At 68.9% G+C, this 57,671-nt stretch carries 50 protein-coding genes, 1 tRNA gene, 1 other RNA gene and 1 pseudogene (1 of these 53 running past the window's edge); 38 read left to right on the forward strand and 15 right to left on the reverse strand.

Annotation, left to right across the window (positions count from 1 at the left end; all coding sequences use genetic code 11):
• Window positions 1-21 precede the first annotated feature (21 nt).
• Window positions 22-672 carry a phosphatase PAP2 family protein gene (locus tag QF046_RS16420; RefSeq protein ID WP_307371873.1) on the forward strand — a complete coding sequence of 217 codons (651 nt, stop codon included), beginning with the start codon at window positions 22-24 and terminating at the stop codon, window positions 670-672.
• Window positions 669-1,286, forward strand: coding sequence for a GNAT family N-acetyltransferase (locus tag QF046_RS16425; protein ID WP_307371875.1), 618 nt, complete (start codon window positions 669-671; stop codon window positions 1,284-1,286). The genes QF046_RS16420 and QF046_RS16425 overlap by 4 nt, the downstream gene beginning before the upstream one ends.
• An 18-nt stretch (window positions 1,287-1,304) precedes the next feature.
• On the opposite strand, the gene QF046_RS16430 is transcribed toward QF046_RS16425, so the two are convergent.
• The 3 genes from QF046_RS16430 to QF046_RS16440 form a co-directional block, all read right to left on the reverse strand.
• The gene (locus QF046_RS16430; RefSeq protein ID WP_307371877.1) at window positions 1,305-2,684 is read right to left on the reverse strand and encodes an FAD-dependent oxidoreductase; all 1,380 of its coding nucleotides are present in this window, start codon (window positions 2,682-2,684) and stop codon (window positions 1,305-1,307) included.
• 72 nt (window positions 2,685-2,756) lie between these two features.
• Window positions 2,757-2,844, reverse strand: a tRNA-Ser gene (locus tag QF046_RS16435).
• A 63-nt stretch (window positions 2,845-2,907) separates the two neighbouring features.
• A complete protein-coding gene (locus QF046_RS16440) occupies window positions 2,908-3,369 on the reverse strand; it encodes an Lrp/AsnC family transcriptional regulator (RefSeq protein ID WP_307371879.1) in 462 nt (153 codons plus the stop codon).
• 226 nt (window positions 3,370-3,595) lie between these two features.
• Between QF046_RS16440 and QF046_RS16445 the strand changes: the two genes are divergently transcribed.
• Window positions 3,596-5,929, forward strand: a complete 2,334-nt coding sequence (locus tag QF046_RS16445) for a pyruvate dehydrogenase (RefSeq protein WP_307371881.1) — start codon at window positions 3,596-3,598, stop codon at window positions 5,927-5,929.
• 20 nt (window positions 5,930-5,949) lie between these two features.
• On the opposite strand, the gene QF046_RS16450 is transcribed toward QF046_RS16445, so the two are convergent.
• Window positions 5,950-6,627 carry a phosphoribosylanthranilate isomerase gene (locus tag QF046_RS16450; protein WP_307371882.1) on the reverse strand — a complete coding sequence of 226 codons (678 nt, stop codon included), beginning with the start codon at window positions 6,625-6,627 and terminating at the stop codon, window positions 5,950-5,952.
• A 36-nt stretch (window positions 6,628-6,663) separates the two neighbouring features.
• Window positions 6,664-7,521 (reverse strand): MurR/RpiR family transcriptional regulator, encoded by an 858-nt coding sequence (locus tag QF046_RS16455; protein WP_307371884.1) that lies wholly within the window; start codon window positions 7,519-7,521, stop codon window positions 6,664-6,666.
• 112 nt (window positions 7,522-7,633) lie between these two features.
• On the opposite strand from QF046_RS16455, the gene QF046_RS16460 reads away from it, so the two are divergent.
• Genes QF046_RS16460 through QF046_RS16490 form a run of 7 tightly spaced genes read left to right on the forward strand, consistent with a single transcriptional unit; the run spans window position 7,634 to window position 14,926 of the window.
• On the forward strand, window positions 7,634-8,920 hold the full coding sequence (locus QF046_RS16460; RefSeq protein WP_307371887.1) for an ABC transporter substrate-binding protein: 1,287 nt from the start codon (window positions 7,634-7,636) through the stop codon (window positions 8,918-8,920).
• Window positions 8,921-8,924: 4 nt separating this feature from the next.
• Entirely contained in the window at window positions 8,925-9,902 is a 978-nt protein-coding gene (locus tag QF046_RS16465) for a carbohydrate ABC transporter permease (RefSeq protein WP_307371888.1), read from the forward strand.
• Between the two features lie 20 nt (window positions 9,903-9,922).
• On the forward strand, window positions 9,923-10,816 hold the full coding sequence (locus tag QF046_RS16470; RefSeq protein WP_307371890.1) for a carbohydrate ABC transporter permease: 894 nt from the start codon (window positions 9,923-9,925) through the stop codon (window positions 10,814-10,816).
• Window positions 10,817-10,866: 50 nt separating this feature from the next.
• On the forward strand, window positions 10,867-12,057 hold the full coding sequence (locus QF046_RS16475) for a PLP-dependent aspartate aminotransferase family protein (protein ID WP_307371892.1): 1,191 nt from the start codon (window positions 10,867-10,869) through the stop codon (window positions 12,055-12,057).
• A 5-nt stretch (window positions 12,058-12,062) separates the two neighbouring features.
• A complete protein-coding gene (locus tag QF046_RS16480; RefSeq protein ID WP_307371894.1) occupies window positions 12,063-13,085 on the forward strand; it encodes a carbohydrate kinase family protein in 1,023 nt (340 codons plus the stop codon).
• Window positions 13,082-14,014 (forward strand): nucleoside hydrolase, encoded by a 933-nt coding sequence (locus QF046_RS16485; protein WP_307371896.1) that lies wholly within the window; start codon window positions 13,082-13,084, stop codon window positions 14,012-14,014. The genes QF046_RS16480 and QF046_RS16485 overlap by 4 nt, the downstream gene beginning before the upstream one ends.
• Window positions 14,015-14,038: 24 nt before the next feature.
• The gene (locus tag QF046_RS16490; protein ID WP_307371899.1) at window positions 14,039-14,926 is read left to right on the forward strand and encodes a rhodanese-related sulfurtransferase; all 888 of its coding nucleotides are present in this window, start codon (window positions 14,039-14,041) and stop codon (window positions 14,924-14,926) included.
• Between the two features lie 106 nt (window positions 14,927-15,032).
• Here the strand turns inward: QF046_RS16490 and QF046_RS16495 are convergent, their stop codons facing one another.
• The 4 genes from QF046_RS16495 to QF046_RS16510 form a co-directional block, all read right to left on the reverse strand.
• On the reverse strand, window positions 15,033-17,228 hold the full coding sequence (locus tag QF046_RS16495; protein WP_307371901.1) for a DUF3488 and transglutaminase-like domain-containing protein: 2,196 nt from the start codon (window positions 17,226-17,228) through the stop codon (window positions 15,033-15,035).
• Window positions 17,221-18,405, reverse strand: a complete 1,185-nt coding sequence (locus tag QF046_RS16500; RefSeq protein WP_307371902.1) for a DUF58 domain-containing protein — start codon at window positions 18,403-18,405, stop codon at window positions 17,221-17,223. The genes QF046_RS16495 and QF046_RS16500 overlap by 8 nt, the downstream gene beginning before the upstream one ends.
• Window positions 18,406-18,431: 26 nt before the next feature.
• Window positions 18,432-19,427, reverse strand: coding sequence for a MoxR family ATPase (locus QF046_RS16505; protein WP_307371904.1), 996 nt, complete (start codon window positions 19,425-19,427; stop codon window positions 18,432-18,434).
• Between the two features lie 67 nt (window positions 19,428-19,494).
• Window positions 19,495-22,416, reverse strand: coding sequence for a DEAD/DEAH box helicase family protein (locus QF046_RS16510; protein WP_307371906.1), 2,922 nt, complete (start codon window positions 22,414-22,416; stop codon window positions 19,495-19,497).
• Between the two features lie 63 nt (window positions 22,417-22,479).
• Between QF046_RS16510 and ffs the strand changes: the two genes are divergently transcribed.
• The 6 genes from ffs (at window position 22,480) to QF046_RS16540 (ending at window position 26,384) form a co-directional block, all read left to right on the forward strand.
• Window positions 22,480-22,576: signal recognition particle sRNA small type (gene ffs / locus QF046_RS16515), an RNA gene on the forward strand.
• Window positions 22,577-22,627: 51 nt separating this feature from the next.
• Entirely contained in the window at window positions 22,628-23,224 is a 597-nt protein-coding gene (locus QF046_RS16520; protein ID WP_307371909.1) for a rhomboid family intramembrane serine protease, read from the forward strand.
• Window positions 23,221-23,853, forward strand: coding sequence for a hypothetical protein (locus QF046_RS16525; protein ID WP_307371911.1), 633 nt, complete (start codon window positions 23,221-23,223; stop codon window positions 23,851-23,853). Before QF046_RS16520 ends, QF046_RS16525 begins: the two co-directional genes overlap by 4 nt.
• Window positions 23,854-23,963: 110 nt before the next feature.
• Window positions 23,964-25,364, forward strand: a complete 1,401-nt coding sequence (locus tag QF046_RS16530) for an HNH endonuclease signature motif containing protein (protein WP_307371913.1) — start codon at window positions 23,964-23,966, stop codon at window positions 25,362-25,364.
• A 118-nt stretch (window positions 25,365-25,482) separates the two neighbouring features.
• Window positions 25,483-25,962: a molybdenum cofactor biosynthesis protein B gene (locus QF046_RS16535; protein ID WP_307371916.1), complete on the forward strand. Its 480-nt coding sequence runs from the start codon at window positions 25,483-25,485 to the stop codon at window positions 25,960-25,962.
• Window positions 25,959-26,384 (forward strand): molybdenum cofactor biosynthesis protein MoaE, encoded by a 426-nt coding sequence (locus QF046_RS16540; RefSeq protein ID WP_307371918.1) that lies wholly within the window; start codon window positions 25,959-25,961, stop codon window positions 26,382-26,384. Before QF046_RS16535 ends, QF046_RS16540 begins: the two co-directional genes overlap by 4 nt.
• 87 nt (window positions 26,385-26,471) lie before the next feature.
• Here QF046_RS16540 and QF046_RS16545 read toward each other — a convergent pair whose 3' ends face one another.
• From QF046_RS16545 to QF046_RS16570, 6 genes are read right to left on the reverse strand one after another with little or no spacing between them, the layout of a single operon-like run.
• The gene (locus tag QF046_RS16545; RefSeq protein WP_307371921.1) at window positions 26,472-26,705 is read right to left on the reverse strand and encodes a MoaD/ThiS family protein; all 234 of its coding nucleotides are present in this window, start codon (window positions 26,703-26,705) and stop codon (window positions 26,472-26,474) included.
• 1 nt (window position 26,706) lies between these two features.
• Window positions 26,707-26,967 (reverse strand): DUF6457 domain-containing protein, encoded by a 261-nt coding sequence (locus QF046_RS16550; protein ID WP_307371923.1) that lies wholly within the window; start codon window positions 26,965-26,967, stop codon window positions 26,707-26,709.
• Window positions 26,964-27,557 (reverse strand): molybdenum cofactor guanylyltransferase, encoded by a 594-nt coding sequence (locus tag QF046_RS16555; RefSeq protein ID WP_307371925.1) that lies wholly within the window; start codon window positions 27,555-27,557, stop codon window positions 26,964-26,966. Before QF046_RS16555 ends, QF046_RS16550 begins: the two co-directional genes overlap by 4 nt.
• On the reverse strand, window positions 27,554-28,039 hold the full coding sequence (gene moaC, locus QF046_RS16560; protein WP_307371927.1) for a cyclic pyranopterin monophosphate synthase MoaC: 486 nt from the start codon (window positions 28,037-28,039) through the stop codon (window positions 27,554-27,556). The genes QF046_RS16555 and moaC overlap by 4 nt, the downstream gene beginning before the upstream one ends.
• On the reverse strand, window positions 28,036-29,232 hold the full coding sequence (gene glp / locus QF046_RS16565) for a gephyrin-like molybdotransferase Glp (RefSeq protein ID WP_307371929.1): 1,197 nt from the start codon (window positions 29,230-29,232) through the stop codon (window positions 28,036-28,038). Before glp ends, moaC begins: the two co-directional genes overlap by 4 nt.
• The gene (locus tag QF046_RS16570; protein WP_307371931.1) at window positions 29,229-30,323 is read right to left on the reverse strand and encodes a ThiF family adenylyltransferase; all 1,095 of its coding nucleotides are present in this window, start codon (window positions 30,321-30,323) and stop codon (window positions 29,229-29,231) included. The genes glp and QF046_RS16570 overlap by 4 nt, the downstream gene beginning before the upstream one ends.
• A gap of 95 nt (window positions 30,324-30,418) precedes the next feature.
• Here QF046_RS16570 and QF046_RS16575 point away from each other — a divergent pair, with 95 nt between their 5' ends.
• The 22 genes and pseudogenes from QF046_RS16575 to QF046_RS16680 all read left to right on the forward strand — a co-directional run.
• Complete coding sequence (locus tag QF046_RS16575) at window positions 30,419-30,814, forward strand: molybdopterin-binding protein (protein ID WP_307371933.1); 396 nt, start codon at window positions 30,419-30,421, stop codon at window positions 30,812-30,814.
• Window positions 30,814-31,581 (forward strand): molybdate ABC transporter substrate-binding protein, encoded by a 768-nt coding sequence (gene modA, locus QF046_RS16580; RefSeq protein ID WP_307371935.1) that lies wholly within the window; start codon window positions 30,814-30,816, stop codon window positions 31,579-31,581. Before QF046_RS16575 ends, modA begins: the two co-directional genes overlap by 1 nt.
• Window positions 31,578-32,393 (forward strand): molybdate ABC transporter permease subunit, encoded by an 816-nt coding sequence (gene modB, locus QF046_RS16585; RefSeq protein WP_307371937.1) that lies wholly within the window; start codon window positions 31,578-31,580, stop codon window positions 32,391-32,393. The genes modA and modB overlap by 4 nt, the downstream gene beginning before the upstream one ends.
• On the forward strand, window positions 32,390-33,283 hold the full coding sequence (locus QF046_RS16590; RefSeq protein ID WP_307371939.1) for a sulfate/molybdate ABC transporter ATP-binding protein: 894 nt from the start codon (window positions 32,390-32,392) through the stop codon (window positions 33,281-33,283). The genes modB and QF046_RS16590 overlap by 4 nt, the downstream gene beginning before the upstream one ends.
• Window positions 33,284-33,445: 162 nt before the next feature.
• The gene (gene fdhD / locus QF046_RS16595) at window positions 33,446-34,360 is read left to right on the forward strand and encodes a formate dehydrogenase accessory sulfurtransferase FdhD (RefSeq protein WP_307371941.1); all 915 of its coding nucleotides are present in this window, start codon (window positions 33,446-33,448) and stop codon (window positions 34,358-34,360) included.
• Window positions 34,361-34,521: 161 nt separating this feature from the next.
• Complete coding sequence (locus QF046_RS16600; protein ID WP_307371943.1) at window positions 34,522-36,876, forward strand: FdhF/YdeP family oxidoreductase; 2,355 nt, start codon at window positions 34,522-34,524, stop codon at window positions 36,874-36,876.
• 69 nt (window positions 36,877-36,945) lie between these two features.
• A complete protein-coding gene (locus QF046_RS16605) occupies window positions 36,946-38,277 on the forward strand; it encodes an OFA family MFS transporter (protein WP_307371945.1) in 1,332 nt (443 codons plus the stop codon).
• A gap of 87 nt (window positions 38,278-38,364) precedes the next feature.
• Window positions 38,365-39,399 (forward strand): GTP 3',8-cyclase MoaA, encoded by a 1,035-nt coding sequence (moaA, locus tag QF046_RS16610; RefSeq protein ID WP_307371947.1) that lies wholly within the window; start codon window positions 38,365-38,367, stop codon window positions 39,397-39,399.
• A gap of 54 nt (window positions 39,400-39,453) precedes the next feature.
• The gene (pta, locus tag QF046_RS16615; RefSeq protein ID WP_307371950.1) at window positions 39,454-41,559 is read left to right on the forward strand and encodes a phosphate acetyltransferase; all 2,106 of its coding nucleotides are present in this window, start codon (window positions 39,454-39,456) and stop codon (window positions 41,557-41,559) included.
• Window positions 41,556-42,780 (forward strand): annotated as a pseudogene (locus QF046_RS16620) (acetate/propionate family kinase). Before pta ends, QF046_RS16620 begins: the two are co-directional and overlap by 4 nt.
• Window positions 42,781-42,883: 103 nt before the next feature.
• Window positions 42,884-43,624, forward strand: coding sequence for an HAD family phosphatase (locus QF046_RS16625; RefSeq protein ID WP_307371952.1), 741 nt, complete (start codon window positions 42,884-42,886; stop codon window positions 43,622-43,624).
• A gap of 33 nt (window positions 43,625-43,657) precedes the next feature.
• Window positions 43,658-46,150: a glycoside hydrolase family 65 protein gene (locus QF046_RS16630; RefSeq protein WP_307371954.1), complete on the forward strand. Its 2,493-nt coding sequence runs from the start codon at window positions 43,658-43,660 to the stop codon at window positions 46,148-46,150.
• A gap of 128 nt (window positions 46,151-46,278) precedes the next feature.
• On the forward strand, window positions 46,279-48,768 hold the full coding sequence (locus tag QF046_RS16635) for a DNA polymerase III subunit gamma and tau (RefSeq protein WP_307371958.1): 2,490 nt from the start codon (window positions 46,279-46,281) through the stop codon (window positions 48,766-48,768).
• The gene (gene recR / locus QF046_RS16640; protein ID WP_307371960.1) at window positions 48,768-49,361 is read left to right on the forward strand and encodes a recombination mediator RecR; all 594 of its coding nucleotides are present in this window, start codon (window positions 48,768-48,770) and stop codon (window positions 49,359-49,361) included. Before QF046_RS16635 ends, recR begins: the two co-directional genes overlap by 1 nt.
• A complete protein-coding gene (locus QF046_RS16645) occupies window positions 49,358-50,272 on the forward strand; it encodes a DMT family transporter (RefSeq protein WP_307371962.1) in 915 nt (304 codons plus the stop codon). Before recR ends, QF046_RS16645 begins: the two co-directional genes overlap by 4 nt.
• A gap of 219 nt (window positions 50,273-50,491) precedes the next feature.
• Entirely contained in the window at window positions 50,492-51,781 is a 1,290-nt protein-coding gene (locus QF046_RS16650; protein ID WP_307371964.1) for an aspartate kinase, read from the forward strand.
• A 170-nt stretch (window positions 51,782-51,951) separates the two neighbouring features.
• Window positions 51,952-52,431 (forward strand): GNAT family N-acetyltransferase, encoded by a 480-nt coding sequence (locus QF046_RS16655; RefSeq protein ID WP_307371966.1) that lies wholly within the window; start codon window positions 51,952-51,954, stop codon window positions 52,429-52,431.
• Between the two features lie 247 nt (window positions 52,432-52,678).
• The gene (locus QF046_RS16660) at window positions 52,679-53,752 is read left to right on the forward strand and encodes an aspartate-semialdehyde dehydrogenase (protein ID WP_307372888.1); all 1,074 of its coding nucleotides are present in this window, start codon (window positions 52,679-52,681) and stop codon (window positions 53,750-53,752) included.
• A 120-nt stretch (window positions 53,753-53,872) separates the two neighbouring features.
• Window positions 53,873-55,345, forward strand: a complete 1,473-nt coding sequence (locus QF046_RS16665; RefSeq protein WP_307371968.1) for a malate:quinone oxidoreductase — start codon at window positions 53,873-53,875, stop codon at window positions 55,343-55,345.
• Between the two features lie 10 nt (window positions 55,346-55,355).
• Window positions 55,356-55,988, forward strand: a complete 633-nt coding sequence (locus tag QF046_RS16670) for a thymidine kinase (protein ID WP_307371970.1) — start codon at window positions 55,356-55,358, stop codon at window positions 55,986-55,988.
• Between the two features lie 61 nt (window positions 55,989-56,049).
• A complete protein-coding gene (locus QF046_RS16675; protein ID WP_307371972.1) occupies window positions 56,050-56,790 on the forward strand; it encodes a FadR/GntR family transcriptional regulator in 741 nt (246 codons plus the stop codon).
• Between the two features lie 25 nt (window positions 56,791-56,815).
• On the forward strand, window positions 56,816-57,671 hold the 5' portion of the coding sequence (locus QF046_RS16680; RefSeq protein ID WP_307371974.1) for an alpha-hydroxy acid oxidase. It continues 404 nt past the right edge of the window; 856 of the gene's 1,260 nt are visible here — the first part of the coding sequence; it begins with the start codon at window positions 56,816-56,818; its stop codon lies off the right edge, out of view.

Genomic DNA, 57,671 nt, shown 5'->3' on the forward strand with positions numbered 1-57,671 from the left:
GACGCCAGGCAGAATGGGACGATGACCCGAACTCGGATGCTGATCTCCGGCGGCGCACTGCTGGTGGCCGCCGTCGTTCTGGGCTGGGTGGTCGTCGTCCTCTTCGGCGGTGCGGTCGACGGGCTGGACCCCAGCTGGAACCGGCTGATGGGCGAGATCAGGCAGCCCTGGATGCTGACGATCGCGTACGCGCTGAACGTCATCGGCGGCGGGTGGGTCGCGACTCTCCTCGTGCCGTTGTCGATCCTCGGGATGCTGGTGGCGCTGAAGCGCTGGAGGGCGGCCGTCTACGCCGCCGTGACCTTCGTGGTCAGCGTCGGCCTGACGCAGCTCGTCAAGGAGATCTTCGGGCGCGCCAGACCGGAGGATCTTCTCGTGCCCTCGGACTTCGGATCCTTCCCCTCGGGGCACACGGCGCACGCGGCGACCATCGCGCTGGTGCTCATCCTGGTCTTCCGCCGGCGGTGGATCGTGATCGCCGGCATCATCTGGACACTCGCGATGGCACTGTCCCGTACGATCCTCAGCGTGCACTGGCTCACCGACACGATCGGCGGGATGCTGATCGGCGCTGGTGCCGCCTTGCTCGTGGCCGGGATGATGGGGGAGTGGGCGCTGCTCCCCGCGTACGAGAACACCCGGGTCGCATCGAACACCAAGGAGCAGTCATGACCGAGACCGGCGCAACCCGCATCCGCCCCTACCGCCCTTCCGATCGCGAGGCGATGTACGAAGTCTGCGTGCGGACGGCCGACGCCGGAGCGGACGCGACGGGAGTGTTCGACGACGACCGGCTGTGGGGCGACATCTTCGCCGTGCCCTACGTGGAGCGGCATCCCGATCTCGCCTGGGTGGTGGAATCGCCCGACGGCCGCACGATCGGTTACATCGTCTCGACCGACGACACCGAGGCCTTCGAGACGTGGTTCCGCGACGAGTGGTGGCCGGGCGTGGCAGACCGCTACCCGCTGTCGGGGAACGCCGAGCCGACCCGTCAGGACGGCATCATCGACTACGCGAGCAGGCGCGCCCCGGGGCGTGAGCAGCATGTGGCGCACTACCCCGCGCACCTGCACATCGACCTGCTGCCCGAGACGCAGGGACAGGGACTCGGACGACGTCTGATCGAGACGCTGTTCGCCGAGCTCCGGCGCCGCGGCGTGCCCGGCCTGCATCTCGGCATGAATCCGGAGAACGCCGGCGCCGGTGCGTTCTACGAGCGGATCGGGATGCAACAGCTGGAGTCGGGGCCGGACAGCACCATGTACGGGATGCTGTTCGACTGATCCTGCTCGGGCTCCTGCTCAGGCCTCCAGCGGACGGGGTGCGGCGAGCACCTCGTTGAGCGCCTCGGTGCTCGACGGGTGCGTCCAGATGCTGTCGCGCAACTCGGTCGCCGTCACGTCATGGCGCATCGCGAGGGCGATGAGGTTGATGACCTCCTGCGCGTCGATCGAGAACACCACGGCTCCGAGGATCAGGTCGGTGTCGGCATCGATGAGCACCTTGATCAGTCCGTGGGTCTCCCCGACGATCTTCGGGCGCGGCATCGCGGCGATGTCGATGATGGCCTTGGATGCGACGAGTACACGTCGACCGCTCGCGCGCGCTTGGGCCTCGTTCATGCCGACGCGGCCGAGGGGAGGGGTGAGGAAGACCGTGTACGGCACCGCCGTGCGGTCGTCAGTCGTGCGTGCGCCCGAGCCGTTCAGCTGGTCCATCACGATCCGGTTGTCGTCCAGCGAGATGTAGGTGAACTGCGGTCCGCCGTTGACGTCGCCCACGGCGAAGATGTGCGGCACCGAGGTGCGCAGCCGGTCATCCACGACGACGTAGCCGCGCTCGTCGACCGCCACGCCCGCGGTGTCGAGTCCGAGCTCGGCAGTGACCGGATGCCGGCCGACGGCCACCAGCACGGCATCCGTCTCGAGCGTCCGGGCCCCGCCGCCGACGGCGAGTTCCACGGTCGTGGTTCCGGACTCGTCACGGATGCTGCGCACATCGCCGCCGAGGATGAGCTGCACTCCGGACTCCTCGAGCAGCGAGCGGGCGGCATCCGCCACATCGCGGTCCTCGTTGCGCATGAACGTGTCACCGTGGTCGATGATCGTGACCCGGGAGCCGAACTTCGAGAACATGCCCGCGAACTCCAGGCCGACGTAGCCGCCGCCGACGATGACGAGCCGCTCGGGGAGCGGATCGACGTGCTGGATCGTGGTCGAATCGAACGCCCGCGAGCCGTCGACCGGGAAGCGGGGTTCGGCAGGAGCCGTCCCGGTGTTGATGATGATGGTCTCCGCGTGCATGGTGAGCGTGTCGTCGCCGGCGGTGACCTGCACGTCGTGCGCACCGGTGAACCGGGCGCGGCCGTCGATGAGGGTGACGGTGTCGACTTCGGCGAGCATCGCGTGATTGCGGGCGCGCAGCTTCTCGGTCAGGGCGTCGCGACCGGCGACCGCGGCGGTGAACCAGGCCTGCGGGTCGTCCTCGGGCCGCCGCTGGGAGGCGCTGTGCACGAGGTCCTTCGTCGGGATGCAGGCGATGTTGATGCAGCTGCCGCCGTACATGGCGTTCGACTGCTCCACGAGGGCGACCGATCGGCCGTTGCGTCCGAGCGCTCCGGCGAGGGTCTTGCCGCCCTTGCCCCACCCGATGACGAGCACGTCCACATCGATGTCAGCCATGAGGGAAACTCTAGGCGGGTGTCATACGGAAATGGTCCGAGCCCCGGGACTTCGTCTCAGGGCTCGGACCAATGGCGGTGACGGAGGGATTCGAACCCTCGGTTGCTTGCACAACACACGCTTTCCAAGCGTGCTCCTTCGGCCGCTCGGACACGTCACCAGGAACAACCTGTCCATCCTATCCGATGGCGTGAGCTCCGATGAACAACGCCTGAGTCGAGGGTCACAGCAGCTGCTCCACCCGGTAGGGGACCATCTCGCGCATGACCAGGCCGGTCGTGGTGCGCTTGACGCCGTCGACGTCGAGGATGCGACCCGCGATGCGGTAGAGGTCGTCGGCGTCTCGGGCGACGACGCGGATCAATAGATCGGTGATACCTGACAGGCCGAGCACTTCGACGACCTCCGGGATAGCGGCGAGCGATTCCCCGACGCGGTCGAGCTTGCGCTGAGTCACGCTGGTGACGACATAGGCGCTCAGCTGATAGCCGAGCGCACCGGGATCGATGCGTCGCTGGAAGGAGCGCAACGTGCCGTCCTCGTCGTACCGGACGAGACGGGCGCGCACGGTGTTCCTGGCCAGGCCGGTCGCTTCAGCCAGCGCGAGGGTGGTGGTGCCAGGGCTGCGGATGAGTTCGCGGAGCAGGTTGCGGTCGGTTCGATCGGCCAGGCGGTTGCGTGCCACTGTGATCAGGTCCTGTCGTTGTTGAAACGTGAATTTGCGCGTTCTGCTTGATCTTGATGCTGTCTATTGTGCACCACGGGTGATCTTGATCGAATGGCGGAACCATCTGCTTCTTTCCGGCCAGCTCCCGGGGTAACCCGACTCGGGAGCGTCCGCGCCCCACAAGGGTCGGAACGCGATGAGGAACGGCGAAGCTGCCGCGCCTCGAATTCAAGGAATCCGCCATATGTCTTTCGCCATCGCCCCCGCAGCATTCACTGGGCCGCCCACGTCCGATCTCGCCGCGCTCGCCACAATCGAGCGGCGGGTGCTGTGGCTCGCGACGTCGATGATCCACCACGCGAACCGCGTTCGTTCCAGCTCCTCGGGACTGAAGGTCGGCGGACATCAGGCATCGAGCGCGTCCATAGCGACGATCATGACGGCACTGTGGTTCGAGCAGCTGCGCGCCGAAGACCGTGTATCGGTCAAACCTCATGCATCGCCTGTGCTGCACGCCATCAACTACCTGCTCGGCGAGATCGGCGAGGAGCACATGACCACGCTGCGCGGGTTCGGCGGAGTACAGAGCTACCCGAGCCGGTCGAAGGATCCCGACACCGTCGACTACTCCACGGGTTCCGTGGGCATCGGCGCCACGGCTCCGATCTGGGGCGCGATCTCGCGTCGCTATGCATCGTCGGTCTCCGGAACACCGTCGTACGGACGCCAGTACTCCCTGGTCGGCGATGCCGAGCTCGATGAGGGGGCAGTCTGGGAGGCTGTGCTCGACCCGCACGTGCCGGACCTCGGCGAACTCGTCTGGATCATCGACCTCAACCGCCAGTCGCTCGACCGAGTCGTGCCGAACATCGCGGCGGGAAAGATCGAGCGGATGTTCGGCGCTGCCGGTTGGCAGGTCATCACCGTTCCGTTCGGCGGGCAGCTCGAGGAGCTGTTCCGTCGCCCGGGCGGCGAGGCACTGCGCGCCCGCATCCTCGACATGCCCAACGCCGAATTCCAGCGTCTGCTGCGCTGCCGGGCGGATGAGCTGCGGCAGCGGTTGCCAGGAGCGGATACCGCCGCATCCAGCATCCGCTCTCTTCTCGACGCCATCGGCGACGGCGAGCTCGTGAGCACGATCCGCAACCTCGGCGGGCACGACCTGGCAGCGCTCCGCGCAGCCTTCGCGCAGATCGACGACACCCGCCCGACTGTGATCATCGCGTACACGATCAAGGGCAAGGGTCTGCCGACGGCGGGCCATCCGCAGAACCACTCCTCTCTGCTGACCTTCGAGCAGTACGACCAGCTGGCAGACGAGCTGGGTATGGATCCTGCCGCACCGTGGGCGCGCTTCGACCCGGACTCCTCTGAGGGGCGGCTGTGCGCGGAGGCGGCCGAGCGGTTGCGGCGGGACCCGGTGGTAGACGTGACTCCGCCGCCGGTTCCCACCGATTTCTGCCGTACCCCCTCGGGAACCGGCACGACCCAGGCCGCTCTCGGCCGGGTGCTGCTGGATCTGACCCGATCCGCACCTGAGGTCGCTCGACGGATTGTGACCGCGAGTCCCGATGTCTCCAGCAGCACGAATCTGGCGGGGTGGTTGAACAAGGCTGGTGTCTGGTCTACCAGCGACCGTCAGAACTGGTTCGCCGATGACCCCGAGACGATCATGCACTGGCGCGAGCGGCCGAGCGGCCAGCACATCGAGCTGGGCATCGCCGAGGTCAATCTTGTGAGCCTCATCAGCGAACTCGGAACCACGTGGAGTCGCTGGGGTCAGCCGCTGTTCCCGATCGGCGTGCTGTACGACCCATTCGTGGAGCGAGCGCTGGAGCCCTGGTCGTACGGCATGTACGCAGGCGGTCAGTCGATCCTCATCGGCACTCCCTCAGGGGTATCGCTGGCCGCTGAGGGTGGCGCGCACCAATCGATCAAGACGCCGTCGATCGGCCTGGAGCAGCCTGAGTGCATCAGCTTCGAGCCCGCCTTCATGCAGGAAGTCGAATGGATGCTGTTGGCGGCCATGTCGCAGATGGCCCGCCCCGGCGGCAAGTCCGCCTACCTGCGTCTGTCGACCAAGCCGGTGGACCAGGCGCTTGCCGCGATCCCCACCGACCCGGCCGCGCGGGAGCGCAGGCGCCGTCAGGTCGTCGCAGGCGGTTACCGGCTGCGCAGCGCGGAACGCCCTGACGCGACGATCATCATGATGGGCGCGATGGCTCCGGATGCCCTGGAGGCAGCCGACCGCCTCGCCACGCTCGGTGTGGACGCTGACGTCGTCTGCGTGACCAGCCCCGGATTGCTGTTCGAAGCTGTGCAGGCGCGAGGCGGCCGGGGCGAGGGGAGTGACTGGATCCTCGACCAGGTGCTTCCGGCAGACCGCGCACGCCCCATGGTGACCGTACTCGACGGGCATCCGCACGCGCTCGCGTTCCTCGCCGGAAGGCACGGCGTCCCCGCGCTCCACCTCGGTGTCAGCCGGTTCGGGCAGTCCGGCGACCTCGCCGACGTCTATCGGCATCACGGCATCGATGCGGACAGCATCGTGCGCGCGGTGCTCGATGTGACGGGTTGAGGCGAGTCGCCGGTACGCGTTCAGATCGCGGGTACTTCTACGGCGCTGCGAACGAATGCGGCGACCGCGTCGAGATCCTTCTCGAATCGCCCATCGCCGAGAGGGCGATTCGTGCGGGTGAGGGAGTCGACACCCCATGGCCGCACGGCAACGATGGAGTCCGCGACATTGTCGGCCGACAGGCCCCCCGCGAGAACGACGGGGATGCCAACGCTGGCGACGATCTCAGCGCTGCGTGACCAGTCGTGCGTGATGCCCGCGGCACCGACTCCCTGCACGTCGGTCGTGTACGAGTCCAGGATGAGATAGTCGGCGACGGCAGCGTATTCGATTGCCATCGCGAGGTCGCCCTCGGCGCCGACCGCGATGGCCTGCATGATCTCCATGCCCTCGGGCAGCATGCCGCGAAGTATGCGGACGGCGTCGGGGCCGACCGCACCGATCTCTCCGCACAGGTGCAGGATGTCAGGATGGACGGTCGCTGCCATCCGAGCGATCTCCTCGAGCTCCGTCTCCACGCTGAGTGCGACGGAACGCGCGCGTCCACGCAGTGCCGCGACCGCTTCAGCAGCAACTTCTTCGCTGATCTGACCGGGTAGGCCGACGGTGGTCGGGGTGAGGCCGACATGATCCACTCCTCGTTCGGCCAGAGCGACGGCTTCGGCAGCGGACTGGGCGGTGTAGATCTGCACGATCATGGATGACTCCTCGTTGTTCGGGAAGCGGGCGAGCGCTCAGAACGAGCTCTCGACGATGGATTGGCCGGCGAGCTGCTCTTTGCTCAGCACGTCGGCGAGATGGCGGTGGCTGTAGGCGACGCAGAGTGCGTCGAGCAGGGTGAGCTGGCACAGTCGGGCTGCGATCGGTTCGTTGCGCGTCTCGTGCGAGACGCTCTGCAGTGTGAGATCGGAGACTTTGGCGAGATGCGACTCGCGGTTTCCCGTCACGGCCAGCACTTTCGCACCGACATTCCGGGCGTGCTCGGCCATGCCGACGACGGAACGGGTCTCGCCGGAGTACGAGATGGCGACGACAAGATCGTTCGGCCCGAGTAGGGCTGCGTGGATGTTCTGCACCTGCGAATCCTGGGGAGCATCGCAACTGATGCCGAGTCGACGACAGCGCTGATAGAACGATTGGCCGACCACACCAGATGTGCCGACGCCGCCGACGAGCACGCTGCGGGCATTCTCCAGCAGGTGGAGAGCGGCGGCGAAGCCATCCGGGTCGAGAACATTCGCGGTGTCCTGCAACGAGAGTGAGGCTCGTGCGAACACCTTGCGCGCGATCGTCATCGAATCGTCGCCGTCGGCGATGTCGTCGTGTATGAGCTGCATCGGGGTGGCGAGGTCGCGTGCCAGCGCGAGCTTCAGATCGGTGTATCCGGCGAACCCGGCGCTGCGGCACATGCGCAGGACCGTCGTGTCGCTGACGCTGCATGCCTGGGCAACGTCGACCATCGACGCCTCGAGCAGATGTTCAGGACGAGTGAGGATCCAGTTCGCGACCCGCTGCTCCGTTGTGGACAGGCCGGGAAGTGCTGCGCGCAGGCGCGTGAGTGCTCCAGCCTTGTCCTGGGATGCCGTATGCATGCTTCCTCTGCTCCGATCGACTCTGACCCTGAGAAATGTGGTGCTACCACAGCCTGTGTGACCAGTATATAGTGATACCACTTTCCCGACAGTGTCGTCCGAAGGAGTCACCATGAACATCCACGTCCGTAGAGCCGCCATCGCGGCGCTCGCAGTGGGAACCCTCGCGCTGTCCGGCTGCGTCGGCGCTTCGTCGGAGCCATCGGTCGGCGGTGACGAAGAAGCCCTCACGATCTGGCATGCCTACGCCGGTCAGGACGACAAGGTCGAGTTCATGAAGTGGGCGTTGGAGGGCTTCAAGAAGGAGCATCCTGACGCGAAGATCAAAGAGGTCTCTGCCGAGCAGTCCTCGTACAAGACGAAGCTGCAGACGGCGATGTCGACCGGCGATGTGCCTGACGTCTTCTACACGCTCCCCGGCGGATTCCTCGATGCATTCGTGAAGAGCGGTCAGGTTGCAGCGTTGGACGACGAACTTGCGAAAGAAGGCTGGGGTGACGCGTTCATCGACGCATCGATGGACTCGGTGAGCTTCGACGGATCGACATACGCGGTGCCGATCGATATCGACGCCGCTGTGGTCTGGTACAACAAGGCGCTCTTCGACGACAAGGGCTGGGACGCACCGACAACATGGGATGAGTTTCTGACGCTCAACGAAGAGATCGCGGCCGACAGCATCGTCCCCGTTGCGCTGGGCAACAAGGACAGCTGGCCCGCCACCTTCTGGTTCCAATACGGCCAGATGCGCACCGCAGGCAGCGGCCAGGTCACCGACTTCCTCAATGGCGACGGCGACATCTCGTTCGGACCCGAGGGCGCCGAGATGCTGCAGACGCTGGCCGAGAAGGACCTCCTTCCCACTGGGGCCAACGGCATGTCCGACCAGGAGGCCAACCTGCTCTTCCTGAACGGCCAGGCCGCCATGGTGCTCAACGGCACCTGGCAGATCGGGATGTCGGTCGATGCACCGGACGGTTTCGAACTCGGCTACTTCCCGTTCCCGACCGTCACGGGTGGGGCGGGTGACCAGTCCGACACGCTTGCCGGCGTCGCCGCAGCGTTCGCGATGTCCGAGAAGGCCAAGGACAAGCCGCTCGCCGTCGAGTTCCTGCGCTACATGACCAGTCCTGACGTCATGAAGAAGTACGTCGAGATTCGCAAGACGATGGTGACGCTGAAGGGTGCGACGACGCCGGATGTGGCTGGTCCGGTGCTCTCGGGCATCGTGTCCGACATCATCGAGCCGTCCGCACACCTTGACGCGTTCTACGACACGGCACTGCCGCCGAAGGCGACCACCATCTACTACTCGACCCTGCAGGGACTCATCGAAGGGTCGGTGGACGCTCAGCAGGCCGTCGACGCGATCAACGCAGCCATCAACGCCGGAGAGTAGCACCGTGCAGAATCACGTCCGATCCGATGGGTCGCTCGCCGTGGGCGCCCCATCGGATCGAGCTCGGCGGCATGGATTACATCGCGCCAAGCGACGCGAATCCCTCATTGCCGTCTGCTTTCTCCTGCCAGCGCTGGCATTCCTGGCACTGTTCGTCGCCTATCCGCTCGTCAACGCAGGGACGCTCTCGTTCTTCAAGTGGGACGGGTTCTCACCACGCGAGTGGATCGGGCTGGGCAACTTCCTTCGCCTCGCAGAAGACGGAGTGTTCTGGTCTTCTCTGAAGAACAACGTCCTGATCGCTCTCGCCGCGATCGTGTTCCAGGTGGCGCTCGGAATGGTCATCGCCTACTGGCTGGTGCGGGTGATCCCACGGTTCAAGCGCGCCGCGATGTTCCTGTACGTCATCCCCGTCGTCATCAGCGAGATCTGCATCGGCCTGCTCTGGCAGTTCGTGTACAACCCCTACTTCGGGCTCCTCAACGGGCTGCTGCGTCTGATCGGTCTCGACGATCTCGCACAGGGCTGGCTGGGTGACAAGAACTTCGCCATGCCCGCGGTTCTGGTCGTGATGAACCTGACGTACCTGGGCCTCTACATCCTGCTGTTCGTCGCCGCATTCCAAGACGTCGACGAGTCGGTGTACGAAGCGGCTGCTCTGGATGGAGCCGGACACTTCCGCACCTTCTTCGGAATCAGCGTGCCGATGATCTTCTCCAACGTGCAGGCCACAGTGCTCCTGGCCGTGGTCACGTCGTTCAAGACGTTCTCGCTCGTGTTCGTCATGACACGCGGGGGCCCGAGCAATGCGACGGACGTCGTCTCCACTTACCTGTTCAAGACCGGGTTCGGCAACTTCGAGGCGGGCTACGCCTCGGCCATCGGCATCGCCCAGTTGGTCTTGACCGTCATCGTCGGCGTCTTCGTCCTCACGGCGACGCGACCACGTCAGCCTCGCAGGGGCAGGGAGGTCCTGCGATGAGTCAGGCGACGATGAGTGTTGTGCTCGCAGATGATGCGAAGCGGTCATCCCGGCGACCGCGCCGGCAGGAACGCGAACAGCTGCCACCGACGCGCCTCGGATGGGGAACGCTCACCGTGCTGGCGGTGCTCGGCCTGCACCTGGTCATCGTGCTGTTCCCATTCGTGTGGATGCTGTACAGCTCGTTCAAGACCAACAAGGAGTTCCAGCAGTCGGTGTGGTCATTGCCGTCGGGCCTGCTTTGGGACAACTACGCCGCCGCGCTCGTCGACGGCTCCCTCGCCCTGTACGCGTGGAACTCTCTACTGGTCACGCTCGCCTCCGTCATCATCACCGTGGCCATCGCGACGGCGGCAGGTTACGCGTTCGTCGTCTACCGCACGAAATGGATGCCGGCGGTCGAGCTGATCATGCTCGTGGCGATGGCGATCCCCGCCTACATCGCCCTGGTACCACTGGTCGCGATCATTCGAGAACTGGGGCTCCTGGACACACTGCCAGGGGTGATCCTCCCGACCGTCGCCTTCAACCTGCCTATCTCCGTCCTGATCATGCGCGGCTTCTTCTCCACCGTGCCGCGCGACCTGATCGAAGCCGCCCGCATCGATGGCGCCTCGGAGTTGGCCGTGTTCGCTCGAGTGATGGTGCCGATCGCCAAACCGGCGATGTTCACGACGGGCATCGTGAATGTCATCTGGGTCTGGAACGATTTCCTCTTCCCGCTGGTGATACTGAACAGCCCCGAGAACAAGACGCTCCCTCTGGGCCTGACCGACTTCGTCGGAGAGCGCACGACGAACTACCCTGTGCTGCTCGCGGCGATCCTTCTGGCTGCGCTCGGCTCCTTCCTCGTGTATCTGGTGTTCCAGCGCCACGTCATCGGCGGCCTCACCAGCGGTGCACTCAAGCAATGAAATCTCCGGCGAACGCCGGATCCTCACCCGTCAAACCGAAAGGGAGATCTGTGGACAATCAGCAGGAACTCAGCCTCGCAAGCCGTGCAGTGTTCTACTCGCCCGAGGAGAGCACACAGTCGATCAGCTATCCGATCTTCATGTCGGCCAATTATCAGTACGATGGCGACGCCTACGACCGGGTGGTTGACGGCGCTCGCCGCGAGGTGAACATCTACAGCCGCTGCGGCAACCCGAACGAGTACAAGCTCGACGATCAGATGGCGCTCATCGCCGGCGCCACCGATGCCCTGGCCGTGGCATCCGGTATGGCCGCAGTGTCGCACACGGTCCTGGGGCTGTTGCGCGTCGGAGACCACATCGTCGTGGATCTGACCACTTACAGCTCGACCCACGAGTTCTTCGATCACCGCATCCAGGATTTCGGCATCGAGGTGACCTTCGTCGATGCCACCGACGTCGACGCGGTGCGTGCGGCGATCCGTGCCGAGACGAAGGCGGTCTACGTCGAGACGATCGCGAATCCGACCATGAAGGTAGCGCCGTTGCGGGCGATCGCCGGGATCGCGCACGAGCGCGGCATCGTCGTGATCTGCGACAACACCTTCGCCAGCCCCATCGTGTGCCGACCGCACGAGCACGGTGTGGACATCGTGCTGGAGAGCGCGACGAAGTTCATCGGCGGACACAACGACGCCGTCGGCGGAATCATCAGCATCAACTCTGAGATCCTGCCGGCAGACTGGCTGGAGCAGATCCGCTGGAATACGCTCACCAAGCTCGGCGGAGCACTCTCGCCGTTCAACGCCTGGCTGCTGCTGCGTGGGATCCAGACTCTGCCCCTGCGTGTGGAACGGATGACGGAGAACGCAGGGGCCTTCGTCGAGTGGCTGACTGCGAACCCGAAGGTCAAGCGCGTCTACTACCCCGGACACCCGTCGCACCCGCAATACGAGGCGGCCCGCGAGCAGCTTGACTCTCCCGGTGCGATGCTGGCGTTCAGCGTCGACACTGAAGAGCAGGCGGCGCAGGTGTGCAAGAGCCTGAAGCTCGCTTCTTTCGCCGCGAGCCTCGGTGGGGTGCGCACGGTCACGCAGCTTCCTGCGACGATGGCGTTCCTCGACATCCCGGAAGACGAACGGCAGCAGATGGGCGTCACTCCGGGCATGATTCGCGTGTCCGTCGGCATCGAGAACATCAACGACCTGATCGCAGACTTCGCTCAGGCGCTCGGAGACTGAGATCCGTGGAAGTCGGTGACGTCGAGCAGGGCAGTGAAGACCGGAGGTTCGAGGTTCTGCTGCTCGGCGACCTCAACATCGACCTGCACCTCGACATCCCCGCCTATCCGGAGCCAGGCGGAGACGGTGTGGCGTCGCGGCAGCGTATGGGATTCGGCGGATCGGCGGCCAACACCGCTGTCATGCTCGCACGCTTGGGTGTCCGAGCGGCCATGCTCGCCTGCGTCGGGGACGACGAATGGGGCGCGCAGGCGATCCACGGGCTGACCGCCGTGGGCGTGGACACGCGTCTTGTTCAGCGCAGCAGCACTGAGCCGACCTCGCTCAACGTCATCACGGTGACACCCGACGGTGAGCGGACGATGTTCGCCTACCGCGGGGCGAGTGCCGAGCTGAAGAGTGCTGACGTCCCGCCTGATCTGTGCGGTGCCTCGCACGTGCACATCTCGGGCTATGCGCTGCTGGCTGATCCGCAGAGGGCTGCCGCCGAAGCCGCCGCGGCTTCTGCGCACCGGGCGGGGAGGACGGTGTCGCTGGATGTGCCGGTCGACCCTGTCGCGGCCGTGCCAGATGTGCTGCGCGCCTTCCTGGCGAACGTCGATGTCGTGGCCATCGGCACGAAAGAGGCTCGGCAGCTCACGGGTGAGGCGACGGACGAGCAGGCCGCGGCAGCGATCGCCGGCTACGGACCGTCGACGGTGGCGCTGACCAGCGGCGCGTCGGGATCACTGCTGCTCACCGTCGACGGATTCGTCCGGGCCCCGGTGCCCGAGGTTCGCGCCATCGACACGACAGGGGCGGGCGATTCGTTCAGCGCAGGTCTCATCTTCGGGTTCCTTCGGGGATTCGAGGAGCCGAGTTGGACTGCGGCGATGGCCAACGCATGCGGCGCGGCCGCGGTCGGGGTGCCGGGTGCAGGTGCCGGGCTTCCGAGCCTGGACGGCATCCTGACCGCGGTCGCCGCTCTGCCGGCGGGGCTGCGGCACGAACTCATGAGTGCCGTGCGGGCAGAGGGCGGTGCGGCATGAGCACGCCGATCATCCTGGATTGCGATCCAGGGCACGACGATGTGTTCGCCATCTGGCTCGCGGCGGCGCACCCGAACATCGAGCTGCGAGCGATCACCACAGTGGGCGGCAATGGGCAGCTGATCCACACGACGCAGAACGCCCGGATCGCTTGTACGGTCGCGGGTATCGGCGACGTGCTCATCGCGGCCGGAGCCGCATCGCCCCTCAACGGCGAGTTGCATCCGGCTGACTGGATCCACGGGGCGAACGCGCTCGGTGGCCCGGATCTCCCGAGCCCCAGCGTGGCGTTGGACGCGAGAAGCGCCCTCGACCTGATGACAGACGTCATCGAGGGCTCCGGCGAATCGGTCACGATCGTCGCCACCGGGCCGCTCACGAATATCGGGGAGTTGGCTCGCGATCGTCCAGACGTGCTCGCCAAGGTCGAGCGGGTGATCTGGATGGGAGGCTCGACAGGACGTGGCAACGCGACACCGTATGCCGAGTTCAACGCATGGACGGACCCCGAAGCGATTCAGCTGGTGCTGGACAGCGGCATCGACTTCACTATGGTGGGCCTGAACATCTCCCACCAGGCATTGATCACCGATGGGGTGCGGAAGCAGATCAGCGCGATCGGCACGAACACAGCCGCGTTCGGACGCGAACTGCTGGACTTCTTCTGCGCCACATACGACGCCGCCGAGGAAATGCCCGACGCCCCGCTTCATGACCCGATCACGATCGCGCTTCTCGCGGACCCGTCAGTCGTCACAACCGTGCGATCCCGGCTGGATGTCGAACTGCTCGGCACCGAGACGCGCGGTGCGACGAGCGTCGATCTGCACGGCATTCTCAATCGACCTGACAACGCCACGATTGCACTGGAACTGGATGTGGATCGGTTCTGGCGGATGATCCTGGATGCGGTTGCCGCGCTCGCCTGAGCGACTTCCGCCTAGAATCTCCTGGTGCCCACCCCCAAGATCGTGCTGTTCTACGCGTTCGCGCCGCTCGCGGATCCGGATGCGATCCGACTGTGGCAACGCGACCTCGGCGAGGCGCTGAAGCTGCGCGGACGCATCCTCATCTCCGAGCACGGCATCAACGGCACCCTCGGCGGCGAACTGCCCGCCGTGAAGAAGTGGCTCCGGCGGTTCCGCGAGTACCCGGCGTTCAAGACCGCCGACGTCAAGTGGAGCGAGGGCACCGGCATCGATGACGACGGGTACAGCGTCGACTTCCCCAAGCTCAGCGTCAAGGTGCGCGACGAGATCGTCTCGTTCGGAGCGCCGGGGGAGCTGGCGGTCGATGAGCACGGCGTCGTCGGCGGGGGAGAGCGACTGAGCCCCGAGCAGCTGCACGAGCTGATGGCCGAGCGCGGCGACGAGGTGGTCTTCTTCGACGGTCGCAACGCCCTGGAGGCCGCCATCGGCCGGTTCCGCAACGCGGTCGTGCCCGACACCGAGACCACGCGCGACTTCGTCCGGCTGCTGGATGACGGCGCCTACGACGACCTGAAGGGCAAGCCGGTCGTCACGTATTGCACCGGCGGCATCCGCTGCGAGGTGCTGTCCAGCCTGATGGTCTCCCGCGGCTTCGGAGAGGTGTACCAGCTCGACGGCGGCATCGCCCGCTACGGCGAGCAGTACGGCGACGACGGACTGTGGGAGGGCTCGCTGTACGTGTTCGACAAGCGCGGCTCCGTCGACTTCTCCGACCACACCGCCGTCATCGGCGAATGCGTCGGATGCGGGGCAGCAACCAACCGCACCGCGAACTGCACCGATGCCTCGTGCACGCGCCAGTTCGTCGTGTGCACGGACTGCGACGCCGTGCCCTGCCCCGAGCACGCCTGACCCCAGCGGCCTCAGAGCTCGTCTATATGGCGCGGAACGCCCTGAATTCGACGTCTCAGGGGCGTTATGCGCCACATAGACGGGCTTGTCAGCGGTGACGGGCTTGTCAGCGGCGGCGGGCGAACAGGGATGCAGGCAGCAACCGCGCGAGCACGCGCTGTCGGCCATCCACGCTCGCGGCGAGCTGTCCGATCACGACGCGCAGCGGGGCGGCCAGATCTCCGGCATCCGGAGCCGTAGGCGCATAGCTCGTCCGCTCGACGGCCGCGACCAACGGCGCCAGCGCTTCGGGGTCGGTCCCGCGTTTCGACGCCAGCACCTCGGCGCGCACTCGCGCGGTCTGCGCTTCCGGCGGCGCTAGCCCCAGATCGATGAGCGAGTCGGACAGCTCGCGCCACGCGGCCATCGCATCACCCGAGCGCGCGCGTCCCATCCGCATCGCCCGCCGCAGCTCGCGCACCAGCGCAGGCAGCAGCAGAAGCACCAGCACGCCCAGCACGGTCAGCGTCACGGGGGCGGGGTTCAGTGTCTGCAGGGCGTCGGTGCCTCCTCCTCCGGCATCCTGGTTGCGACCGGCTTCGTCGGTCGGCGTCGCCGACGGGCCTGTGGTGGGAGTGATCGTCGGGGTGGGCGCATCGGGGCCGTCGCCACTGCCACCGCTGGAGGACGCGGCGATGAAGTCCGTCGGAACGCCCAGCGTCGCGGTCGGCTCGAACGGCACCCAGCCGATGCCCTCGAAATGCACCTCGGGCCAGGAGTGCAGCTGGTCGCTCGTGATGGAGTAGACGATGCTGTCGTCGCGCTTCTGGTCGGTCCCCGATCCTGGCAGGTAGCCGACGACGATCCGCACGGGCATGCTGAGCGTGTCGGCCATCAGCGCGAAGGCGCCCGCGAAGTGGATGCAGTAGCCGGTGCGCTTCTCGAGGAAGGTCGCCACGGCATCCGCTCCCGTGCCGTCGAAGCCCTCCTCGACCGGGGCGTCGAGCGAGTAGGTGAACTCGCTGCGGAACCAGTCCTGCAGGGCGATCAGCCGGTCGTAGTCGGTGCCGGCATCGGAGGTGACCTCGCGGGCCAGCCGGCTGATGATCGGCGGCAGGTCTGCGGGCAGCTCGGTGACGGGCGCTCCGGATGCCGAGGACGCGCGGATCTGCTCGAGCGTGGGCACCGGGGTGGCGGCCTGCACCGTGTAGTCGGCACCGGCGGCATCCGATGAGCCGCTGACCGCAGTCCGGTTCTCCTGCAGGGCCGACCACACGCCGTCCACCCCAGTCACCCGCTCGGGCGCGTAGGGGAGAGGGAGGCGATCGCTGGAGACGCCGAGCACTTTGATCGACACCTCGGTCTCGACCGTCTTGATCGGGTCGGCCCAGTCGCGCCTTCCGAATCCGTCGCGCAGTGGAACCCGGTCGCCGCGATCGGGACGCCACACATCACCGTCGAAGCGCGACAGCGTGGCCATCCGCAGGTACGGCGGGGAGGCGGCGGAGGTCACCAGCGTGAGCGCCTCGATCCCCTCGGGGCGGCGCAGATCCTCGCCCAGGCGCAGGTCGGCGCTCACACTGAGCATCGGCCCGGTCCCGGGCAACGCGGACGCCACCGGCAGGCTCGGAGCGAGGACGAGCGCCACCAGCACGGCGACCAGCCCTGTGGAGACCGTCACGAGGTACGAGGTCTGCCGCGGAGCGCGCGCATCATGTCGGGCGCCGAAGCGCAGCAGCATCAGGATCATCACGGCCTGCAGCAGGAACCAGCCGAGATTCACGGAGCCGAACGAGATCAGCATCGGCATGACGCCGACCACCGAGGTCAGCAGCACGGCCAGGATCACCAGCCGGTGTGCGAGCAGCTGGTCGACGAGGATCGCGACGACGGCGAAGGTCAGACCGAGCAGGGTCGCCATGGGCACTGAGGCGGCGATCGGGACCACGCCGTTCATGATCTCTTCGGCGCTCTGCTGCAGTCGCACGCCGATCAGCCGCACGGTCATCTCCGTCGGCAGCAACCCCATCCACGCGGTCTCGCGAGCGAGCAGCACCGTGCAGGCGACGACGACGGCAAACAGCTGCACCAGCAGCACGACAGGGCCGCGGATGCCCGCACGCACGGTGCGCAGGGCGAGTCGGGTGAGGATGCCGGCGACGGCCACGACGATCACGATCGCGCACACGACGAAGGTCCAGACCCCCGGAGTCACCGCTCCCGTGTAGGACCAGACCGAGATCAGCGTCGCGGCGGCGGCGAGGACGCCGGGCCCGGTGGGAGTCAGTCGGGTGCGGTCTGTGCGGGCGGGCGTCTCAGGCATGCGCGGCCTTCGAGACGGGCAGCGCATCCGCCCAGGTCTGGGCGATGTCGGCGTCCGCCGGCAGCAGCGCGGTGTTCCAGCCGTGAGCGGATGCCGCGGCCAGCGCCTCAGGCTCGGCGGATGCCGCGAACAGCAGCGGGGCCGCCGCGCCGACCGTGGTCAGGCGCTCCGCCTCCTCGCCCTCGAGGCGTCCGGTGATGAGCACGAGCGGTCCGGGCGGCGTGCTGCCGACGATGGATCTCAGGTCGTGCGGCTCACCTCGCGGCCCGATCATGGCCAGTGCGACCATGAGGTCCTCGCGGTCCTCCTCGTGTCCGCGCAGCGCGCCCAGCTGCGTGCCGGAGATGTCGACCACATCCACGCTGTAGCCGTCCGCCGCCAGGCGCAGCGCGACGGAGGCGCACAGGGTGACGGCCGCTTCGAAGGCGGCATCCGGTTCCTCGCCCGGTCGGTCCCAGCGGTCCGCCGCACGGTCGAGCACGACCATGGCATCCGGGCTCGCCTCCTCTTCCTCCTGACGCACCATGAGATCTCCGCGGTGCGCGGTGGCGCGCCAGTGGATGCGGCGTCGGGAGTCTCCCGAGGAGTACGGGCGGGGGATGAGGTTGTCGGCACCCTGGCCGATCCGGGAGGAACGCGTCTGAGCGGTGCCGCCCGCGGCGCCCACCTTGGTGGGCAGCGGAGCGAGGGCCACGCTCTGCGGGATCACCGTGACCGTGCGCGTGTCGCCGAAAGCCTGCTCGCGCTGCGCGAGGCCGAACGGGTCGACCGTGCGCAGGATCAGCGGGCCGAGAGTGGAGATGCCGCGGCGCACGCCGGTCAGGTCGTAGCGCAGCGACAGGGCGTCTCCCGGGTAGTCGCCGGTCGCATCGCCGCTCACGGCGGGCGGGAGGGTGTCACGCCAGGTGCCGTTCGGGATGCCGATCGAGTACAGGTCGAAGCGCACCTGCACCTGGGAGGTCTCGCCGACGGCGAGCAGATCCGTCGAGATGCGCCGCGCCACATCGGCGCGACGGCGCGGCATCCGCACGATCAGCAGCGAGATCAGGGGCAGCGCCACCAGCAGCACGCCGAGGTAGAGCAGCGGGCGCGCTGCGGCCGCATTCGCGGCGACGATGAGCAGGATGCCGGACAACAGGCATCCCGACCCCCTGCCCGTGAGCGGTCGGCGCTTCATAGGAGGAATCTCAGCTTCTCAGGTGCTCAGCGTCGAGTGCCGGCGAACGGCACGGGCACGCGGGCGACGATCTGCTTCAGGGCGGCCTCGACCGGCTGGGTACCGGCGCGGTGCACGCCGCGGGCAGCGATCAATCGGTGTGCGAACACCGGGATGACGAGTTCGGTGAGGTCGTCGGGCACCACGTACTCGCGGCCGTCGAGGGCGGCGCGCACCTTCGCGGCGCGCACCAGCTGCAGGGTCGCACGAGGGCTGGCGCCCAGGTGCAGGCTCGGATCCTGCCTGGTGGCCTGGGCGAGAGCGACGGCGTACTCCTCGAGCGATTCGGCGACGTGCACGCGGCGCGTCCACGCGATCAGTGCGCGCACGGTCGCCGCGTCGGTGACAGGGGTGATCGCCGCGAGCGGGTTGGAGGTCTCGCGCTGGCGCAGCATGAGGGTCTCTGCCGCGGCATCCGGATATCCCATCGAGATTCGCATCATGAACCGGTCGCGCTGCGCCTCGGGAAGGGGATAGGTGCCCTCCATCTCGAGCGGGTTCTGCGTTGCGACGACGAGGAACGGCTGGGGCAGGCCGTGCGTGGAGCCGTCGACGGTGACCTGCTGCTCCTCCATCGCCTCCAGCAGCGCGGACTGCGTCTTGGGCGAGGCGCGGTTGATCTCGTCGGCGATCACGATGTGCGCGAAGATCGCACCGCGCTTGAACTCGAACTCGCGAGCCACCGGGTCGTACACGGCGACGCCGGTCACATCGCCGGGGAGCAGGTCGGGGGTGAACTGGATGCGGCGGACGGTGGCGTCCACGCTCGCGGCAAGGGCGCGAGCGAGCATGGTCTTGCCGACCCCTGGCACGTCCTCGATGAGCAGGTGCCCCTCGGCGAACAGGCAGGTCAGCGCGCTGCGCACCGCTTCGGGCTTGCCGTCGATGACGGACGAGATCGAGGAGATGATCCGGGAGGTCTGCCGAGCGAACTCCTCGGCGGTGATCTGGCTGGTCTGCTGCTCGGTCAGCTGCTCTTGCATGCGGTGTCTCCCCTGCGCGACGGTCCGAACTCTGATCGTAACCTGCGGAGGTGAACGGGGCGCAGGATCAGCCCCACAGGGTCGTGCGAGCATCCGTCTCGTCCAGTCGGCCGGACTGGGCGCGCGCCTCGCGCAGGGCGACCAATCCGTGCTCGCCCTGCAGCTCGACGAGCTCGCACGCCCCGATCGCGTCCTTCCACAGCTCGGCGAAATGGTCGGCATCCGCGCGGCGACGGGCGATCTGCTGCGGCACGGCCAGGTAGGCATCCGGCCGGCGGGTGGAGGCGATCCGCAGCAGGAAGCGCGGGGTGCGCACCGGCCCGAACAGCTCCTGCACGGCATCCGTCAGCATTCGGCGCACGCGTGCGGATCCCTGGAAGACCAGTCGGATGCGCGACGGGCCGTCGGACGCCCGCTCGCTCTCCACCTCGATGGCGGTGTCGGGCAGCGGCGGGATGCGACCGGCATCCTGCAGCGACTGCGCCACGATCCGTGCGATCTCGAGGTACCCGAGCGACGGGTCGCGCCGATGCCGGACGGCCCGGGCGATCGCGCCGGCCCGCGTGCCGAGCGCGAGCAGCGCCCCGCCGCCCAGGGCGACGCCTATCCCGGCGACCAGCGGCAGACCCAGATCGAGCACGGTGCTGGCCAGCGCGGCCAGAGTGCCGACACCCAGTGCACCGACGGCGAATGTCGACGGAGCCGCGGTGACGACGGCGGGGAGCGTCTGCACCAGCTCGGTGCGGCGGATGCTGCGCACAGCCAGCACGTCGCGCTCGCGGGCCGCGTACGGCTGCCCGATGCGCCAGTCGGCGAGCGTCTGCGACCGCGAGCGCATGCCGGCGATGACGGCCTGGTTCAGCTGCTCGATCGAGGTGCTGGTGTCCTTGGCGACGAGCCTGTCGAGCAGCTCGCGCGTGGGGCGGTCGAGCGCCGTGCCGAGCCCGGTGATGACGCGGGTGTCGTCGTCGGCGCTCAGCCCCCACAGATGGCTGTGGCGGCGGCGCAGCCGGTTCAACTCCGAGGAGTCGTCGAGTTCCACCTGCGGTGGGATGAGACAGACGACCGACCAGTTGTGCGCGACCTTGGCCGGCCACGTAGGGTCCAGGCGCAGAGTGCGCCCGCGCAGCTGCTGCGTGCCGACGCTCGTCGCCACGCTCGTCAGGTCGATGAGGGTGTTCACCGCGGGGCAGTCCCAGCCTTCGCCGAGCAGGCCGCGGGTGCCGACCAGGAGCCGCACGGTGCCGTCGGTCACCCGCTGCGAGACCGCCGCCACCAGCCGCCCGCCGCCGAAGCCGGGTACCCGCAGCATCCGCGTCGGGCCGAAGCCCTCCTCGATGTCGACCGTGGTGTGCAGGGCGCCCTCGAGGGCGGCGGCGAGGGGCGCGGCATCCGCGGCGGTCGTGCGCAAGTGCTGGGCGGTCAGCAGTACGGGGTGCAGCGCCGCGGTGACCGGATCGGATGCCAGCAGGTCGAACACGCGCAGCGCGCCGGGTGCCGCATCGCCGATGAGTCCGCGGTTGTCGCCGGCCTCGACGACGTCGGTCACTACGACCGCGCGGACGCGCTCGCCGTCGGCGCCGGACAGCTCGTGATGCAGGATGTCGACGGCCGCGTGGTCCTTGGCGACCGAGGTCGACAGGGTCGCTTCGAGCGGGTTGCGTCCCCGGCGGATGCCGCGGTCGGTGAGGTGCAGACCGAAGTCGGCCAGCGCTCGCTTGACGTATCGCCACTGGTCGCGGGCGGCAGGGTCGGGCAGCAGGCGGGTGAGTGCGAAGCGCGCGAGTACGAGCAGCAGGTCGTCGGTTCCGGCGCGTCCGAACAGCTGCGGGTCGAGCAGGGGTGCGAGCGGATGCCGGGGTGCGGCCGCCCGCAGCACCGCGCCGCAGGCGCGGGTGAGGGAGAAGTCGGCGCTGAGCGCGCGGTCGATGCCGCGGCGGGCGATCTCGTCGGAAGGGAGAGGCGGCTCGGAGTCGGGTTCGGCCTCGGACGCGGCATCCGGTTCCCTCGTCGCAACCGGTTCGGGTTGCAGCTGCTGCTCCAGGTAGCGGAGCCCGTCGACGGAGGTGAGCACCTGCACCATCAGGTCGTGCAGCTGCGCCTCGCTGCGGCGGATGAAATGCGCCTCCTGCGGGACGGGCTCCGTGAACCAGACGTGCGCGCGGTACGGGGCGAGGTGCCCCTCCTTCACGACGGCCGGGGTCGGCACCTCGTAGTCCACGTCGCCGAGCAGCTGCGTGTAGTTCTCGTACCCGGTGCCGTCGTCCGGGGAGGGCAGGGTGGCGGTCAGCCCGATCAGCAGGGCGGTGCCGCCGCGTTCGCGGATGCGGGCCCGCAGGTAGGCGACGACGATCGCCCAGTGATCCAGCAGGTGATGGCATTCGTCGAGCACGATCGTGTCGACTCCGGCGTCGACGATGCGGTCGATCAGCGCGAGCGCGTTCGGATGCAGCACACGGGCGAGCGACTCGGGCCGGGCCTGCGCGAAGCGGCGGCGCAGCGAGGCGGAGCGCTTGCGGATGCCGCGCAGATACTGCGCACGGTTGTCGACGGACAGCGCGGCGAGCCAGGTCGCGGCATCCGCCTCGCTGCGGCCAGCCTCGACGAGCTGTTCGGTCCACTGCACCCGGGCGAGATCGTCGAAGGGCGAGCTGTCGCCGGTGACGCTGAGCAGCTGATAGGTGAGTGCGGTCAGATCGCCGAGGGTGCTCGCGTCGTCGGAGACCTGACCGTCTGCGGATGCCAGTGAGCGCGCCGTGCGCACCCACTGCTGCCGGATCGTCACCGTCGGCGCCAGCACGAGTGCGCGTCGTCCCGCTCGGGCAGCCAGGAGCAGTCCGAGCAGGGTCTTGCCCGAGCCGGGCGGCGCCACGATGTGCATAGCGGCATCCGCGGGAGAGACCGGGATCTGCGCCAGCACCTCAGCCTGATAGGTGCGCAGCTCGCCGTCGTACCGCCAGTCGGCGAGCGGGCGAGGCGGCGGAGTCATCGTTGTCGAGCGTAGCCGGGGCCGTGCTGTTCGAGTGCCTTCTGAGCGTCGGGTAGACTCGTTGACGGCTCTCCGCGTGACGGCACCCAGGCCAATTCCCCCAGGGCGGAAACGCAGCAAGGGTAACCGGGCTCTGCCGGGTGCGCGGAGGGTCTTTTCTTTTGCCCTGGCGCTCAGCATCCTCCTGTCGGGGCCTGCGAAGATCGATCTCGTGACCACCGCACCCGCACCGGCCAGATCCTCTTCGTTCTCGCGCTTCCTCGCGCCGATCGGGCTGCTCGCTCTGATGTGGGTGATCCAGTTCGCGGATGCCGTGCTGCCCGGTTCGTTCACGGGCTGGGGCCTGCGCTCGTGGGACCTCGGCAGCCTGCAGGGGATCGTCCTCGGCCCGCTGCTGCACGCGGGCTGGGCGCACCTGATCGGCAACTCCGCGCCGTTCCTCGTGCTCGGCTGCCTGGTCGCCGTCGAAGGCGCGAAACGGTTCTGGATCGTGACTGCGGTCGTCGCGGTGGTCGGCGGCATCGGCACCTGGCTGATCAACGCTCCGGGCACGCTCACGGTCGGCGCATCCGTGCTGGTCTTCGGATACTTCGGCTACGTGGTGCTGCGCGTGATCGCGCCGGGGCGCGTCGCTCATCGACTGGCGTACGCGGCGATCGCCGTGATCGTGGTGGTGCTGTACGGCGCGACGATGCTCACCGGCATCCTCGGGGCGGCGTCGGGTGTCTCGTGGCAGGCTCACCTGTTCGGCGCCATCGGCGGCGGTCTCATGGCGTTCGCCGGGCGTCGCCGGAGACTCTCCGCGTGAGTGACCGGCGGTCGCGCGCGACCGTGCTGCGCCGTCGCGCCCGCCGACGCAGAGAACGCAGACGGATGCTGAGGATCGTCGCGATCACGGCATCCGTGGCAGTCGCGGTATCGGCGGTGTTCGTCGTGCTCGGGCTGCTGACCGCACCGCGAGCGGACAGATACTGCGTGGACGAACCGCAGACGTTCCCGGCGACGGGCGTCGCCGGGTGGCGCGGGGATCAGCTCGAGAACGCGGCGATCATCGTGCAGACCGCCCGCGGGATGGGCGTCGAGAGAGACGGGCAGATCATCGGCGTGATGGCCGCGATGGGGGAGAGCTCGCTGCACAACATCGACTACGGCGACTGGGAGACCTCGGGCGTCACCAACCCCGACGGCACACGCACCAGCAGCATTGGGCTGTTCCAGCAGCAGTCCTGGTGGGGGACACCGGAGGAACGGATGGATCCCGCGACCGCTTCGACGAAGTTCTTCACCCGCCTGAACAGGATCGACGGATGGCAGAAGCTGCCGCCCTCGCACGCCATCAACCGGGTGCAGATCAACTCCGACCGCGAGCACTACGCGCGCTTCGCGGAGGACGCGGCGGATGTCGTGGACGCGCTGGCGGGGGAGTGCGGGGAGTGAATGTCGGCGGATCCTGGTATGGAAGATATGTTCTAAATTCAGATAGCACAGAGTCGGAAAAACTCGAAGAAAGTATTGACTTAGCATCGGCCGTTCCGTAGTCTGGAGGCATGTCGGAAGCACTGTCGCCACTCCACGAGGCCGTCACGGTCCTCGATGAGGCGTGGGCGGATGCTGACTGCGCGAGCGACCTGTCACGACCGGAACTGATGGCGGCGAACGCCGCGATCGGCGCGCTGAAACGGCGCGTCGATGCGCTGCAGGTTGCCGTGGCGGCGCGGATCGCGCACGAGTCGCGGGCGGACCTGGGCGCGGAGTCACTGGCGAAGAAAGCCGGATTCCGCAACTCCGCTCAGCTGATCGCGGCAAGCTGCGGGGTCTCAGCGGGAGAGGCGTCCCGGATCGTGAAGACCGGTGAAGCGACCGCCCCGCGCACGAACGTGGGCGGGGAGCCGATGCCGGCGAAGTACTCGGCCGTGCAGGCCGCGCTCTCTTCGGGGAGTCTGGGGGCCACGGCGGCGGGGCTGATCGTGGCGTTCCTCGACCGCGCCCGGGTGGGTGCCCCCGCCGAGAAGGTCACCAAGACGGAGGGACTGCTCGTGGAACGGGCTGTCGGACTGAGTCTCGATGAGGTGCGCAGGCTGATCACCCGCGCGACGGCCGTCCTGGAAGAAGACAAGCTCGAAGCGCGCGAGGAAGAACGCCGCGCAGCCCGGATTGCGACCATGTTCGAGAAGGACGGGAACTTCCACCTCAACCTGGTCACCCCCGTCGAAGAGGGTGCGGCGATCAAGGCGGCCGTCGACGGGTACGTGACCGCCCAGTTCCAGGCTCGCAAGGCTGCTCTCGATGCCGGTGAGATCGACGAGGCGGATGCCGATCGGCGCAGCGTCGCCATGATGCGCGCCGATGCGCTCGCCGTCGTCTGTGCGCACGTCCTCGGCTGCGAGACCAAGACTCCGCTCGTCGGCGCAACCGTGATCGTGCGAGTCGATGCCGACGCGCTGGATTCCGGTGTCGGGTACGGCACGATCGACGGGGTCGATCAACCGGTCTCGATCGCCGCGGTCCGTCGGATGGCTGCAGGGACTGGAGTGATCCCCTGCGTGCTCGATGGTGCCGGAGAGATCCTCGACTGGGGGCGCGAACGACGGCTCTTCACCCCGGCGCAGAAACTCGCCCTCGTCGAACGCGACGGCGGATGCGCGATGTGCGGACTCCCGCCCAGCATGACCAAAGCGCATCACATCCGCTGGTGGCGGCGAGATGCCGGACCCACCGACCTGTCCAACGGGATCCTGCTCTGCGAGAGCTGCCACCACCGCATCCACGACAACGGCTGGGACATCAGAATCGACAACCCGCCCGGAACCGGTCGGCGAAGAGCGGATGGCAGACGCGGAACCGGCGTGAGCGTCAGAGCACGAGTGTGGTTCGTCCCACCGGCGAACATCGATCCGAGCCGCACGCCACGCCTCGGCGGCCGAGCACGCTACGACATCGCCGCCTGACCCTTCGACAGGCTCAGGCCCTTCGATAGGCTCGGGCCCTTCGACAGGCTCAGGGACCCAGGGAGTCCCGGTGGCTCAGGGCCCCAACGCGGCCGCGCATCGTCGGTAGGCTGAGGGCATGTCGCTGGCAGCCGCCGTCATCACCGTCTCCGACCGCTCTGCCCGCGGAGAACGTGCGGACGCGTCCGGTCCGATCGCCGTCGCCGCCCTCCGGGCAGCCGGCTTCGACTGCGACGACGCGGCCATCATCCCCGACGGCGCCGACTCCGTCGAGACGGCACTGCGCGAGACGCTGCGGCGCGGCATCCGCCTCATCATCACCACCGGTGGCACCGGCATCTCGCCCCGCGACCGCACCCCCGAGGGCACCGCACCCGTCCTCACCCAGCAGCTTCCCGGCATCGCCGAAGAGCTGCGCCGCCGTGCCACCGCCGAGAAACCAGGCGGCATGCTCTCCCGCGGACTCTCCGGCATCGCCGGCGCCGCGCTCATCGTGAACCTGCCCGGATCCACGGCCGCCGTCGAATCCGGCATGCGGCTCGTGCTCGAGGTCGCGCACCACGCGCTCGGGCAGCTTGAAGGGGAAGACCACCGATGACCATCCGAATCGCGCAGATCACCACCGAGCCGCTCGACGTCGAGGCTCATCGCGCCGCCGTCGACGATCCTCGCATGGGCGCCGAGATCACCTTCGTCGGGCGTGTGCGCGACAACGATGAAGACGCAGCCACCCCCGTCGTCGCGCTGGAGTACAGTGCCCACCCCGACGCCGAGACGACGCTGCGCACACTCGCCGCCCAGGCCATCGGCGACTCGGACGCACTCGTCGCCGCCAGCCACCGCATCGGCAGGCTGGAGGTCGGTGACGCCGCCGTCATCGTGTCGGTCTCCTCCGGTCACCGCGACGTCGCCTACGAGGTCTCCCGCGAGCTCATCGAGGCCATCAAGCACAGCCTGCCCGTCTGGAAGCGGCAGATCGAATCCGACGGCGCCACCGTCTGGAAGGGCCTCGGCGGCTAGCTGAACGCCCGTCTATTTGTGCCTAACGCACGGATTCGAGTCCGAAATGGTGCGTTAGGCACAAATAGACGGGCTTTGAGGGGGAGCTCAGCCGCCGGCGAACGGGGGCAGCACGTCGACGACGGTGTCGCCGCTCAGCGGCCAGCTGTCGTCGACGCGCGCACCGTCGACCAGCACCGAGCACCGCGGCAGGATCTCCGCCAGCGCGGGGTGATCATCGCGCAGGCCCGCCGTCAGCGCGGCGAGCGTCGCCGCATCCACCGTCAGCTGCGCGCTGCCCACGGCCTCCTCGGCCGCGGCGAAGAATCGCACCTGAGCCACGTCAGCCCTGCCAATCGCCGGCGAGCTTCACGACATCGGCGACCGCGGCCCGGACGTCCTCCGGCGAACCGCCGCGGCGTCCGGCGACGAGACCGGCGACGAACGCGCTGAACGGAGCAGCCGGGCGCGCGACGCCGTTGGCGACATCCTTCGCGAGATCCAGGATGAGCGAGATCGGCACATCCTCGGGGTTCAGATCGAAGTGCTCCCGCAGGGCATCAGCCCACTGATCCAGAGCCTCGGGTGGCAGATGCTCGCTCATGGATGCTCCTTCGTCGACTCTTCGTAATCCTCCCACGTATCCACATCCCGGGCACTGGAACCGGGATCGGGAAGCGCCACGACGGCGAGTCCCGAGAGCAGCGCGCGCACCGGCAGGTCGCGGCCACCGTCTGGCAGGGATGCCGCGGCATCCGCCAGCGCCGCCGTGCGATACACGCCCGTCAGCCACTGCATCCGCCCGTCGGCATCGGCCAGGCAGCTGCCATCCCGACCCCGGATGCCCGCCACGAGCGCAGCGACCGCGGCATCCGGTCGGGGCAGGTCGCAGGCCAGCAGGAACGTCCACTCCGCGGCATCCGCGCCCAGTGCCGCCAGCGCGGTCACGACCGCGGCAGCAGGACCCGAGAACGGCGGATCCTCGCGCACCCAGCGCACATCGCGAGCGGATGCCGACTCCGGCCCCACCACGATCACCGGATCCGCATCCATCGACGCCACCGCGGCGATCGCCCGATCGCGCATGCTGACGCCGTGCACCGGCAGGCCCGGCTTGTCGATGCCGCCCATCCGAGAGGCGCGGCCGCCGGCGAGCAGGATCGCGCCGAAGCGCGGCGCCGGGGCAGTCGTCATGACTGCGCGGGCTCGCCCGGACGGTGCCAGTCGCCGGACTTGCCTCCGGTCTTCGCGACGATGCGCACGTTCGCGATCGACGTGCCCTTGTCCAGGCCCTTCACCATGTCGACCACCGTGAGGGCGGCGACCGACACGGCCGTCAGCGCCTCCATCTCCACACCGGTGCGGTCGGCGGTGCGCACGGTCGCCTCCAGCTCCACGCCGTCGTCGACGATCTGCAGGTCGACCACCGCACCGTGCACGCCGATCACGTGCGCGAGCGGCAGCAGCTCGGGGGTGCGCTTCGCACCGGCGATGCCCGCGATCCGTGCGACCGCCAGCACATCGCCCTTCGGCACGGTGTCGTCCCGCAGCGCCGCCACCACGTGCGGAGCGCAGTGCACGAACCCGCGCGCGGTCGCTGAACGCACGGTCGGCTGCTTCTCGGTGACGTCGACCATGCGGGCGTGGCCCGCAGCATCCAGGTGTGTGAAGGTCATGGCACCAGCATGACATCGACGACGTCGCCGACCTCGACGGTGTCGACGTCGGCCGGCACGATCGCGTACGCCTCGGCCCGGCCCAGGCTCGCCGCCAGGTGCGAGCCGCCGGAGGATGCCGGGCGCACCCCGTCGCGCGTCACCAGCACCGGCCGGTACTGCCGCCGCTCCGGCGGTGTGCGCCACGCCTCGATCACCGGCAGCCGCACCACCAGACGATCCAGATCCGCGGAGCCCTGCATGGCCCGCAGCGCGGGACGCACGAACACCTCGAAAGACACGGCCACGCTCACCGGGTTGCCGGGCAGGCCGAACAGCAGCGGCGTGCCGTCGCCGAAGCCCTGCGGTTTGCCGGGCTGCATGGCCACCTTGTCGAACTGCATCCTGGCGACGTTCTTGACCACCTCGTAAGCGCCCTCGCTGACGCCGCCGGAGGTGATCACGACATCCGCCCCGAGGGCCGTGGCATCCGCCAGCGCGGCCCGCAGGCCGTCGCCGTCGTCGGTCACCGACATCGTCAGCACCACCTCGGCACCGTTCTCGCGGCAGAGCCCCTCCAGCAGCACGCTGTTGGACTCCGGGATCTGCCCGCGCTCCAGCGGCGCACCCGGCGGGCGCAGCTCGTCGCCGGTGGAGATCACGGCCACCCGCGGCATCCGCGAGACGACCACGTCCTGCACCCCCGCGGCGGCTGCCGCGGCCAGCTGCCGACCGCCGAGCTCGATGCCCGCGGGCAGGATCTCATCGCCCACCCGGTGCTCTTCGCCCTGCGGGCGGATATGCGCTCCCGTGGCCCGAGGCGAGACCAGCACCCGGATGCCGCCGAGCGAATCCGCGAGACCTCCGGCGGTGTCCTCGAACGGCACGATGGCATCGGCATCGCGGGGGAGCGGGGCGCCGGTCATGATGCGCACCGCCTGCCCGGGTCCGAAGGCCGGATCGGCCGCACTGCCGGCCGGGATGTCGGCGACCACCTCGAGCGGCACCGGGTTGTCGGCCGACGCGCCCGCGACATCGGCGAAGCGCACGGCGAAGCCGTCCATGGCCGAGTTGTCGAACAGCGGAAGATCCACGGCAGAGTGCACCGGCTCGCGCAGGATGCGCCCGAGAGCCGCGACCAGCGGAACCCGCGTCGCCTCCAGCGTCGGCACCGCCGCGAGGACGCGATCGCGATGCTCTTCGACGGTGATCATGCCGGCTGCCTCCTGCTGTTGTACCCGTCCATGCCGCCGCGCAGCACCACGGCGTCGACGCCGGCGCCCCGCAGCGCCTGGGCCGCCCGGCGGGCGCGCATGCCCACCTGGCAGACCACGACGACTTCGCTGCCCGCCAGCTCCGCCGCGACCGTGTCGACATCGCCGAGCAGGGATGCCAGCGGCAGGTGCCTGGCGCCCGGCAGCATCCCGGTCGCGACCTCGTCGGCCTCCCGCACGTCGATCACGACCGTGCCGTCGGCGGGGTCGTCGACGGCGGGAATCGTTTGGGGAGCGGCAGGGGAAGCGGGCGGGGATGCCGGAGCTGTAGTGCGCGCCGCCCGCAGCGGCACTTCGCGCACGGTGCCGGCGAGCACGTCGATCATCGCGATCCGGCCCAGCAGCGGCCGCCCGATGCCGGTGATCAGCTTGAGCGCCTCGGCGGCCATCATGGAACCCGCCTGCAGGCACATCGGGCCGAACACGCCCACGGCCGAGCACGCCGGAGCCTCGCTGCCCGGCGGGTACAGGTCGTGCAGCCGCACGGCATCCGCCCCTTCCGGCGGAGCCGACCAGAACACCGTCACCAGCCCCGCGAACTCCTGCACCGACCCCCACACCAGCGGGATCGCGAGCCGTTCGCAGGCCCCCGCGATCACCTCGCGACTCTCGAACGAGTCCGTGCCGTCGAGCACCAGGTCGACGCCCGAGATCAGTTCGGCGGCGTTGTCGAGAGTGAGGCGGGTGCCGACCACCCGCACCTCGGTCTCGGACAGATCGGACGCCACGCGCACGACGCTGTCGGTCTTGGGCCTGCCCACGTCCTGCAGACGGTGGATCACCTGACGCTGCAGGTTGGACAGCTCGATGTCGTCGTCGTCGAACACGACGATGCGGCCGATGCCGGCGGCGGCCAGGGCCAGCACGACGGGTGCCCCGAGACCACCGGCGCCGATCACGCCCACGCTCGCCGCGGCGATGCGCCGCTGTCCCTCGGATCCCAGCCCCGCCAGACGCTGATGCCTGGCCGTGCGCAGGTGCTCTCGGCTGCTGAGCGCGTCAAGGGGTTCGACCAGCGGGGGGAGGGACATACCCACAGATTAGCTCGCTGCGGATTGCCGAAGGCGTCCGCACTTGCGGAGAAAATCGCTGAATACGTCCGCATCGGCGGTGATAGTGTGCGAGCATGTCCGCGAGCTACAAGATCGCCCAGGCCGCCGACCTGCTCGGCGTCAGCGACGACACCGTCCGCAGGTGGGTCGAGCGCGGAGTGCTGCCGGTGACGGATGCCACGCCCGCCGAGATCCCCGGTGAGGCACTCGCCCAGCAGGCGATCGCCCTCGCGAGATCGAGCGGAGACGCGAGTGGGGTGCGCTCCAGCGCACGTAACCGCTTCACCGGACTGGTCACCAACGTCGTCATCGACACCGTCGCAGCCCAGGTCGAGATCCAGGCCGGCCCGCACCGGATCGTGTCGCTCATGACGGCCGAAGCCGTGCGCGAGCTCGGCTTGGAGGTCGGGTCGCTCGCCGTCGCCGTCGTCAAGGCGACGACGGTCATCGTCGAAGCCCCGAGGAGCTGATGCGCCGACTTCCCGCCATCGCCGCCGTGGCCGCCCTCGCACTGCTGCTGGGAGGCTGCACCACCGCGCAGCCGAGGCCGTCCGCCGACTCGGACGCCATCTCCGGCGACCTGGCCGTCTCCGCCGCCGCGTCGCTCCAGGGCGCGTTCGACGCGGCCATCACCGAGTTCACCACCGCGCATCCCGAGGTGCACGTCGTCGTGAACTACGACGGCTCCAGCACGCTCGCCACCCAGATCGACAACGGCGCGCGGGTCGACGTGTTCGCGTCGGCCGACCAGGCGAACATGGCCAGGGTCACGGATGCCGGCCTCGCTGCCGCCCCGGCGATCTTCGCCGGCAACACGCTCGTCGTCGTGGTGCCGAGGGGGAGTTCCGCCGACGTCCGTACGCTGGCAGACCTCGCGAAGCCGGGCGTCAAGACCGTGCTGTGCGCGCCGGAGGTGCCCTGCGGCGCCGCGTCGAAGAGGCTCCTCGACAATGCAGGCATCGACGTCACCCCGGTCAGTCAGGAGCAGAACGTCACCGCCGTGCTCACCAAGGTGCGTGGCGACGAGGCCGATGCGGGCCTCGTGTACAGGACGGATGCCGAGACGGCAGACGTCGAGTCCTTCGCCCCGGAGGGCGCGGACCGGGTCGTGAACTCCTACCCGATAGCCGTGCTCGCCGACGCGCCCAACCCCACGGCGGCGAATGCCTTCGTGGCGTTCATCCGGGGCGACGCCGGGCAGCGCGTCCTGGCATCGCTCGGATTCGAGGCGCCGTGAGGAACAGCACCCGCCGCGGCTACGCGCCCCGGATCCTTGCCGTCCCCGCCCTGCTCGGAGTCGCCTTCCTCGTGCTGCCGCTGGCCGCACTGGTCGGACGGGTGCAGTGGGCGTCGCTCTGGCAGGACATCACCTCGACCGACGCGCTCAGCGCCCTGCGCCTGTCGGTGCTGACGGGCCTCGCGGCCACTGCGATCTGCCTGCTGATCGGCATCCCGCTCGCCCTGCTCATCGCCCGCTCCGCACCCCGCACGGCTGCACTGCTGCGTGCCGTCGTGACCGTGCCGCTGGTGTTGCCGCCCATGGTCGGCGGGCTCTCGCTGTTGTTCCTGTTCGGTCGCTCCGGGTGGCTCGGCTGGACCGGCTGGCAGGTGCCGTTCACCACCGTCGCCGTCGTGCTCGCGCAGACCTTCGTCGCCCTCCCGTTCCTCGTGCTCGCCCTGGAGGGCGCCATCCGCACCTCAGGGCTCGACTACGAGCGCACCGCCGCCGGCCTCGGCGCAGGCAGCTGGACGATCCTGTGGCGGGTCACGCTGCCGCTCGCCGCTCCCGGGCTGCTGTCGGGCACCGTGCTGTGCTTCGCCCGCGCGGCCGGGGAGTTCGGCGCCACCGCACTGTTCGCCGGCAATGCTCCCGGCGTCACGCAGACCATGCCGCTGGCCATCTACACGGCCTTCAACGGCGCCGGCGTCAGCCAGGGCAGCGCGATCGCCCTGTCGCTGATGCTGCTGGTCACCTCCGTCGCCGTGCTGCTGCTGGTGCGCGGCTGGCGGCCGGGCGGTGCGGCTGCAGCCCCGGAGGAGTTGCGATGACCGGCGCGCTACTGGATGCCGAGATCCGTGTCGATCGCGGTGGGTTCGCCCTGGATGCCGCCCTGCACGCCGAACCGGGGGAGATCCTCGCCCTGATGGGCCCGTCCGGGGCCGGCAAGTCGACCCTGCTGAGCGTCATCGCCGGATTCATCCGTCTCAGCGCGGGGGCGGTGCGCCTGGACGACGACACCGTGCAGGATGCTGTCGGCATCGACATCCCCCCACGCGAGCGCGGTGTGATCCTGCTCGGGCAGCAGCCCCGGCTGTTCCCGCATCTCAACGCCCGGGAGAACATCGCGTTCGGCCCCCGCGCGCACGGCGCGCCCAAGGCGCAGGCCCGGGCGGATGCCGATGGCTGGCTGGCGCGCATCGGACTGGCAGATCTCGGCGACCGGCGCCCCGCACGACTGTCCGGAGGGCAGCAGCAGCGCGTCGCCCTCGCCCGGGCGCTGGCCACCTCGCCGCGCGTGCTGCTGTTGGACGAGCCGCTCACCTCGCTCGACCCGGCCACCGCCGACGGCATCCGCACCCTGCTGCGGGACGAGCTCGCCGCGACAGGCACGACCGTCGTGATGGCCACGCACGATGCGGCGGATGCCGTCGCCCTCGCCGACCGGCTGGTGATCCTCGAAGCAGGCCGCATCACCGCGGACGGTACCCCCGCGGCCGTGCTCGACGCTCCCGTCACCCCGTTCGCCGCCGCCCTCGCACGAACGGTCCCAGGGACCGACCCGACCTGGCAGGCACGAGCCGATCGCATCGAGGCGACTGCAGACGGCATCCGGGTCCGCGTGCGCACCGCCGACGGCGAGTTCCACGACCTCCGACTGCCGCCGGGGTCACCGGTCGTGCAGGGATCCCTGATCAGCATCCATCCGCCTGTCCCCTGACCGGTAGCATGCGGGGTCGATCTGCACACCTGGCGGGAGGCTCGGCGGTGAACTCCCTGCACGCGGGACGGCCCTGCAGCCGCACCCGGCGCCTGCCACCCCGCAGAGGAGTACGGTGACTCCCATACCGTGGCAGAGCGAGGGCGCACCCGGGAGGACACGATGGGCAGAATCACCACCCGCAAGAAGGTCGTTCGCATCACCGCAGGAGCGGATGACGTCGAACGCGCGGTCGTACGCAGGCTCGACACGCTGGCCGTGGAGGAGCCACTGGAGATCAGAGTGCTCGGCGAGCCGCTGACCGTCACGATGCGCACACCGGGCCATGACGTCGAACTGGCGGCCGGTTTCCTGGTCTCCGAGGGCGTGATCACCGACGGCGAGCAGTTCCTCTCGGCCATCCACTGCGGAGGGCCGGGCACGGGTGGAGCGGCCGCCGCGCCCGGGGCGTACGCGCTGGGAGCCTCCGCCTCCGACGGCGGCAACACGTACAACGTGCTCGACGTGACGCTGGCACCGGGCACTCCGCTGCCGGACCCCGAGCGAGCGAGGCATTCGTACACCACCAGCGCCTGCGGCGTGTGCGGTGCGGCATCCATCGAACAGGTCTCGACAACCTCGGCCTTCGATGTGTCGACCGACCCGCTCGTCGTGGATGCCGAGACGCTGGCCGCCCTGCCGGACCGGCTGCGCTCGCAGCAGGAGGCGTTCGAGAAGACCGGCGGTCTGCACGCGGCCGGGCTCTACGACGCCGCGACCGGCCGGCTGCTCGTCGTGCGCGAGGACGTCGGACGGCACAATGCGGTCGACAAGGTTGTCGGCTGGGCGGTGCTCAACGGCCGGCTGCCACTCGCCGGCACGGTGCTGCAGGTCTCGGGCCGCGCCAGCTTCGAGCTCGTGCAGAAGGCGGTGATGGCCGGCATCCCGATGCTCTCCGCGGTGTCCGCACCGTCGTCGTTGGCCGTCGAGATGGCCGAGTCCACCGGACTGACGCTGTTGGGCTTCGTGCGCGGAGCCAGCATGAACGTCTACTCGCGGGCCGAGCGGGTGCGCGAGGGCATACTCGCTCCCGCCTGAGCCTGAGCCCGAGAGAGCGCGCGCAGGGAGCGGAGAACGCGTGCCTCTGCGCCCCTTGAAACCGGACCGCTGACCGGGCGGATCGTATACGCCGCTCTTGCGCGGATCGTATATCACTGGTAGGCCTGGCATCACAGACACAGGCGAAGGAGCGTGTGACGATGGCTGCCAAGGCCCCGGTCGAAGACATCAGCGAAGACGCGAGGGAGATGGAGGTCAGCCCGCCTCGAGAATGGGCGGCCGGCATTCCCGGAATCACGCATTCGATGGTGCCGGCCATCAAGGACATGGGACTGGGTCGTGCGCTGACGCTGCTGACCGACATGAACCAGAAGGACGGCTTCGACTGCATGAGCTGCGCGTGGGCCGATCCGGACCACCGCAAGACGTTCGAGTTCTGCGAGAACGGCGCCAAGGCGGTCACGTGGGAGGCGACGCCGGTCACCATCCCCACCTCGTTCTGGGCGCAGAACTCGATCACCGGGCTGTTCGACAAGTCCGAGTACTGGCTGGGCATGCAGGGCCGGCTGATCGAGCCGGTGTACAAGCCGAAGGGCAAGGACCACTACGAGCCCATCTCCTGGGATGCCGCCTTCGCGCTGATCGCCGACAGGCTGAAGGCGATGGACTCGCCCGACGAGGCGACGTTCTACACGAGCGGCCGCACCGCCAACGAGACCGCGTTCATCTACCAGCTGCTCGCCCGCTCGCTCGGCACCAACAACCTGCCGGACTGCTCGAACATGTGCCACGAATCCACCGGCAAGGCCATGGGCCAGGTGATCGGCATCGGCAAGAACACCATCGCGTACAAGGACTTCGCCAAGGCCGACCTCATCATCGTGATGGGCCAGAACCCCGGCACCAACCACCCCCGCATGCTGACGGCGCTGGAGGAGGCCAAGGACAACGGGGCCGAGATCGTCGCGATCAACACGCTGCACGAGGCGGGTCTCTCCCGCTACAAGAACCCGCAGCGCGTACGCGGGATCATCGGCCACGGCACGGGACTGGCCGATCAGTACATGCTGATCCGCGCCGGCGGCGACGGCTGGCTGATGAAGGCCATCTCCCAGAAGGTCTTCGAGGCCGAGGATGCCGCACCCGGCACCGTGCTCGATCACGCCTTCCTCGAGGAGCACTGCTCGGGACAGGACGAATTCCGCGAGCATGTCAAGGACCTCGATCCCGAGATGGTGCTGCGCGCCACCGGGCTCACGCAGGCCGAGATCGACGAACTGGCCGAGCGCTACCTGCGCGCCGACCGCGTCGTCATCACCTGGGCGATGGGCCTGACCCAGCACCGGGATGCCGTCAGCATCATCAAGGAGGTCATCAACCTCCTGCTGCTGCGCGGCAACATGGGCAAGCCCGGCGCCGGCGCCTCCCCGATCCGCGGACACAGCAACGTGCAGGGCGATCGCACCATGGGCATCTGGGAGCAGATGCCCGAGAAGTTCCTCGCCGGGCTCGACAGAGAGTTCGGCATCAGCGTCCCGCGCGAGCACGGCTACGACGTCGTCAAGTCCGTCGGGGCGATGCAGGCGGGCAGGACCAAGGTGTGGATCGCGATGGGCGGCAACATGGTCTCGGCGGTCTCCGACACCCACGCCGCGGAGGAGGGATTCCGCAAGGTCGGCCTGAACGTGCAGATCTCCACCAAGCTGAACCGCAACCACCTCACCGTGGGTGACGAGGCCCTGATCCTGCCGGTTCTCGGACGCACGGAGATCGACATGCAGGCCGCCGGCGAGCAGAGCCTGTCCGTGGAGGACTCGGTGTGCGCCATCCACGCGACCAAGGGCAAGGTCAAGCCGATCTCCCCGCTGCTGAAGTCGGAGGTGTCGGTCGTGGTCGGCATCGCCCGCGCACTGTGGGGCGACAGCGGTCCGATCGACTGGGCAGGCTTCGAGCGCGACTACGACACCATCCGCGACCACATCGAGCACGTGGTCCCCGGCTTCACCGACTTCAACAAGCGGATGCGCGAGGATAACGGCTTCATCCTGCCGCACGGTCCACGCGACTCGCGCACCTTCCCGACAGCGACCGGCAAGGCGATGATCACGGTCAACGACCTGGAGTACATCGAGCGCCCGAAGGGCCGGTTGCTGCTGCAGTCGATGCGTGCGCACGACCAGTTCAACACGACGATCTACAGTCTCGACGACCGCTACCGCGGCATCAAGAAGAGTCGTCGGGTGATCTTCGTGAACCCCGACGACCTCCTCGAGCTCGGCATCGCCGACGGCGACCTGGTCGATGTGCACAGCGAGTTCACCGACGGCGTCGATCGTGTCGTGCACGAGTTCAAGGCCGTGTCGTTCCCGACGTCCCGCGGATGCGCGGCGACTTACTTCCCAGAGGGCAACCCGCTGGTCCCGCTCGGGTTCACCGCGCTGGGCAGCAACACCCCGGCGTCGAAGTCGGTCGTCGTCCGCCTCGAGCCTGTCTCGGCGCGAGGGCGGTCGGATGCCGCAGGCGCACCCGGAGCGATGGCGGCCGCCGGGCGCTGACGCCGCGGCAAGACGTCCCCTCGGGGGGATGAGCGTGTCCACATGTCAGTCTGAGAGAGGTGTACGAAGATGTCATCACCCGCAACGACCCGAGGTACGGGCAACAACCCGACCGCCGGCCGATGGTGGATCGTCGTCGCGGCGCTGCTGCTGCAGTTCGCCATCGGCGCGGTCTACGCATGGAGTGTGTTCGGCAAGGCCCTGGCCGACCCGGGCGCGATGAACCTGAGCACATCCGAGGCGTCGCTGACGTTCACGGTGACCATCGGCATGATCTTCATCGGCAGCTACATCGGCGGCAAGGTGCAGGACCGCACAGGGCCGCGTCCGGTGGCGCTGACCGGAGGCGTCATCTACGCCGTGGGCTGCATCGTGGCATCGTTCGCCATCTCGCACGACTCCAGCCAACTGTGGCTGCTGGTGCTCGGCTACGGCGTGATCAGCGGCTTCGGCCTCGGCTACGCATACATCGTGCCGATCGCCATGCTGCAGAAGTGGTTCCCCGACAAGCGCGGCCTGATCACTGGTCTCGCAGTCGCGGGCTTCGGCTTCGGCGCCGTGGTGACCGCACCTGTCGCGCAGTGGCTGATCGCCATGACCCCGACCGAACCGAACCGCGCCTTCCTGCCGCTCGGCATCGGCTACCTCGTGCTGGCGCTGGTGGGTGCGTCGTTCTTCCGCAACCCGCCGGCGGGCTACGCGGTGCCCGGCTGGAAGCCGGCATCGAGCGGCCGCACTCAGGACGCCTACAAGCAGTTCACAGAGAAAGAGGCGCTGCGCGCCCCCCAGTGGTATCTGCTGACGGCGATACTGACGCTGAACGTCACCGTCGGAATCGCGTTGATCGCGCAGGCCGCGGCCAGCGCGAAGGACATCGCGGGCTACACCGTCACGGGTGCCGCGGCGCTGGTCGGCGTGCTCGCGCTGTTCAACGGCGGCGGTCGCATCTTCTGGGCATGGGTGTCGGGAATCACCGGTCGCATGTGGGCGTTCGCGCTCATGCTGGGGCTGCAGGGCATCTGCCTGCTGCTCATCCCGCACGCCTCGAACGCCGCGCTGTTCTTCATCCTGGCGGCGGTGATCTACCTCTGCTACGGCGGCGGCTTCGGCACGATGCCGGCCACGGCGGGCGACTTCTTCGGGGTCAAGCACGCCGGCGCCATCTACGGCCTGATGATCATCGGCTGGAGCCTGGGCGGCATCATCGGACCGCCCATCATCGCGGCGCTGATCGGCGACGGCGAGGTGAAGAACTACACCCTCGGCTACACCGTCATCGGCATCATCGCCCTGGTGTCGCTCGTCTTCCCGCTGATCACGAAGATGCCCCGCCCGAAGGTGGCAGCGGCGACCGCCGTCGCAGCTGCGGCGGGAGCGGCCACCGCAGCCGCGGCGGACTGACCGATCGCACCCCGACCGCCCTGGTCCGTGATTCCACGGCCCCTGGGGCGGTCGGCGGCCGCGCAGACGACGACTACGGTGGTGAACATGGCAGTCCAGCTCGGGTCCCGACTTCGGGACACCCGTGGGCGGATGCTGCGGGACATGCGCATCTCGGTCACCGACCGGTGCAACTTCCGCTGCGTGTATTGCATGCCGAAGGAGATCTTCGGGCGCGACTACGACTTCATGCCGCACGCGATGCTGCTGAGCTTCGAGGAGATCGTGCGCGTCGCGCAGGCCGGTGCCGCCCACGGGGTGCACAAGCTGCGCCTCACCGGCGGCGAGCCGCTGCTGCGCAAGGACATCGAGAAGCTCGTCGCCATGCTCGCCGAGCTGCGCACCACCGAGGGCGAGCCGCTGGACATCGCACTCACCACGAACGGCTCGGCGCTGGCGCACAAGGCGCAGGAGCTGCGGGATGCCGGGCTGAAGCGCGTCACGATCTCGCTGGACTCCCTGGACGAGGCCACGTTCCGAGCCATGAACGACATCGACTTCCCGCTGGCGCGCGTGCTGGATGGCATCCGCGTCGCCGACGAGGTCGGCTTCGACGCCATCAAGGTCAACACGGTCGTCAAGCGCGGCGCGAACGAGGACGACGTGCTCGCGATCGCCGAGCACTTCCGCGGCACCGGAGTGACCGTGCGCTTCATCGAATTCATGGATGTCGGCACGACCAACGGCTGGAACCTGGATCAGGTCGTCCCCTCCGCCGAGATCATCCACCGCATCTCCGCGGTGCATCCGCTCGAGCAGGTCCCGCCCGCCTATCCGGGCGAGACCGCCAGCCGCTGGCGCTACGCCGACGGCGCCGGCGAGATCGGTGCGATCTCCAGCGTCACCGAGCCGTTCTGCGGCAACTGCACGCGGGCGCGGATCTCGGCCGACGGCAAGCTGTTCACCTGTCTGTTCGCCTCGAAGGGACACGACCTGCGGGCGCTGCTGCGCGCGGGGTGCACGGATGCCGAGCTGGAGGACGCTCTGGGCGGCATCTGGGGCGCGCGCGACGACCGCTACTCCGAACTGCGCTCCGCAGACACTCCCACCGAGCGCATCGAGATGTCCTACATCGGCGGCTGACACCCACCGCGCACGCCCGGTCGACCCGTGGCTCGCGAGAAGTAGGCTGGCCCCGTGGCACGGAGCATCTACATCACCTCGGCCGAAGGACACAGCGGCAAGTCGACGATCGCGCTCGGCGTGCTGGATGCGCTGATGCGCGTCTCGCCCCGGGTGGGCGTGTTCCGACCCCTTGCGCGCTCCACGCAGGAACGGGACATCGTCCTCGAACTCCTGCTCGCCCACGACGGGGTGCACCTCGACTACGAGGACTGCATCGGCGTCACCTACGACGACGTGCGCGAAGACCCCGATCGGGCGCTCGGCATGATCGTCTCGCGCTTCAAGGCCGTCGAGGCGCAGTGCGACGCGGTCATCGTCGTCGGCAGCGACTACACCGACGTCGCCAGTCCCGCCGAGCTCGGCTACAACGCCCGCATCGCCGCGAACCTCGGTGTGCCGGTGCTGCTCGTGCTCTCGGGGCGCGACCAGCAGAACAACGCGGAGCAGCTCGGCACCACCACCGCGCGCACGCCCGAGCAGATCGAGCAGATCGCCGCTCTCGCACTCGGCGAGCTGACCGCGGAGCGCGCCGAGCTGTTCGCCATCATCGTGAACCGCGCGGAGCCCGACGCGCTGAAGGAGATCGTCGACGGAATCGGCGTCGACCGCACCCCGGTGTGGGCGATCCCCGAGGAGCGCTCGCTCGTCGCACCGTCCATGCGCGGCATCCTGCAGGCCCTCGAGGGACGGGTCGTGCGCGGCGGCGACGAACTGCTGGAACGCGAGGCGTACAGCATCGTGATCGCCGGCATGTCGATGGTGAACGTGCTGCCCCGGCTCGCCGAGGACGCGGTCGTCGTGATCGCCGCCGACCGCAGCGAGACGCTGCTGGCGACCCTGATGGCCGCGGCATCCGGGACCTTCCCGGACATCGCCGGCATCGTCCTCAACGGACCCTTCGAGCTGCCGGACACGATCGTCCAGCTGATCGACGGGCTCGAGCTGAGCATCCCGATCATCGCCACCGACCTGGGCACCTACGACACCGCCGTGCGCATCATGCACACCCGCGGACGCGTCAGCGTGGACTCCGGTCAGCGCTATCAGAGCGCGCTGGCGCTGTTCCAGAAGCACGTCGACATCGCCGAGCTCACGATCGAGATGGGTCTCGCGCAGTCGTCGGTGATCACGCCGCTGATGTTCGAATACGGCCTCATCGAGCGGGCGCGCAGCAGCCGCAAGCGCATCGTGCTCCCGGAGGGCGGGGATGATCGCATCCTCCGTGCGGCGGCCATCCTGCTCGCCCGCGGCGTTGCCGACCTGACGATCCTCGGCGATGAGGCGGAGATCCGCGCCCGCGCCACGGCGCTCGGCCTGGACATCACCGCCGCACAGGTGCTCAGCCCCACCGACCCCGAGCACGTCGAACGGTTCGCGCAGGAGTACGCGTGGTTGCGCGCGCACAAGGGCATCACGCTCGAGCAGGCGGCGGACACCGTCACCGATGTGTCGTACTTCGGCACGATGATGGTGCACCTCGGGCTGGCCGACGGGATGGTCTCCGGTGCCGCGCACACCACCGCGCACACCATCCGTCCGTCCTTCGAGATCATCAAGACCCGCCCCGGCGTGAACGTGGTCTCCAGCGTGTTCCTCATGGCGCTCGCCGACCGGGTGCTCGTCTACGGCGACTGCGCGGTGATCCCCGACCCCACCAGCATCCAGCTCGCCGACATCGCCATCTCCTCCGCCGCCACCGCGCAGCAGTTCGGCATCGAGCCGCGCGTCGCGATGCTGTCCTACTCCACGGGGGAGTCGGGAACCGGCGCCGACGTCGACAAGGTGCGCGAGGCGACCGCCCTGGTGCGCGAGCGCATGCCGGAGCTGCCCGTCGAGGGCCCGATCCAGTACGACGCGGCCGCCGATGCCGCCGTGGCCGCCGCGAAGCTGCCCGGCTCGCAGGTCGCGGGGCGCGCGACCGTGTTCGTGTTCCCCGACCTGAACACGGGCAACAACACCTACAAGGCCGTGCAGCGCTCGGCGGGCGCCGTGGCGATCGGCCCGGTGCTGCAGGGGCTCAACAAGCCCATCAACGACCTGTCGCGCGGTGCGCTGGTCGACGACATCGTCAACACCGTCGCGATCACCGCGATCCAGGCCCAGGAGACCCAGGCATGAGCGTCGTCCTCGTCATCAACAGCGGCTCGTCGTCACTGAAGTACAGCCTGATCGACCCGGAGCGCGAACTCGAACTGGGCAACGGCCTGATCGAGCGGATCGGGCAGGGCATGGGCGTCGTGAGCCACACTGCGCGGTTGGTCTCCGAGCCCGGGCAGCCCGCGCCCACGATGCTGGATGCGAAGCACTCCGATGAGCGACCGATAGCCGACCACGATGCGGCGTTCGCGGTCATGCTCGCCCAGTTCGCCGAGCACGGTCCGAGTCTGGAGGACAACCCGCCGATCGCCGTCGGGCACCGTGTCGTGCACGGCGGTGCCCGCTTCTTCGAGCCCACCGTGATCACGCGGCTGGTGGAGATCAACATCGAGGATCTGATCGTGCTCGCCCCGCTGCACAACCCCGCCAACCTGGCCGGCATCCGTGCCGCGCGCTCGGCGTTCCCCGATGCGCCGCACGTGGCAGTGTTCGACACGGCGTTCCACCAGACCCTGCCTCCGGCGGCATACACCTACGCGATCGATGCGGAGCTCGCCCGCGAGCACCGCATCCGCCGGTACGGATTCCACGGCACCAGCCACAAGTACGTCTCCGAGTCCGCCGCGGCATTCCTCGGCCGCGACCTCGGAGATCTGCGCCAGATCGTCCTGCACCTCGGCAACGGCGCGTCCATGACCGCCATCGAGGGCGGCCGGTCGGTGGAGACGTCGATGGGCTTCACCCCGCTGGAGGGGCCTGGTCATGGGCACGCGGTCGGGCGACATCGACCCGGCCGTGCAGTTCCACCTCGCGCGTCGTGCGGGGATGGATGCCGATGAGCTGGACGCCCTGCTCAACAAGCGCAGCGGACTGCTGGGACTGGCCGGACGCAGCGACATGCGCGACATTCTCGCCGGCCGGGCCGCGGGGGAGGATGCCGCGACCCTCGCCTACGACGTGTACATCCACCGACTGCGCGCCTACCTGGGCGCCTACATCGCCCAGCTCGGCGGCGTCGACGTGATCTCCTTCACCGCCGGGGTCGGCGAGAACGCCGCGGACGTGCGCGCCGACGCCCTGGCCACGCTCGGATTCCTGGGCGTGCACGTCGACCCGCAGCGCAACGCCTCCCGTGAGAGGGTCGTCCGCCGCATCTCGACGGATGACTCGGGCACCGAGGTGCTCGTCGTGCCCACGGACGAGGAGCTGGAGATCGCCCGACAGACGCTCAGCGCGATCTGACGCACAACCCGACGCAGACGAAGCCGGATCCGACGCGCGCGACCCCTGGATCGCGGCGCGTTCTTCATTAGGCTGGACGTGCCCGCTCACCTCTGGAGGTCCCGTGTCCGACCTGCTTCCCGATCTGCATCGCGCGACCGGCGTGCTGTTCGATCTCGACGGCGTGCTGACGCCGACCGCCGAGGTGCACATGCGCGCCTGGCAGCACGTCTTCGACGATGTGCTCGCCCAGTGGGGCGTGACCGAGCCGTACACGGACGCCGATTACTTCGCGTACGTCGACGGCAAGAAGCGCTATGACGGTGTGGCCAGCCTGCTGCGCAGCCGCAACATCGAGATCCCGTGGGGTCAGGTCGACGACCCGCCCGAGGCGGAGACGATCTGCGGCGTCGGCAACCGCAAGAACGCCGCGTTCGCGGCGGCCCTGCGCAGCGAGGGCATCGCCCCGTACCCGGGGTCGCTGGCCCTGCTGGAGAGCCTGAAGGCGGCATCCGTCCCGATGGGAGTGGTGTCGAGCTCGAAGAACGCCGAAGAGGTTCTGGGCAGCGCCGGCATCCGCGACTTCTTTGGGATCGTGGTCGACGGCGTCGTCGCCGAGCGCGACCACCTGGCGTCCAAACCGGCTCCGGACATGTTCCGCGAGGGTGCCCGGATGCTCGGTGTGGACCCGTCCGATGCGGTCGCCGTCGAAGACGCGGTCGCCGGTGTGGCATCCGCGGCATCCGCCGGCTACGCGAGCGTCATCGGCGTCGACCGCGGCGCCGGTCCCGATGCGCTGCGGGAAGCCGGCGCAACCGGTATCGTCGATGATCTTGCCCGTCTGCTGCCCGGCGCCGAGCGCTGACACGTCCCCCTCCTCACCCCTCACGGAGAACGCATGATCGACCGCGACCGCTACCCCGTAGATCCCTGGCGTCTCGTGGAGAGCCGCTACGACGAGGAGGGCGTCTCCGAGACGCTCTTCGCCGTGGGAAACGGCTATCTGGGCCTGCGCGGCAACCACATCGAGGGTCGCGGCGCGCACGAGCACGGCACGTTCATCAATGGCCTGCACGAGACGTGGCCGATCCGGCACGCCGAACAGGCGTACGGCTTCGCGGAGGTCGGCCAGACCATCGTGAACGCGCCGGATGCCAAGGTGATGCGCGTCTACATCGACGACGAGCCACTGTCGTTCGACGAGACCGAGATCCTGGAGTACTCGCGGGTGCTCGACATGCGCACCGGCGTCCTGGAGCGCACGGTCGTGTGGCTGACGCCCTCGGGCAAGCGCGTGCGCATGCGGGACGAGCGGATGGTGAGCTTCGACGAGCGCCATCTGGCCGTGCTGCGGCTCGAGGTCACGGTCGAGAACTCCGACGCCCCGGTCACGATCAGCTGCCAGCTGCTGAACCGCCAGGACGGTGCGGGCATCTACGCCGGCGACCCGATGGCGGCGAAGTCCGAGGCGAAGGCCGGCTTCGATCCGCGCAAGGCCGAGCGGATCACCGCCCGCGTGCTGCAGCCGGTGGAGTACTGGCAGGACGGTCTGCGCTCGGCGCTGTCGTACCAGGTCGCCGACTCGGGGATGACGGTCGCCGTGGTGGCCGATCACATCGTCGAGACCGAGAACGAGTACAGCGCCCGCACCCTGATCGAGCCCGACATCGCCAAGAACGTGTTCCGCGTGCAGGCGAAGGCGGGCGTCCCGATCCGCATCAGCAAGATCGTCAGCTACCACAGCTCCCGGGGTGTTCCGCCGCGCGAGCTCGTCGATCGGTGTCGTCGCTCGCTGGACCGGGTGGGCGTCGAGGGCGTGGATGCTCTGTTCCACGCTCAGGAGGAGTGGCTGAGCTCGTTCTGGGACCGCTCCGATGTGCGCATCGCCGGCCACGACGACCTGCAGCAGGCCACCCGCTGGTGCCTGTTCCAGCTCGCACAGGCGGCGTCGCGCGCCGACGGCAACGGCGTGCCGGCGAAGGGCCTGACCGGCTCGGGCTACAGCGGTCACTACTTCTGGGACACCGAGATCTACGTGCTCCCGTTCCTCACCTACACGTCGCCGCAGTGGGCGAAGAACGCGCTGCGCGCCCGGGTGATGATGCTGCCCGCTGCCCGCCGTCGCGCCGCGCAGCTGAACGAGGCGGGCGCCCTGTTCCCGTGGCGGACGATCAACGGCGAGGAGGCCTCGGCGTACTACGCCGCGGGCACCGCGCAGTTCCACATCAACGCCGATGTCAGCTACGCGCTCGGCAAGTACGTGCGCGCCACGGGCGACGAGGACTTCCTGCGTCGCGAGGCCGCCGACGTCGCCGTGGAGACCGCCCGCCTGTGGGCGACCCTCGGCTTCTGGCGCGGCACGAACGGCAGCTCGACCTTCCACATCCACGGTGTGACCGGGCCCGACGAGTACACCACCGTCGTCAACGACAACCTGTTCACCAACGTCATGGCCCGCTACAACCTGCGCTTCGCGGCGCGGGTCGTCGGCGAGATGGCCGAGCAGGACCCCGCCGCCTACGCGGCCCTCGTCGACCGCACCGGACTGGATGCAGGCGAGCGGGATGCCTGGGAGCGGGCGGCCGAGGCCATCCACATCCCGTACAGCGAAGGACTCGGCATCCACCCGCAGGACGCGTTCTTCCTGGAGCGCGAGGTGTGGGATCTGGAGGGGACGCCTGCCAACAAGCGGCCGCTGCTGCTGCACTACCACCCGCTGGTCATCTACCGCTTCCAGGTGCTCAAGCAGGCGGATGTCGTGCTGGCGCTGTTCCTGCAGGGCAATCACTTCACCGCTGAGGACAAGCTCGCCGACTTCGACTACTACGACCCGCTGACCACCGGCGACTCCACGCTGTCCGCGGTCGTGCAGTCGATCATGGCGGCCGAGGTGGGCTATCAGGACCTCGCCCAGAACTACTTCGAGCAGGCGCTCTATGTGGACCTCGGCGACCTGCACCACAACGCCGCGGACGGCGTGCACGTGGCATCCGCCGGTGGTGTCTGGACGGCGCTGGTGAGCGGCTTCGGCGGCATGCGCGACCACGATGGGCTGCTGAGCTTCGATCCCCGTCTGCCCGCCGACTGGCCGGAACTCTCGTTCCCGCTGCAGTGGCACGGATCCGCGCTGATGGTCACCGTGACCCTCGATGCACTGCGCGTCGAGGTGCGCTCCGGCGAGCCGGTGGACTTCTCGGTGCGCGGGGTCGATCATCGGGCCACGCCGGAGCAGCCCGCGGTCGTCGCACTGGCCGATCAGGGACCGCTGCGGGCGGGACGGCCGACGCTGCGCCAGTTCGAGGATGCGCGGCGCGACGACGGCACGCTGATGTCGCCGACCATCCCGGTGACGACCACATCGATCCCGGTCATCGGAGTGTTCGAGGACTAGATCCCCACGCCCACTCCGGACATCGCTGCGCGCTGCCCGGAGCCTCGGGGCGCGTGGCCCCCCGGTGCAATCACCGCACGAGCAACCCTGTCGTGCTCGATGTCGGTCGCACGCCGTAGGCTGGTCGAGTGACGACAGCCCTGTACCGCCGCTACCGGCCCGAGACCTTCGGGGAGATGATCGGTCAGTCTCAGGTGACCGATCCGCTCATGACCGCACTGCGCGGTGATCGCGTCGGGCATGCCTACCTCTTCTCCGGCCCCCGAGGTTGCGGAAAGACCACGTCAGCGCGTATTCTCGCGCGCTGTCTGAACTGCGCCGAGGGCCCGACCGACGTCCCGTGCGGCGTGTGCCCGAGCTGTGTGGAGCTCGCGCGCGACGGCGGCGGTTCGCTCGATGTCGTCGAGATCGATGCGGCCAGCCACAACGGCGTCGACGACGCGCGAGATCTGCGCGAGCGGGCGACCTTCGCCCCCAGCCGCGACCGGTACAAGATCTTCATCCTCGACGAGGCGCACATGGTCACGCCGCAGGGCTTCAACGCCCTGCTGAAGCTGGTCGAGGAGCCCCCCGAGCACGTCAAGTTCATCTTCGCGACCACCGAGCCCGAGAAGGTGCTCGGCACGATCCGCTCGCGCACCCACCACTACCCCTTCCGGCTCGTGCCCCCGGCGGCCATGCTCGAGTACGTCGAGAAGCTCTGCGTCGAAGAGGGCGTGCAGGTCGAGGAGGGCGTGCTCGGCCTCGTCGTCCGCGCCGGCGGAGGCTCGCCGCGCGACACCCTCTCGCTGCTCGATCAGCTGATCGCCGGGTCCGATGAGGGCAACGTGACCTATGCGCGTGCCGTCGCGCTGCTCGGCTACACGCACGCGGCGCTGCTCGACGAGATCGTCGAGGCGCTCGCCGCAGGGGATGCCGCAGCATCCTTCCCCGCGGTCGACCGCGTCGTGCAGACCGGTCAGGACCCTCGTCGATTCGTCGACGACCTGCTCGAGCGGCTCCGCGATCTGATCGTGATCGCCGCCGTCGGCGACGGCGCCTCCGCCGTGCTGCGAGGACTGCCGGCCGATGAGATGCAGCGGATGCTGGCGCAGGCCACGAGCTTCGGCTCCGCCCGGCTCTCCCGAACCGCAGACCTCGTCAGTCGTGCACTCGACGATATGACCGGGGCGACCTCGCCGCGCCTGCACCTCGAGCTGATGGTCGCCCGCGTGCTCGCGGGGGCTCCGACGGACGGCACGGAGACGGCAGTTCAGGCGGCGCCTCGTGCATCGGCTGCGCCGGTGGCTCAGGCCGCCCCCGCAGCAGCCGCTCCCGCGCCCGATCCAGCTCCTGCTTCGGCTCCGGCGGCTCCGGCTCCCGCAATGGAGAAGCCTGCCCCGCAGGCGGCGGTTCCCGAGACGACCGTGTCCACGAAGGTGCAGCCCTCGGAGAAGGTCGCGCCTGTCGCGCCGGAGCCTGCTGCGGCGACCGAGGTGCCCACCTCGTCCGGGAGGATCGAGCCGGTGGCCGAGCCCGAGCCGGCGACCGCGGAGATGACCAGGCCGGTTGCGAACGCCGCGCCGGCTCCGCCGTCCGAGCCCGTCGCGCCGGTCGCGCCGGCCGGGCCCACCGCATCCGCACCGGTCGCCTTCGACCGCATCGCCGCGTCCTGGCCGGCTGTGCTCAAGCGGCTCGAGTCCATCAGCCGGGCATCCTGGCTGGTCGCCACGGGCACCCAGCCGCTCGCATACGATTCCGGCACCGGAGTGCTCACACTCGGCTTCGCCAGCCCGTCCGACGTGTCCGAGTTCAAGGGCACCACCCCCGGGCAGGGCCCGTCCGATCACCTGCGGGAGGCGATCGAGCAGGAGCTCGGCGTCACCGTGAAGTACCGACCCGCACCCCTGCCCCCGAGTGGTGGGAGCGGTGGCGGCGCCCCCACCTCCGGGCCCGCTCCGACAGGATCCGCGCCGGCACGTCCGGCCCCGAGTAGCGGAGACGACGCACCCGCAGCAGGCTGGGCCAACCCGATGAGCACTCCCGACCCGGTCGGTGCAACCCCGCAGCGCGGCAAGAGCGGCGGGCAGGGCGGCGCCCCCGCGGCATCCGCCTCGTCGTCACGCGCTGCGGCCGCAGCCGTGACCGAATGGGCCGTCGCGCCCATTCCCACCTCCGCACCCGAGGCGGCTGCAGCCACTGCCCCCGCGGTGGCCACCGCCGTCGCGCCGCAGTTCCCGGTCGACGACGAACCGTCCGAGGTCGAGGCCGCGGCATCCGCTCCGGCGCCCCCGGTCGACGGTCGCGTCGACGCGCCGCCGCACGATGACTATCCGCCGTTCGACGACGAACCCCCGTACGATCCGGAGTACGACGGCCCCGGTGTCGACGACGTCCGCTCCGCGCCCGCGCCGAAGTCCGCACCCGCGCCGAAGAGCGCGCCCACTCCGAAGTCCCCACCCTCTGCGGCTGCACCGCGGGCGGCGACCAGGGGACCGGAGCGGCCCGCACCGGCTGTCCGCACCCGCCCCGCGGGCGCGGACGGCGTCGAGCGCCGCGGTGAGGCCGTGATCCGCCAGGTGCTCGGAGCGACGTTCCTGCGTGAAGAGCCCTACCAGCCCCCGACGAGGTTCAACTGATGTACGACGGCATCGTCCAGGAGCTGATCGACGAGTTCGGCCGGCTTCCCGGCATCGGCCCGAAGTCCGCGCAGCGCATCACCTTCCACATCCTGCAGACCCCCTCGTTCGACGTCGCGCGCCTCGCTGAACTGCTCACAGAGGTGCGCGCTCGGGTGCGCTTCTGCGAGGTGTGCGGAAACGTGTCCGAGCAGGACCGCTGCGCCATCTGCCGCGACCCCCGCCGCGACCCCTCGCTGATCTGCGTGGTCGAGGATGCCAAGGACGTCGCCGCGATCGAGCGGACCCGCGAGTTCCGCGGGCTGTACCAGGTGCTCGGCGGGGCGATCAGCCCCATCGCCGGCATCGGGCCCGACGACCTGCGCATCGGACAGCTGATGTCGCGCCTCGCCGACGGCACGGTGCAGGAGGTCATCCTCGCCACGAACCCCAACCTCGAGGGCGAGGCGACCGCCAGCTACCTCAGCCGCCTGCTCACCAGCATGGAGATCACGGTCTCGCGCCTGGCGTCCGGGCTGCCCGTCGGCGGCGACCTCGAGTACGCGGACGAGGTGACACTGGGACGCGCCTTCGAGGGGCGTCGCCGCCTGTGAACGCTCAGCACACCGGATTCGGCCGCAAGGGTTGGATCCTGTTCGCCGTCATGGCGTTCGTGTGGGGGATCACCTACCTGTTCATCAAAGAGGCGGTCGGCTCGTTCTCCCCACCCGCGGTCGTCGCCGGGCGCACGCTGCTCGGCGGACTGGTGCTGCTGCCGTTCGCGATCCGCAGTGGTGCGCTCAAGGCTGCGTGGCGGTACTGGCCGTGGGTGCTCGCCTTCGGCGTGGTCGAGATGGCGGGACCGTTCCTGCTGCTCAGCCATGCAGAGACGCAGCTGCCGTCCGGGCTGACCGGACTGCTCGTCGCGACGGTCCCGCTGTTCGCGGTGATCATCGCATTGCTGCGCGGGGACCGCTCGGTGCTGGCGCCCGTGCGCCTGGGTGGACTGATCCTCGGCTTCATCGGCGTCGCCGTCGTGGTGGCTGGGCCCGGCCTGTTCCCGCACGGACCGGCCAGCATCGTCGCCATCGGCGAGATCATGCTGACCGCCGTGCTGTATGCGATCGCGCCGTTCATCATCGCGCACAAGCTGGCCGGAGTGCCGTCGATGGGCACGATCACCCTCGCGCTGTTCGCGGTCGGCCTCGCCTACCTCCCCGCGGCGCTGCTCACCCAGCACGACGTGCCCACCCTGCGGTCCACGATCTCGCTGGGCCTGCTCGGCGTCGTCTGCACGGCTCTCGCCTTCGTCGCCTTCTTCGCATTGATCCGCGAGGTCGGGCCGGTGCGCGCCCCGCTGTTCACCTACGTGAACCCGATCGTCGCCATCGCGCTGGGGACGGTCGTCCTCGCCGAGCCCGTCACCCCGGGGCTTCTGATCGGCTTCCCGATCGTGCTGGCCGGATGCTGGTTCGCCGCCACAGGCGGACGGCTCAAGGCCCGCGCGGTCGAGCCCTCCCTCTGAGCATCCCCCTCGGCATCCGCCCGTCTCGGCATCCCCGCACTTCTGAAGGACGAATGCAGGTCTGGAGGATGCTGCCGCCCAGGATCTCCTTCAGAAGTGCAGACATCCTTCATCCGAGAGCACCCGGCCTACCCGGCGCCCGTCACATGCCCTGACCGGCATGGGCGGCATCCGTAGAATGTGCGTGGGCGATTCCGCCCATCGTCCCCGGGAGTGATCGTGGCCCTGATCGTGCAGAAGTACGGCGGCTCGTCCGTCGCCGACGCAGAGAGCATCAAGCGCGTCGCGAAGCGCATCGTCGACACCCGTCGTGCCGGACACGACGTCGTCGTCGCGGTGAGCGCCATGGGCGACACCACCGACGAGCTGCTCGACCTCGCGCACGATGTCGCCCCGATCCCCGCGCCGCGGGAGCTGGACATGCTGCTCTCGAGCGGTGAGCGCATCTCGATGGCGCTGCTGGCGATGGCCATCCACTCGATGGGCTTCGAGGCGCGCTCGTTCACCGGCAGCCAGGCCGGCATGATCACCGACTCGCACCACGGCAAGGCCCGCATCGTCGATGTCACGCCCGTGCGCCTGCGCGAGGCGTTGGACGAGGGTGCGATCGTCATCGTCGCCGGCTTCCAGGGCTTCAACCGCGACACCCGCGACATCACCACGCTCGGTCGCGGCGGCTCAGACACGACCGCCGTCGCGCTGGCCGCAGCGCTCAAGGCCGACGTGTGCGAGATCTACAGCGACGTCGACGGCATCTACACCGCCGACCCGCGCGTCATCCCGCAGGCGCGCAAGCTCGACCACGTCTCCAGCGAGGAGATGCTCGAACTCGCCGCCAACGGAGCCAAGGTGCTCTACATCCGCGCCGTCGAGTACGCCCGCCGCCAGGGCGTCCTCATCCACGCCCGCTCGACCTTCTCGTCGGCCGAGGGCACCTATGTTCTGGGCGAGGGCATGAAGAACCCGCGCGCATCCGAGGGAGCAGCAGTCATGGAAGAACCGATCGTCGCCGGCGTCGCCACCGACCTGAGCCAGGCCAAGATCACCGTCGCCGGTGTGCCCGATGTGCCCGGCAAGGCCGCTGAGATCTTCAAGATCGTCTCCAAGTCCGGCGCGAACGTCGACATGATCGTGCAGAACGTGTCGGCCGCCTCCACAGGCCGCACCGACATCTCCTTCACGCTGCCGAAGGCCGACGCCACGGCCACGCTGAAGGCGCTCGCCGCCGAGCAGTCCGAGGTCGGTTTCGAGAACCTGCTGCACGACGACCAGATCGGCAAGCTCTCCGTCGTGGGCGCCGGCATGCGCACGCACTCCGGCGTCTCGGCGATCCTCTTCGAGGCGCTCAGCGAGGGCGGTATCAACATCGAGATGATCTCCACCTCCGAGATCCGCATCTCAGTCGTGCTGCGCGGCTCCGACCTCGCCGATGCCGCCCGTGCCGTGCACACCGCCTACGGTCTCGACAGCGAGATCGAAGCCGTCGTGCACGCCGGCACCGGCCGCTGAACCACAGCATCCGCCTGCTGGTGGGCTTCCGCCCGCCTCGTCAACGACGAATGTCGGACCGTCCGACGGATGCCGGCGCAGATTCACGGTCTGCGCTGACATCCGTCGTCTGCGCCGACATCTGTGGACGGCGAGCGGGGCGCCAGGCAACGGGTGGATAGGATCGACGGGTGACAGCATCAGCGGCGAAATCGGAAACCGCGGCGGATGCTGTGATCATCCGCGCAGTGGAGCCGGCCGACCGTGATGCGTGGTCAGCGCTGTTCCGCGGTTACCGCGACTTCTACGAGCTGCCGCATGATGAGACCGTCATCGACACCGTATGGGACTGGCTGCAGGACCCCGCGCACGAGCTGAACGGGCTGGTCGCCCTGCGCGACGGCGCCCCGATCGGCATCGCGCACTGGCGACGGTTCTCCCGTCCCTCGCGCGGCGCGACGGCGATCTTCCTCGACGACCTCTTCCTGGCCGAAAGCGCCCGCGGTGGGGGAGTCGGCACGGCATTGCTCGCCGAGCTGCACCGCATCGCGCACGATGAGGGACTCCTCGAGGTGCGCTGGATCACGTCGTACGACAACACGGATGCCCAGAGGTTGTACGACCGGCTCGCGCTCCGCGCCCCGTTCCACACCTACATCGACCAGGTCTGACTGCGGCACGCCGGGGCACCTGCACGACCACGGAACACCTGCACGAGCCGGGCGGCGATCCGCTCGTGCATCCGTTTCCGAGTCGTGCTTCCGTTCGCGCGGCACCTCGGCCATCCGCGCCGTCACGACGGATCCGCCTCCCACGGCGAGCGGGTAGACTCGCCGCAACCCTGACATCGGCGCCGGGCGCAGCATCCGCACCGTGAAGCTGAGCCTGGCGCACCGCCTTCACGCCAAGGACCTGCTCATGACCCGTATCTCCGACTCAGGATTCTCGATCGCCATCGTCGGCGCGACCGGACAGGTCGGCACAGTCATGCGCGACATCCTCCTGGAGCGCTCGTTCCCGATCCGCGAGCTGCGCCTGTTCGCCTCCGCGCGCTCCGCAGGAAAGAGCATCGACTTCGACGGCACCCCGGTGATCGTCGAGGACGTCGAGACCGCGGATGCCACGGGCATCGAGATCGCGCTCTTCTCGGCCGGCGCGACGGCGAGCCGCGCGTATGCGGAGAGGTTCGCCGCAGCCGGCGCCGTGGTCGTCGACAACTCCAGCGCCTGGCGGATGGATCCCGAGGTGCCGCTGGTGGTCAGCGAGGTCAACCCGGATGCCATGGACGAGCGGCCCAAGGGGATCATCGCCAACCCGAACTGCACCACGATGGCCGCGATGCCCGTCGTCAAGGCGCTGCACGCCGAGGCGGGCCTGGAGCGCCTGATCGTCAGCACCTACCAGGCAGTGTCCGGCTCGGGGATCTCCGGTGCCCAGGAGCTGCTCGGTCAGGTCGAGAGCGTGCTCGCCCAGGGCGACACCCTGCGTCTGGTGCACGATGGCTCGGCGGTCGAGTTCCCCGCCCCGAACAACTACGTCGCCCCCATCGCGTTCGACGTCATCCCGTTCGCCGGCAATCTCGTCGACGACGGAGACAACGAGACCGACGAGGAGAAGAAGCTCCGCAACGAGAGCCGCAAGATCCTCGGCCTCCCGAACCTTCGTGTGGCGGGCACCTGCGTGCGCGTGCCGGTCTTCACCGGGCACTCGCTCTCCATCCACGCCGAGTTCGCCGACGACATCACTCCCGAGCGGGCGCGCGAGGTGCTGGCATCCGCTCCCGGCGTCGTCGTCGAGGACGTTCCCACCCCGCTGCACGCGGCCGGCAAGGACCCGAGTTTCGTCGGCCGCATCCGCGCCGACCAGTCCGCGCCCGAGGGCAAGGGACTCGTGCTGTTCATCAGCAACGACAACCTCCGCAAGGGTGCGGCGTTGAACGCCGTGCAGATCGCCGAGGAGCTCACCAGGCGCCTCACCCCGGCATCCGTCTGAACGAACCCGTCTATATGGCGCAAACCGCCCCGCTTTCGCATGAAAAGGGGCGGTTTGCGCCATATAGACGGGCGGGGCGGGCGGGAAAGCGGCATGGATGCTGACGGCTAGACTTGTCTGGTGACTGAAACCGTCGATGTCGTTCTGATCGGTGGGGGCATCATGTCCGCCACTCTGGGTACCCTGCTGCACGAACTGCAGCCGGACTGGAAGATCGTCGCCTACGAGCGACTGAGCGACGTCGCGCTGGAGAGCTCCAACCCCTGGAACAACGCCGGCACCGGCCACGCAGCGATGTGCGAGCTGAACTACATGCCGCAGGCGGAGGACGGTTCGCTGGATCCTGCCAAGGCGATCTCGATCAACGAGCAGTTCCAGCAGAGCCGTCAGCTCTGGTCGTCGCTGGTCGAGCGCGGCGTGCTCGACGCACCGTCCACGTTCATCAACTCCACGCCGCACATGACATTCGTGCGCGGGGAGAAGGACGTCGCCTTCCTGAAGGCGCGCTATGAGGTGCTCAAGAAGCAGCCGCTGTTCTCCACCATCGAGTACAGCGAGGACTCCCGCGTCATCAACCAGTGGGCGCCGCTGCTCATGCAGAAGCGCATCAAGGGCGAGCCGTTCGCGGCGACCCGCGTGGCCGCCGGTACGGATGTCGACTTCGGCGCCCTCACCCACCAGCTCTTCGCGCACCTGGGCGACTCCGGCGTGGACGTGCGCACCAACCACGAGGTGAAGAGCCTCAAGCGCCAGAAGGACGGCACCTGGCTGGTCAAGTACCGTCGCACGCTCGGACGCACGCCCGGTGATGTCAAGGCGAAGTTCGTCTTCGTCGGCGCCGGCGGCTGGGCGCTCAAGCTGCTGCAGAACAGCGGCATCCCCGAGATCGAGGGCTACGGCGTCTTCCCGATCGGCGGACAGTTCCTGAAGACCAGCAACCCCGCCGTCGTCGCCCAGCACAAGGCGAAGGTGTACTCGCAGGCCTCCGTCGGCGCCCCGCCGATGTCGGTGCCGCACCTCGACGCGCGTGTCGTCGACGGCGAGTCCTCACTGCTGTTCGGGCCGTTCGCGACGTTCAGCCCGAAGTTCCTCAAGAACGGCTCGATGTTCGACATCGTCTCGCAGGTGCGCGCCCACAACCTCTGGCCGATGCTGCGCGTGGCCGTCGCCAACCCCGACCTGATCACCTACCTGGTCAGCGAGCTGGTCAAGACCCACAGCAAGAAGGTCGACAGCCTGCGCACGTTCATGCCGACCGCGAAGGACGAGGACTGGACGCTGATCCAGGCCGGTCAGCGCGCCCAGGTGATGAAGAAGGATGCCAAGAAGGGCGGCGTGCTGCAGTTCGGCACCGAGGTCATAGCCTCGGAGGACGGCTCGATCGCAGGGCTCCTCGGCGCCTCGCCTGGAGCGTCCACGGCCGTGCCGATCATGCTCGGACTGCTGGAGCGCTGCTTCCCGGAGCAGTTCCCGGCCTGGCAGCCGGCGCTGAAGGAGCTGATCCCGACGCTGGGGCAGACCCTCAACGACCGGCCCGAGGTCGCCGAAGAGTCGATGAGCGAGACCGCTGCGACGCTGTCGCTCACGGCCTGACGGAGCCACCGTGGCGAAGCTCTACTTCCGCTACGGCGCGATGAACTCCGGCAAGTCGACCGCCCTGCTGCAGGCCGCGTACAACTACGAGGAGCGCGGCCAGCGCGTGCTGCTCGCCAAGCCCGAGATCGACACCAAGGGCGCCTCGCAGATCGAGAGCCGACTCGGCATGACCCGCGAGGTGGACTTCCTGATCGGCGCGGGCGATGACGCACGGGCGCTGTTCAGCGCTCAACGCGCGCGTGTGCAGCGCGAAGGCGACGAGGAGCTCTTGCCCGCCGACCGCCCGAGCGACGTCGCGTGCCTGCTGATCGACGAGGCGCAGTTCCTCACCGCCGAGCAGATCGACGACCTGTTCCGCATCGCAGTGCTCGACGGCATCCCGGTGATGGCATACGGCATCCGCAACGACTTCCGCACCCACGCGTTCCCAGGCTCCGCCCGTCTGCTGGCGATCGCGCACTCCCTCGAGGAGCTGAAGACGATCTGCCGATGCGGACGCAAGGCGGTGTTCAACGGGCGCAAGGTGGGCGGCCGGTTCGTCTTCGACGGCGACCAGGTCGCGATCGACGGCGTCGCGGTCACCTACGAGTCGCTGTGCGGGAACTGCTACCTCGAGGAGTCCGGGGGAGTGCTGGGATAGCACCCCGGCTTGCGTGGTCTGACCACACCGGATAACCTGTGGTCAGACCACAGGAGGACGGATGTCGGAGTCGAAGGCGATACCAGGTGAGCCGACCGCGACCCAGCGCGCCTGGCGCACCGTTCTTGCGCGCATCGAGAGCGATCTGCTCGACGGCACGCTCGGGCCCGGTGACCGGCTTCCCTCCGAGCGCGACCTCGCCGCTGAACTCGGCGTCGGGCGCTCCAGCGTGCGCGAGGCCCTGCGCGTGCTCGAGGTCATGGGGCTGATCCGCACCGCGACCGGTTCAGGGCCCCAGGCGGGCGCCATCGTGATCGCGGCGCCCTCCGGGGGCATGTCGACCCTGCTGCGCCTTCAAGTGGCCGCACAGGGCTTCCCGCTGGCGGATGTGGTGCAGACCCGGCTCGTGCTCGAGGATGCCGTGGCGGCGCGCCTCAGCGCCGACCCGCAGCGCGACTTCGCCGGCGTCCGCGGCATCCTGAACGCGATGGATGCCGACGATCTCACCGCCCCGGAGTTCCTCGTGCTCGATGCCGAGCTGCACTACGCGCTCGCCGAGGCATCCGGCAACACCGTCATCGCGGCGATGATGGCGGGCCTGCGCACCGCCATCGAGTCGTACGTCCTGGAGGGCTCGGCCCGCATCGACGACTGGGATGCCATGGCATCCCACCTGCGCGCTGAGCATCACGAGATCGTCGACGCGATCGAGGCGGGCAGGACGGATGCCGCACGCGACCTCGTCCGCGCCCACATCACCGGCTATTACACCGCCGCCGGGCTCGTGCCCGGTGCGCACTGACACGACCCACCAGAGAGGAGCACCCATGGTCCAGCGCCAGATGCCCAACCCCGCCGAACTGCTCGAGCTGATGAAGTTCAAGAAGCCCGAACTCAACGGCCGCAAGCGACGCCTCGACGCCGCGCTCACGATCAACGACCTGCGCACGATCGCCAAGCGCCGCACCCCGAAGGCCGCCTTCGACTACACCGACGGCGCCGCCGAGGGCGAGCTGTCGCTGGCCCGCGCCAGGCAGGCGTTCGAGGACGTGGAGTTCCATCCCGGCATCCTCCGGCCCGCGCCGACCGTCGACACCTCGGTCGAGATCCTCGGCGGACCGTCCGCGCTGCCGTTCGGCATCGCGCCCACCGGATTCACCCGGCTCATGCAGACCGAGGGCGAGACCGCAGGTGCGGGAGCCGCGGCCGCCGCCGGCATCCCCTTCACCCTGTCCACACTGGGCACCACCTCGATCGAGGACGTGAAGGCCGCCAACCCGCACGGGCGCAACTGGTTCCAGCTGTACGTCATGCGCGACCGCGATATCTCCTACGAGCTCGCCCGCCGAGCGGCGGCCTCCGGGTTCGACACCCTGCAGTTCACGGTCGACACCCCGGTCGCCGGCGCCCGCCTGCGCGACAAGCGCAACGGCTTCAGCATCCCGCCGCAGCTGACCCTCGGCACGATCATCAACGCGATCCCTCGGCCATGGTGGTGGTACGACTTCCTCACCACGCCCAAGCTCGAGTTCGCCTCGCTCAGCACGACCGGCGGCACCGTCGGCGAACTGCTGGACGCGGCCATGGACCCCACGATCAGCTACGACGACCTGGCCGTCATCCGCGATATCTGGCCAGGCAAGATCGTCATCAAGGGCGTGCAGAACGTCGAGGACTCCGTGC

Source organism: Microbacterium sp. W4I4, from assembly GCF_030816235.1.
In the GTDB taxonomy this organism is placed as follows: domain Bacteria; phylum Actinomycetota; class Actinomycetes; order Actinomycetales; family Microbacteriaceae; genus Microbacterium.

Excerpts from the sequence above, each read along its gene's own strand:
- QF046_RS16600 (WP_307371943.1), top strand. The coding sequence starts at position 34,522 with ATGGCTGCCAAGGCCCCGGTCGAAGACATCAGCGAAGACGCGAGGGAG.
- QF046_RS16420 (WP_307371873.1), top strand. The coding sequence starts at position 22 with ATGACCCGAACTCGGATGCTGATCTCCGGCGGCGCACTGCTGGTGGCC.
- QF046_RS16675 (WP_307371972.1), top strand. The coding sequence starts at position 56,050 with ATGTCGGAGTCGAAGGCGATACCAGGTGAGCCGACCGCGACCCAGCGC.
- QF046_RS16555 (WP_307371925.1), bottom strand. The coding sequence starts at position 27,557 with ATGACGACTGCCCCGGCGCCGCGCTTCGGCGCGATCCTGCTCGCCGGC.
- QF046_RS16445 (WP_307371881.1), top strand. The coding sequence starts at position 3,596 with ATGTCTTTCGCCATCGCCCCCGCAGCATTCACTGGGCCGCCCACGTCC.
- QF046_RS16455 (WP_307371884.1), bottom strand. The coding sequence starts at position 7,521 with ATGCATACGGCATCCCAGGACAAGGCTGGAGCACTCACGCGCCTGCGC.
- QF046_RS16630 (WP_307371954.1), top strand. The coding sequence starts at position 43,658 with ATGATCGACCGCGACCGCTACCCCGTAGATCCCTGGCGTCTCGTGGAG.
- recR (WP_307371960.1), top strand. The coding sequence starts at position 48,768 with ATGTACGACGGCATCGTCCAGGAGCTGATCGACGAGTTCGGCCGGCTT.
- QF046_RS16500 (WP_307371902.1), bottom strand. The coding sequence starts at position 18,405 with ATGAAGCGCCGACCGCTCACGGGCAGGGGGTCGGGATGCCTGTTGTCC.
- QF046_RS16510 (WP_307371906.1), bottom strand. The coding sequence starts at position 22,416 with ATGACTCCGCCGCCTCGCCCGCTCGCCGACTGGCGGTACGACGGCGAG.
- glp (WP_307371929.1), bottom strand. The coding sequence starts at position 29,232 with ATGATCACCGTCGAAGAGCATCGCGATCGCGTCCTCGCGGCGGTGCCG.
- moaA (WP_307371947.1), top strand. The coding sequence starts at position 38,365 with ATGGCAGTCCAGCTCGGGTCCCGACTTCGGGACACCCGTGGGCGGATG.
- QF046_RS16505 (WP_307371904.1), bottom strand. The coding sequence starts at position 19,427 with ATGCAAGAGCAGCTGACCGAGCAGCAGACCAGCCAGATCACCGCCGAG.
- QF046_RS16535 (WP_307371916.1), top strand. The coding sequence starts at position 25,483 with ATGTCGCTGGCAGCCGCCGTCATCACCGTCTCCGACCGCTCTGCCCGC.
- QF046_RS16430 (WP_307371877.1), bottom strand. The coding sequence starts at position 2,684 with ATGGCTGACATCGATGTGGACGTGCTCGTCATCGGGTGGGGCAAGGGC.
- QF046_RS16495 (WP_307371901.1), bottom strand. The coding sequence starts at position 17,228 with ATGCCTGAGACGCCCGCCCGCACAGACCGCACCCGACTGACTCCCACC.
- QF046_RS16485 (WP_307371896.1), top strand. The coding sequence starts at position 13,082 with ATGAGCACGCCGATCATCCTGGATTGCGATCCAGGGCACGACGATGTG.
- QF046_RS16425 (WP_307371875.1), top strand. The coding sequence starts at position 669 with ATGACCGAGACCGGCGCAACCCGCATCCGCCCCTACCGCCCTTCCGAT.
- moaC (WP_307371927.1), bottom strand. The coding sequence starts at position 28,039 with ATGACCTTCACACACCTGGATGCTGCGGGCCACGCCCGCATGGTCGAC.
- modA (WP_307371935.1), top strand. The coding sequence starts at position 30,814 with ATGCGCCGACTTCCCGCCATCGCCGCCGTGGCCGCCCTCGCACTGCTG.
- QF046_RS16540 (WP_307371918.1), top strand. The coding sequence starts at position 25,959 with ATGACCATCCGAATCGCGCAGATCACCACCGAGCCGCTCGACGTCGAG.
- QF046_RS16660 (WP_307372888.1), top strand. The coding sequence starts at position 52,679 with ATGACCCGTATCTCCGACTCAGGATTCTCGATCGCCATCGTCGGCGCG.
- QF046_RS16590 (WP_307371939.1), top strand. The coding sequence starts at position 32,390 with ATGACCGGCGCGCTACTGGATGCCGAGATCCGTGTCGATCGCGGTGGG.
- fdhD (WP_307371941.1), top strand. The coding sequence starts at position 33,446 with ATGGGCAGAATCACCACCCGCAAGAAGGTCGTTCGCATCACCGCAGGA.
- QF046_RS16460 (WP_307371887.1), top strand. The coding sequence starts at position 7,634 with ATGAACATCCACGTCCGTAGAGCCGCCATCGCGGCGCTCGCAGTGGGA.
- QF046_RS16605 (WP_307371945.1), top strand. The coding sequence starts at position 36,946 with ATGTCATCACCCGCAACGACCCGAGGTACGGGCAACAACCCGACCGCC.
- QF046_RS16450 (WP_307371882.1), bottom strand. The coding sequence starts at position 6,627 with ATGATCGTGCAGATCTACACCGCCCAGTCCGCTGCCGAAGCCGTCGCT.
- QF046_RS16530 (WP_307371913.1), top strand. The coding sequence starts at position 23,964 with ATGTCGGAAGCACTGTCGCCACTCCACGAGGCCGTCACGGTCCTCGAT.
- QF046_RS16570 (WP_307371931.1), bottom strand. The coding sequence starts at position 30,323 with ATGTCCCTCCCCCCGCTGGTCGAACCCCTTGACGCGCTCAGCAGCCGA.
- QF046_RS16575 (WP_307371933.1), top strand. The coding sequence starts at position 30,419 with ATGTCCGCGAGCTACAAGATCGCCCAGGCCGCCGACCTGCTCGGCGTC.
- QF046_RS16550 (WP_307371923.1), bottom strand. The coding sequence starts at position 26,967 with ATGAGCGAGCATCTGCCACCCGAGGCTCTGGATCAGTGGGCTGATGCC.